A 57,079-nucleotide genomic window follows, 5' to 3' on the forward strand; every position below is an offset into this window, starting at 1 on the left:
CCAAACAAAAACCACACCCCCCCCCCCCGCGGGGCGCCCCCCCGGGGGGGGGGGCCCCCCCCCCCCCCCCCCCCCCCCCCTCCGCCGTAGGCGCCCTGGAAGCCCTAGAACTTGTTCTTCGGCGTGATCCCCAGGGACAGGCCCGAAAGGCCGCGCTGGCGGCCGCCCAGCTTGCCCGCGATGCCCCGCAGGGCCGCGCCCGCCGGGGAGTCGGGGTCGGTCAGGACCACCGGCTTGCCCTCGTCGCCGCCCTCGCGGAGGCGGACGTCGATCGGGATGGCGCCGAGGACCGGGACGGTCGCGCCGGTCGTGCGGGTGAGACCGTCCGCGACCGTCTGGCCGCCGCCCGTGCCGAAGACGTCGACCATCTCGCCGCAGTGCGGGCAGGGCAGGCCGGACATGTTCTCGACCACGCCGACGATCTTCTGGTGGGTCTGGACGGCGATGGAGCCGGCGCGCTCGGCGACCTCGGCGGCCGCCTGCTGCGGGGTCGTCACGACCAGGATCTCGGCGTTCGGGACCAGCTGGGCGACCGAGATCGCGATGTCGCCGGTGCCCGGCGGGAGGTCGAGCAGCAGGACGTCCAGGTCGCCCCAGTACACGTCCGCCAGGAACTGCTGCAGCGCGCGGTGGAGCATCGGGCCGCGCCACACCACCGGCGCGTTGCCCGGCGTGAACATGCCGATGGAGATGACCTTCACGCCATTGGCCGACGGCGGCATGATCATGTTCTCGACCTGGGTGGGACGCCCGTCCGCACCCAGCATGCGCGGCACCGAGTGGCCGTAGATGTCGGCGTCGACGACGCCCACCTTCAGGCCGTCGGCGGCCATCGCCGCCGCCAGGTTCACCGTCACCGAGGACTTGCCGACGCCGCCCTTGCCGGACGCGACCGCGTACACACGGGTCAGCGAGCCCGGCTTGGCGAAGGGGACCTCGCGCTCGGCCGTGCCGCCGCGCAGGGCGGCCGCCAGCTCCTTGCGCTGCTCGTCGCTCATGACGTCGAGGGTGACGTCGACGCGGGTGACGCCGTCGACCCGGGAGACCGCCTCGGTCACGCGCTGCGTGATCGTCTCGCGCATCGGGCAGCCGGAGACCGTCAGGTACACGGTGACCGCGACCGCCCCGTCCGAACCGATCTCCACCGACTTCACCATCCCGAGCTCGGTGATGGGCCGGTTGATCTCGGGGTCGTTCACCGTCGCCAGTGCCTCGCGCACCGCGTCTTCGCTAGCCATAGGAACGATGGTACGGCTCGGTAGCCTGGCCCCGGAAAGCCCGTCAGCGGTCGTCTACGTCACGTCCGCGCGACCGTTCTGCCGGGAATACGGCGTGATCGTGGTGGCCGTCCTGCCGTCCTTCCAGCTCCTTGACCAGGTCCTGCAGCTCGGAGCGTATCCAGTCGCGGGTCGCCACCTCGCCGAGCCCGATGCGCAGGGCGGCGATCTCCCGGGTCAGGTACTCGGTGTCGGCGATCGAGCGCTCGTTCTGCTTGCGGTCCTGTTCGAGGTTGACCCGGTCCCGGTCGTCCTGCCGGTTCTGCGCGAGCAGGATCAGCGGGGCCGCGTAGGAGGCCTGGAGCGACAGCATCAGGGTCAGGAAGATGAACGGGTAGTTGTCGAAGCGCAGGTCGCGCGGCGCGAAGACGTTCCACAGCACCCACGCGATGATGACGACCGTCATCCAGACGATGAACCGCCCGGTGCCCAGGAAGCGCGCGATGCGCTCCGAGAGCCGTCCGAAGGCCTCCGGGTCCCACTCGGGCAGGATCCGGCGGCGCGGCGGCCGCGGCTGGTCGAGGCGGGGACGCGTGTGCGTGGTCGCCGTCGCACCCGCCGGGGTGCGCTCACGGCCGCTCTCGCGCTCAGGAGGCATGGGGGGCCGTCCCCTCGTCGTCCTCGAGGTGGAACTCGGTCTCCCGCCAGTCCTCGGGCAGCATGTGGTCGAGTACGTCGTCCACGGTCACCGCGCCGAGCAGCGACCCGGCCTCGTCGACGACGGGTGCCGCGACCATGTCGTACGTCGCGAAGAACCCGGCGACCAGGGGCAGCGCGGCGTCCGGGGCCAGTGCCTGCAGGTCGTCGTCGACGACTGCGCTGACCAGCGTGTACGGCGGCTCGCGCAGCAGGCGCTGGAAATGGACCGTACCCAGGTACTTGCCGGTCGGCGTCTCGTCGGGCGGGCGGCAGACGTAGACCTGGGCGGCCAGGGCGGGCGACAGGTCGCGGTTGCGTACGCGCGCGAGGGCGTCGGCGACGGAGGCGTCGGGACGGAGCACGATCGGCTCGGTGGTCATGAGCCCGCCGGCGGTCTTCTCCTCGTACGCCATCAGGCGGCGCACGTCCGCGGCCTCGTCCGGCTGCATCAGCGTCAGCAGCCGCTCCTTGTCCTCCTCCGGGAGCTCGGCGAGCAGGTCGGCCGCGTCGTCCGGGTCCATGGCCTCCAGGACGTCGGCGGCGCGCTCCTCCTTCAGCTTGCCGAGGATCTCGATCTGGTCGTCCTCGGGGAGCTCTTCCAGTACGTCGGCGAGGCGGTCGTCGTCGAGGGCTGCGGCCACCTCGGCGCGGCGCTTGGCGGAGAGGTGGTGCAGGACGTTCGCCAGGTCGGCCGGGCGCAGCTGCTCGAAGGTGGCGAGCAGGCTCTCGGCACCCTGCCCGTGCTCCTCCAGGGAGAAGCCGGTGACGGCGGACCACTCGACGGTCAGGGTCTCGCCCTTGGCCCGCCGGAAGGCGCCGCCCTTCTTTCCCTTGCGGACGAAGACACGGTCGACCTCCCAGTCCCGGCGGGCCGGGAGCTGCTGCACCGACACATCGAGGACGGTGACCTCCTCGCCGGTCTCCGCGAGCGTGACGCGCCGGTCGAGGAGCTCGCCGAAGACGAGGCGCTCGGTGGGGCGCTGCTCGAAGCGGCGGACGTTGAGCACACCGGTGGTGATGACCTGGCCCGACTCGATGCTGGTGATCCGGGTCATGGGCAGGAAGATGCGGCGCCGGCTGGGCAGTTCGACGACCAGCCCGAGCACTCGCGGAGGCCGCCGCCCTACGCGCAGCATCACGACGAGATCGCGCACCCGGCCCACCTGGTCGCCGTTGGGATCGAAGGCGGCGACGCCGGCGAGGTGCGAGACGAAGATCCGGGGCGCGCCCGCTGCCATGGCTGCGCCTCCTTTGCGTACGGGTGTCCAGTGCTGCGTGTCGCTGCTGTGCATCTTTTCCGAATTGCCCGCTCGGATGGGCTTCAGGCTAGCCCGTACCCATCGGCACCGCCCCGGCGGGAGGTCCGGACGCACCGGCTCCGCTCGGCCGCTGGGGCACCCGTTACTCTGCCGTACGCTGCTGGGGCCCTGCCCCACGTCCCCCGACTGAAAGGCAGCCCCACCTGTGACTGCGATTGCCCTCGGCCGAACCCGTCGGACCTCGCTGGTGAGCGCGGTGTGCGCGCTGGTGGTGACGGGGACGGGGCTGCTTGCGGGATGCAGCGAGGACCCCGACGCGGGCACCAACGGCGTCGGCAAGCTGCCGGCCGACAAGATCCAGTCGAAGACCAGGGCGGCCGCCGAATCCGCCGAAGCGGTGCGGCTCGCGGGAACCGTGGTGACCAACGGGCGGACGTACACCCTCGACATGCGCCTGAAGTCCGGCGGCGGCAGCGGCTCGGTCACCTCCAAGGGGGTGGCCTTCGGGCTGCTGCGGATCGGCGAGCAGCTGTATCTGAAGGCCGGCGCGGAGTTCTGGAACCACGCGGACGGCAACACGTCGGCCGGGGGCGCGCTCGACGGCAAGTATGTGAAGGTGCCGCAGGGCGACCCCTCGTACAAGAAGTTCAGCGGGTTCACGGACAAGGACGTCCTGCTCGACGGTCTGCTGACCCTGCACGGCGCGCTCGCCACGGACGGTCACCACGAGCAGGCGGGCACCCGCACCATCCGCATCACCGGCGACAAGGGCTCCGGCGGAACCCTGGACGTCTCCCTGGAGGGCACTCCGTACCCCCTCCGCCTGGAACGCGCAGGCGGCGCCGGCACCCTCACCTTCTCCTCCTGGGGCAAGGACTTCCCCCTCACCGAGCCGAAGAAGAACGAGACGGTCGACTACGGCAGGAAACTCCCGACGTCCTGAGCGCGCCCCGTAAGGGGCGCGGGGAACGGCGCGATCAGCCACGACGGCCCTGCAGACAACAGACGGCCCATCGCGGCACCCCCGAGCGGGATGCTCACCGGCGCCGGCGCTTCCGGAAAAGCAGCCGCGGCAACCCCGCAGGGATCGGCTGACGGGTCGTGGCCGGCGACGGCAGCGGCGCCTCGGCCAGGCTGCCGTCGGGCAGCGGGCCCGAGACCCCCGTCGGCTCCAGGCGGAGCACGCGGCACTCACGGGCCCAGCGGCCCGTCATCGCCTCACCGTCGGGGGCGTTCAGCCGCTTGCCCTTCAGCTCGGCGACGGCCGCCTCCCATTCCGCGGAGCCGGACGGCAGCTCGGACACGGTCGCCGCGAACGTCACCAGCCGCCCGCCCTTGTCCTTGCTGCGCACGGTCACCTCGGCAAAGCCGCCGTCGGCGAGCCCCGGCAGCGGCTGCTCCCCGGGCCCGTCGCCGACCAGGCACACCGCACCCTCGTGCCACACATGCCACAGCGCACGGGCCGCGGTACCCGCACCCCTGACCCAGATGAGGCCGGACTTCTTGGTGGCCTCCTCGACGAGGGCCTGGTCGAGCAGCTCGCTTGTCATGGGCTCAGCCTATCCAGCGTGCGCTCACAGCCAGCCGTTGCGCTTGAGCACCCGGTGGATGCCCACACACATGGCGACCGTGACGCTCAGCACCAGGGGGTAGCCGTACTTCCAGTGCAGCTCCGGCATGTAGTCGAAGTTCATGCCGTACACACCGGTCACCATCGTCGGTACGGCGATGATCGCGGCCCAGGCGGTGATCTTCCGCATGTCCTCGTTCTGCGCCACGGACGCCTGCGCGAGGTTGGCCTGGAGGATCGAGTTGAGCAGTTCGTCGAAGCCGATGACCTGCTCCTGGACCCGGGCGAGGTGGTCGGCGACGTCCCGGAAGTACTTCTGGATGTCGGGGTCGACCAGCCGCATCGGCCGCTCGCTCAGCAGCTGCATGGGGCGCAGCAGCGGCGCCACCGCCCGCTTGAACTCCAGCACCTCACGCTTGAGCTGGTAGATCCGCGCCGAGTCCACACCGCGCGAGACACCGCCCCGGCGGCCCGGCGAGAACACCTCGGTCTCCACCTCGTCGATGTCGTCCTGGACGGCGTCGGCGACCGCGACATAGCCGTCGACGACATGGTCGGCGATCGCGTGCAGCACCGCCGAGGGGCCCTTGGCGAGCAGCTCGGGGTCGTCCTGCAGCCGGTGCCGCAGCGCCCGCAGCGAGCCCTGGCCGCCGTGCCGGACGGTGATGAAGAAGTCCCGCCCGGTGAAGCACATGACCTCGCCGGTCTCCACGACCTCGCTGTTGGCGGTGAGCTGGTCGTGCTCGACGTAGTGGATGGTCTTGAAGACGGTGAACAGGGAGTCGTCGTACCGCTCCAGCTTGGGCCGCTGGTGGGCCTGGACGGCGTCCTCGACGGCCAGCGGGTGCAGCCCGAACTCACGGGCGATACCGGCGAATTCGGCCTCGGTCGGCTCGTGCATCCCGATCCACACGAAGCCCCCGTCGCGGCGCACCAGACGCATCGCCTCGTGCGGCGTCATCGGGTTGCCGGTGTCGACGCGGGTCCCGTCGCGGTAGACGGCGCAGTCGACGACGGCGGACGGCGTCGAGGGGTCGCGCGTCGTGTCGTACACGCCGGTGTCCTTGCGCAGGGAGATGCGGGACGGCCGGACCGCGGCGCGGAGGTCACGGATCATCGACATGGCTGGCTCCTTCGTGACAGGCAACGCAAGAGCGCCGACGACGGATGGAACTGCCCGGAATGGGGACGTCCTGAGTTCGCGTGTTTGGCACGTCCACAAAGCGGGGAGCACCGCACCATCGCGGTGGCGAGCTTCGTTACTGATTCAGATCAGACAGATCAGGCAAAACGAAGTGCTCTTCCGCAAGAAGACGTGAGCGTGAAAGGCGGCGGTCAGCCGGAGCCGGATCAGCTGTATCAGCGGCGGGAAGAGCGAGTGGTACTGCACGGGTGACTTCGATCCATGACAGCCCCACCTCCTCCGGCCGGTCCCTCGTAAGGGAGTCTCAATCGGCGTCGGGACTCGATCGCGACGCCTCAGCGTGCTGCCCGAACGACCGGGCCAGAGTATCAGCCGCCCAAACTGTCAAGGCGCCGCTTTGCCCGGTGCTGACGAGTTCTATGCTCGCCGCATGGTTGATGTTCTCCCTCTGGTCGAGGCCCGGTTGCGCAGCGCGCTGGGCGAACCGGACGCGCGCGCGGCGGTCACGTTCCTGGGCACGGACCGCATCGAGGTACTGCGTTTCCGGGACGACTCGGGGGAGAGGGGCATCGTCCGCTACGCCACCCTCGGCATGTCCGCACAGCCGATGAGCGACCCCACCGCGGTACTCGCCGACCCGGTCAAGGGGCCGCGCGCGGAGCTGATCCTCTCGGTGCGCGCAGGCCTCGCCGACACCGACAAGGCGCTGCGCCCGCTCGCCGTACTCGCTGCGTCCCCGCAGGTCGAGGGCTTGATCGTGGCCCCCGGCGCCTCGCTCGACGTCGGCGAACCCCTGTGGCCGGGCGCTCCGTTCAGCTCCGTCCTGGTCGCCGAGTCGGGCGGCCTGGTCGAGGACCTCGATCTCGACGAGCCCCTTGATCCGGTGCGCTTCCTGCCCCTGCTGCCCATGACGGCGAACGAGGCCGCCTGGAAGCGCGTGCACGGCGCCCAGGCCCTCCAGGAGCGGTGGCTGACGAACGGCACGGATCTGAGGGACCCGTCCCGCAGGTCCGTCCCACTGGACTGAACGCCGAGTGAGCAAGCTCACCAACACATGGCCGGAAGCGGTCAGTTGGCAAAGGCCGCGACACCGCACATCCCGAACCGGTGGCGAGGGTTCCGGTGAAGGGTTCCGTCCGGACGGGTGATCGTCCTTGACGTGGCGGAGCGGGGGTAGGACCGTGGGGCCCTATGAGGGGCGAACCCAGTTGCCCGAAGTGTGGTGGCCGGGTCAGGGCTCCCGGACTCTTCTCCGACACCTGGCAGTGCGATGTGCACGGCACCGTGCATCCGCTGCAGCCCGTGATCCCGCCCAGCGTCGAGGCCCTCAGTGTCGTGGTGCATCGCACGCAGGTGCCGGTGTGGATGCCGTGGCCGCTGCCGATCGGCTGGCTGTTCACGGGCGTGGCCTGCGCGGGTGACGACCGCCATGGCGGGCGCGCCACCGCCGTGGCCTGCTCGGGGCCGGGACCGCTCGGTGGCATAGGGGAGCTGATCCTGGTGGCCGAGGAGCTCGGGGTCGGGCTCGGCGCGCGGTATGCGGGGATCGACGGCCCGGACCCGGGGTCGTACATGAACGTCGAGAAGCCTCCTCAGGCGAAGGTGCTGGCCGGCGGGCGGCCCACCCCGCTGTGGCATGTCGCCGGCAGCCCCGACGACCGGGCGGTGTTCGCGGGCGAGGCGCGGGGGCTGTGGCTGTGGGCGGTGGTGTGGCCCGAGCAGTCGGGGCTCTTGATGTACGACGAGCTGGTGCTGACGGATCTGCGGGACGCGGGGGCGGAGGTCGAGCTGGTGCCCTGCGGGGCGTTGTCGCCGCGCTTGCTTGAGCCGTAGCGCCCACCGGGGTGGGGTGCAGGGTTGCTCGGCGTCTGCGGCTTGTCGGTGGTTGATCGCGCCCGCGCGGCGGAGCCGCAAATCGACACAGCCCCGCGCCCCTTACCGGCGGTGCAGGTAGGGGGCGCTTGGCGGTTACGGGTATGACAGGGGACCCGTGAAAATCCGGTTATCCTTGAGCGTCCGCTTCTGTTCCGTCACCGCCTGGAGTCCGCGTAGTGCGTATCGATCTGCACGCCCACTCCACTGCTTCCGACGGTACGGACACCCCGGCTGAGCTGGTGCGGAATGCTGCCGCGGCCGGGCTGGACGTGGTGGCGCTGACCGATCACGACACCACTCGCGGGTATGCCGAGGCGATCGCCGCGGTGCCGGTGGGGCTCACGCTGGTCACCGGTGCCGAGTTGTCCTGTCGTGTCGACGGTGTCTCCATGCACCTGCTCGCCTACCTCTTCGACCCCGAGGAGCCGGCGCTGCTCGCCGAGCGGGAGCTGGTGCGGGACGACCGGGTGCCGCGGGCCAAGGGCATGGTCGCCAAGCTGAACGGGCTGGGCGTGCCGGTCACCTGGGAGCAGGTCGAGCGGATCGCCGGGGGCGGTTCCGTCGGGCGGCCGCATGTCGCGACCGCGCTCGTCGAACTGGGCGTCGTCCCGACCGTGAGCGACGCGTTCACCGAGGAGTGGCTGGCCGACGGCGGGCGGGCCTACGTCGAGAAGCACGAGACGGATCCCTTCGAGGCGATCCGGCTGGTCAAGGCCGCGGGCGGGGTCACCGTCTTCGCCCACCCGGGCGCCGGCAAGCGCGGCCGTACGGTGCCGGAGTCCGCGATCGCCGAGATGGCCGCCGCGGGGCTCGACGGCATCGAGGTCGACCACATGGACCACGACGAGGAGACCAGGGCGCGGCTGCGCGGGCTGGCCAAGGAACTGGGGCTGCTGACCACCGGGTCCAGCGACTACCACGGCAGCCGGAAGACCTGCGTGCTCGGCGAGTACGTCACGGATCCCGAGGTCTACGGGGAGATCACACGACGGGCGACCGGGGCGTTCCCGGTGCCGGGGACCGGCGGAGCCTGAGGACCCCTCCGCACCCCCCGTTCCCGTCCCTCACCATTTCCTGCAAGGCGTGTAGCTCACCCATGTTCGACGTCGCTGTCTTCGGCTCCCTGTTCCTGACCCTTTTTGTCATCATGGATCCCCCCGGGATCACCCCGATCTTCCTCGCGCTGACCGCCGGGCGCCCCGGCAAGGTGCAGAAGCGGATGGCCTTCCAGGCCGTGTGCGTGGCCGGCGGTGTGATCACCGTCTTCGGGCTGCTGGGGCACCAGATCCTCAACTACCTGCATGTCTCCGTGCCCGCGCTGATGATCGCGGGCGGGCTGCTGCTCCTGCTCATCGCCCTGGACCTCCTGACCGGCAAGACCGACGAGCCGAAGCAGACCAAGGACGTCAATGTGGCGCTCGTACCGCTGGGCATGCCGCTGCTGGCCGGCCCCGGCGCGATCGTGTCCGTGATCCTCGCCGTGCAGAAGGCCGACAGTGTCGCCACACAGATGTCGGTGTGGATGGCGATCCTCGCCATCCATGTCGTGCTGTGGCTGGTGATGCGGTACTCGCTGCTGATCATCCGGGTCATCAAGGACGGGGGTGTGGTCCTGGTGACACGGCTCGCGGGCATGATGCTCTCCGCGATCGCCGTGCAGCAGATCATCAACGGCATCACGCAGGTGATCAAGGGTGCCTGAGCCTCGCAGAGCGCCGGGCATGCGCAGAGCCCCCGTACGGCGTCGATGCCGTACGGGGGCTCTGAAGCTGCTGCGGTGATCCGCGTCTTCGTCGTTGTGTCTTCGCGTCGGTGTTACGCGGCCGAGTCCTCGGCCGGCCGGATCCAGAGACGCTGCCCGATGGCCGCGGCCTGCTGAACGATCCGGTTGACGGAGGCGGCGTCCACGACGGTGCTGTCCACGGTCGTGCCGTCGACCTCGTCGAGTCGCATGATTTCGAAGCGCATGGCCTCTCCCTTCGTCGCGCTGTGTACGTCGTAGTCAACGGGCTGCGTGTTACAAACATTCCCTACGCTAAAGAAATTTTTCGAACGTCTAACTACTCGGCGGTAAGGAACCGCCAAGGAGGCAGAGGAGACCGACCGGGACCAGTTGTGTTCGCAGCGTGACCGCCGGGACAATGGAGGCGATGAACGACGACCTCGCGGCCCTCAGCGCCCGCATCGACCGCACGAACGAGCTGCTGCAGCGCATGCTCGCCGAGGTGGCGAAGACGCCCTCGACCCATGCGATCTTCGTCGACGCGGGGTACTTGTATGCAGCCGCGGGCCGGCTGGTGGCGGGGACGGAGGACCGTCGCGCCTTCGACCTGGACGCCGAAGGCCTGATCGAGGCGCTCATCGACCGGGCCCGCACGATCTTCGCGGACAGCCGGCTGCTGCGCGTCTACTGGTACGACGGCGCGCGGCGCCGCATCCACACCGCCGAGCAGCAGTCGATCGCCGAGCTCCCGGACGTGAAGGTCCGGCTGGGCAACCTGAACGCCAACAACCAGCAGAAGGGCGTCGACTCGCTGATCAGGACGGACCTGGAGTCACTCGCCAGACACCGGGCGATCAGCGACGCGGCACTGCTGGGCGGCGACGAGGACCTGGTGTCGGCGGTCGAGGCGGCGCAGGGGTACGGGGCGCGCGTCCACCTGTGGGGCATCGAGGCCCCCGAGGGGCGCAACCAGGCGGAGCCGCTGCTCTGGGAGGTCGACAGCCAGCGCACCCTCGACCTCGACTTCTTCAAGCCGTACGTCTCCCGGCGCACCGCGGCCGCCTACGAGGCCACCACCGCCCGGCCCGGCCGTGACGACGTCCGCTTCGTCGGCGCGCAGATCGCGGCGAAGTGGCTTGGCGCGCGGGGCCGCGACTCCCTGGCGGAGCTGCTGCCCGGCCACCCCTATCTGCCGGGCTCGGTGGACCAGGACCTGCTGGTGGAGGCGGAGGGACTGTTGCAGTACTCCCTGCGCGGCCAGGCGGACCTGCGGCGCGCGCTGCGGGACGGCTTCTGGGAGCACCTGCAGGGGCAGTACTAGCGGCGCCTACCGGAGGGCCTGCGCGCGGTCCCAGAAGTCCGCGAAGGCGCGCGCCGTGTCGAGGGGCCGGTCGGTGTTGGGGGAGTGTTCGGCGCCCTGGACGACGGTGCGGTGCGCGCGCAGGCGCAGTGCCATGTCGTCGAGCAGGGGCACCGGCCAGGTGTCGTCGCTGGAACCCGACAGGACGTGGAACGGCAGCGGTACGGCGGCCAGCTCGGCCACGCGGTCCGGTTCCACGCACAACTGGCGGCCCGTCGCGAGGAGTTGGGCCGGCTTGTTGCCGAGCCAGCGGCGGCGCAGGTCGTCCTGGTCGTCGAGGCCGCCGTCCAGTTCCCCGGACTCGCCGGTGTCGGTCTCCTCCGGCGGCTCCATGGCCTGGATCGCCTCCCACACCTCGGCCATGCTCATCACCGCAAGGGCGTCGCGGAGCAGCTTCACGCGCTCCTGCTGGGAGCCGGAGATCTGAGCGGGGCCGGAGGCCATGAGGGTGAGCGACAGGAACGGGGCGTGGTCCAGCAGGACCGCGGCTCGTGCGATCTGCCCGCCGAGGGAGTGGCCGACGAGGTGCACGGGGGTGCCGAGCGCGGCGGCCTGGGCGAGTACGTCCCGCGCCAACTCGTCCTGGGCGTAGGCCGATTCATCGGTCTCGGGGCCGTCGGACTCGTACTGCCCCCGTCCGTCCACCGCGAGGGTCCGGTAACCGCGGGCCGCGAGCGGCTCGTGCAGCGGGTTGTAGTCCTCCTTGCTGCCGGTGAACCCGGGCAGCAGCAGCGCGGTTCCCTTGGCGGCGACGCCGTCCGCCACGGGCGCGTCGACGACGGCGAACTCTCCGCGCGCGGTGCGCAGCGAGTACGCGCGGGCGCCGGGGGGCGGGGTGAAGGTCGGGGGCCTGCTCATGGGGTGAGGTTATCCGCCTCGGGTGTCGGGGAGGGGGACGGGCTGCGGCATCCAGCCTTGGGCACACAGGCCGACGGCCCGGCCCCTCCCGTGAGGTGGGGCCGGGCCGTCGGTGGTTGAGCGAATCAGCTCTCCGTGGTCTCCGCGGCGGCCGTGGCCTTCCGCGTGCGACGCACCCTGGGCTTCGCCTCGTCGGCAGCCACCTCGGCGGGTGCCGCGGCCTTGCGGGCGCGGGTGCGCGGCTTGGCCTCGGGCTCCTCGGCGGCCTGCGCCGGGATCTCGGCCACGGCGGCGGTCTTGCGGGTGCGGCGGGGCTTGGCCTCCGTGCCCTCCGCCGTGTCGACCGCGGCCTCGGCGGCAGCCGCCGCCTTGCGCGTACGACGCGGGTTCGCCACCTCCGGCGCCGGGGCGGCGTCGGCGGACTCGGCGACCTTGCGGGTACGGCGACGGGGCGCGGCCTCGGCGGTTTCCGCGGCGGCGGCCGTCTTGCGGGCCCGGGTACGCGGCTTGGCGTCCGCGCCCTCGACGGTGTCGACCACGGCCTCCGCCGCCTTCCGCGTCCGCGGCTTGGCCTCGGGCTCCTCGGCGGCCTGCGCCGGGATCTCGGCCACGGCGGCGGTCTTGCGGGTACGGCGGGGCTTGGCCTCGGCCGCATCGGCGGTGACCTCTGCGGCGGCGGCCGTGGCCTTGCGGGCCCGGGTGCGCGGCTTGGCCTCGGCGGCTTCGGCCGTGTCGACCGCGACGGCGGCCGCGGTCTTGCGGGTGCGGCGCGGCTTGGCGGCGGCGGCTTCGGCCGTGTCGGCGACCGGCTCCGCGGCGGCCGTGGCCTTGCGGGTCCGGGTGCGCGGCTTGGCCTCGGTCGCTTCGGCGGTGTCGACCGCGGTCTCCGCGGCGGCAGCCGTCTTGCGGGTGCGGCGGCGAGGTGCGGTCTCCGTCGGCTCGGGTGCCGACTGGGTGCTGCCCTCGGCGGTGGCGACCGCGGTCTCGGCGGCGGCCGTGGCCTTGCGGGTCCGGGTGCGGGGCTTGGCCTCGGTGGCCTCGGCGGTGTCGACCGCGGCCTCAGGGGCGGCAGCCGTCTTGCGAGTACGGCGCGGCTTGGCTTCCGTGGCCTCGGCCGTGTCGACCGCGGTCTCCGCGGCGGCAGCCGTCTTGCGGGTGCGGCGGCGAGGTGCAGTCTCCGTCGGCTCGGGGGCCGACTCGGGGGTGCCCTCGGCGGTCGCGACCGCGGTCTCGGCGGCGGCCGTGGCCTTGCGGGTCCGGGTGCGCGGCTTGGCCTCGGTGGCCTCGGCGGTGTCGACCGCGGCCTCAGCGGCAGCCGTCGTCTTGCGCGTGCGGCGACGCGGTGCGGCGGCGGGCTCCGCGGGAGCCGGGGCTTCCTCTGCCACCGGAGCCTCAGCGGCGAGCGGCGCCGCGGCCGGCGTGCTCTCCGCGGACCTGCGGGTGCGGCGGCGGCGCGGCTTCGACGGGGCCTCGGGGGCGTCCAGTGCGGGCCCCTCAGCCGTCGTGACAGCGGCTTCCGCGGCCTCGGGTGCCGCGGCCGTGGCCGTCACCGGCTCCGAGGCCGAACCGAGGCGGGTGCGGCGACGACGACGCGGAGTGCGGGGGCCGGCGGTCTCCTCGGACGGCGAGAGAGCCGTCGAGGCCTCCGGAGCGGCTGTCGCGTCCAGGGCCGTCCCACCGCGCGTGCGGCGGCGACGACGCGGCGTACGCTCGGTGCGCTCGCGCTCGGCAGAGCGGGACTCGCCCCGGCCACCCCGCTCGGGGCGGCCACCGCGACCGCCGCGTGCACCGCGGCCGCCGGTCTCGCCGAGGTCCTCGAGCTCCTCCGCGTCCAGCCCGGCACGCGTGCGCTCGGCGCGCGGCAGCACACCCTTGGTGCCCGCGGGGATGTTCAGTTCCTCGAAGAGGTGCGGGGACGTGGAGTACGTCTCCGGCGGGTCGTTGAAGCTCAGCTCCAGCGCCTTGTTGATCAGCTGCCAGCGCGGGATGTCGTCCCAGTCGACGAGCGTGATCGCGATGCCCTTGGCGCCCGCGCGGCCCGTACGGCCGATGCGGTGCAGGTACGTCTTCTCCTCTTCGGGAGACTGGTAGTTGATGACGTGTGTGACGCCCTCGACGTCGATGCCGCGGGCGGCGACGTCGGTGCATACGAGGACGTCCACCTTGCCGTTGCGGAAGGCGCGCAGCGCCTGCTCGCGGGCGCCCTGGCCGAGGTCGCCGTGGACCGCGCCGGCCGCGAAACCGCGCTGCTTGAGCTGGTCGGCCAGGTCGGCCGCGGTGCGCTTCGTGCGGCAGAAGACCATGGCCAGTCCCCGGCCGTCGGCCTGCAGTATGCGCGCGACCATCTCGGGCTTGTCCATGTTGTGCGCGCGGTACACGTGCTGCGAGGTGTTCGCGACCGTCGCGCCCTCGTCGTCCGGCGCGGTGGCGCGGATGTGCGTGGGCTGCGACATGTAGCGCCGCGCGAGACCGATGACCGCGCCCGGCATGGTCGCCGAGAACAGCATCGTCTGACGGCGGGCCGGCAGCAGGTTGATGATCTTCTCGACGTCGGGCAGGAAGCCCAGGTCGAGCATCTCGTCGGCCTCGTCGAGGACGAGGGCCTTGACGTGCTTGAGGTTGAGCTTCTTCTGGCCCGCGAGGTCGAGCAGTCGGCCCGGGGTGCCGACGACCACGTCGACGCCCTGCTTGAGGGCCTCGACCTGGGGCTCGTAAGCCCGGCCGCCGTAGATGGCGAGAACGCGTACGTTGCGTACCTTGCCCGCGGTCAGCAGGTCGTTGGTGACCTGCGTGCACAGCTCGCGCGTGGGGACGACGACGAGGGCCTGCGGGGTGTCGGTGAGGTCCTCGGGCTTGGCGCGGCCCGCCTCCACGTCCGCGGGGACGGTGACGCGCTCGAGGAGCGGAAGGCCGAAGCCCAGCGTCTTGCCGGTGCCGGTCTTGGCCTGGCCGATGACGTCCGTGCCGGAGAGGGCGACGGGGAGGGTCATCTCCTGGATGGGGAAGGGGGTGGTGATGCCGACGGCCTCGAGGGCCTCGGCGGTCTCGGGAAGGATTCCGAGATCTCTGAACGTGGTAGTCAGGGTGCTGCCTCTTCTGTGTGCGCGGTGCGAGGCGAGCGCGGGGGGTCTTTGACGGACCGTGCCGGGGACGTCGGCTGCCTTACGGGCTTGCCGTAGGGCACGGGACCACTGCCGACGCTCTAGCGCTCGTACCGCTGAGGGTGTCCCTCCGGACGCCGTACGTAATGTGCCGTACGGACTCGGAGGGCTGTCGGGTCGGAGCCGATCGGGCCACCGACCGGGCATCCTCATACGTGCGGCCCGTCGAGTACTCGGCAGGCGCATTACCACCATACCCCGGAATCACGCACATGCGATGGCCGATTTGGTCACGTAGTCGTCATCACACTGATTGACCAGGGACTTCCAGGGCTCGGCAAGCGGACTATTGTGCGCTTCATGACGACGCCTGACAACACCTCTGACGCACCCGCCGAGCAGACCGGAGTGGCCGCCCAGGACTGGGGCCGGGCCTCCGCGGACCCCCAGTACCGGGCAGCGGTCGTCGACCTCCTCGGTGCCCTCGCGTACGGCGAACTCGCGGCGTTCGAGCGGCTCGCGGAGGACGCCAAACTGGCGCCGACGCTGGCGGACAAGGCGGAGCTGGCCAAGATGGCGTCGGCGGAGTTCCACCACTTCGAGCGGCTGCGCAACCGGCTCACGGAGATCGGCGAGGAGCCCACGCGCGCGATGGAGCCGTTCGTCGCAGCCCTGGACGGCTTCCACAGGCAGACCGCGCCCTCGGACTGGCTGGAAGGGCTCGTGAAGGCCTACGTCGGCGACTCGATCGCCAGCGACTTCTACCGCGAGGTCGCCGCACGGCTCGACTCGGACACGCGGGAGCTGGTGCTGGCCGTCCTTGACGACACCGGGCACGCCGGTTTCGCCGTGGAGAAGGTGCGCGCCGCGATCGACGCGGACCCGCGCGTGGGCGGCCGTCTCGCGCTGTGGGCACGGCGTCTCATGGGCGAGGCCCTGTCGCAGTCCCAGCGGGTGGTCGCGGACCGTGACGCGCTGTCGACGATGCTCGTCGGCGGCGTCGCGGACGGCTTCGACCTCGCCGAGGTCGGACGGATGTTCTCGCGGATCACCGAGGCGCACACCAAGCGGATGGCCGCTCTGGGGCTCGCCGCCTAGCTCTCGCTTCCCTGGTCGTCCCGGGGGTCCCGGTCGGGGTCACGCCGGCGCTGATCGCCGGCGGAGTCTCCCGGCCGGGCGCACCAGCAGGGAGAGCGAGGCCGCGGAGACGATCGCCGCGCCGAGCAGGATCAGCAGGAAGTTGCCGGGGTCCAGCGCGCTGTGGGTGACGAAGGCGCCGAAGAGGGCGCCGGCGACACCGGTCGCGAGCACCAGCGAACGGCTGGGCAGACGGTCGGACAGACGGTGGATCGCCGCCCCTGCCAGCACGAGACCGAGAAGTGCGGAGCCGAGCGCTTCGAACAACATCCTGGAGTCCCTCCCACACGGCCACACTGCCCATCACGGTCGTAGCCCGTCATACCCGTGACCTGCGGAATGCAATCCTCCCCTGTGCGCGAGTTGTGCTCCACCTGTGGAGAAAAAAATCTTGGGGGGAAGCGAGAGGGGCCCGGCGACCATCGGTCGCCGGGCCCCTCCGCGGTGATGTGCTGTTGTGCGCCTACAGCGCTCCGAAACCCACCTTGCGCGGGGCCGGCTCGCCGAGCTCGACGTAGGCGAGGCGCTCGGCCGGGACGAGGACCTTGCGGCCGTGCTCGTCCACGAGGGTCAGCAGCTGCGACTTCCCGGCCAGTGCCTCGGCCACGACCCGCTCGACCTCCTCGGCACTCTGACCGCTCTCCAGAACGATCTCGCGGGGCGCGTGCTGCACGCCGATCTTGACCTCCACGGCTATGTCCCTCCGACGGTCAGTGAAGTGCGCGACCTTTACGCGCCGTACCCAGCACACATTAGCCCGGTGAGGGGACCTGCACCCTCCGCGCCTGCACGCCAGGAGCGAACAGCGGACGGGAACAAACGGCCTGTACGCGCGCGTGCGGGTCAGTGGGGCTGTTCGGTGCCGTGCAGCGGGAAGCCCGCGATACCCCGCCAGGCGAGCGACGTCAGCAGCTGCACCGCCTGGTCGCGCGGCACGCTGCGGTCGCTGTGCAGCCAGGACCGGGCCACCACCTGGGCGAGGCCGCCGAGACCGGAGGCCAGCAGCATCGCCTCCGCGGGCGAGAGGCCGGTGTCCTCGGCGATCACGTCTCGGATCGCCTCCGCGCACTCGTTCGTGACCTTGTCGACGCGCTCGCGCACCGCGGGCTCGTTCGTCAGGTCCGACTCGAAGACCAGGCGGAAGGCGCCGCCGTCGTCCTCGACGTACGCGAAGTAGGCGTCCATCGTCGCCCGCACGCGCTGCTTGTTGTCGTTCGTCGAGGCGAGTGCCCCGCGCACCGCTCCGATCAGCGACTCGCAGTGCTGGTCCAGCAGTGCGAGATAAAGGTCGAGCTTGCCCGGGAAGTGCTGGTAGAGCACCGGCTTGCTGACACCGGCGCGCTCCGCGATGTCGTCCATCGCGGCCGCGTGGTACCCCTGCGCCACAAAGACTTCCTGTGCGGCGCCCAGCAACTGGTTCCGTCGGGCACGGCGCGGCAGGCGCGTGCCCCGCGGGCGTGCCGCCTCTGTCTGCTCGATGGCTGTCACGCCGCCTCCCAAATTCGTCCACATGCGGTGTGCGCCGCGCGGCCATCGTACTTTTCGGTAACCCTGTCGTGCGCGGTGCGAGCGCAGAATTTCACGGACCGGACGGTGGCGAAAGCCGTACAAGGGGTTTCAAAGCACGCTGAAGCGGGCAACAGGTCGCCCCGTTCCAGCTCAGCGGCACCCTCCGCCGCCCCGCAAGCGCTTGTCAGCGGTAGTCGTCCTCGTCGATGGAGACGACGCGGCGCTGTTCGACGAGATCGGCCTCGTTCGCGCGGGCCGGGTCGACATCCTCGAGAGGGTCGTCACGGTCGGGCGCCAGCTGGGCGTACTGTTCCGCGGCGTCGCCCTCGGGGGCCTCGACGTCGATCTCCTGGGCTTCCTGCGTGTCCTCGTCCTCGAACGTCTCGGGATCGGTGGGGTCTACGGCCATGATGGGCTCCCTTCCTACGACTGTCCCTGGAAGAAGCAGGGACCACAGCGGGTGCCCTTTGTACGAGCCTAGGAGACACCCGATCCGGACGCTATGTGTTGTGCGTGCGATCTGTGACGGCGAACACATGAGCCACTGCGTGATCGTCTCGTAACATTGCCGCATGTCTTCGACCGAGCTGCCCTCCGTGCCGGCGACCACTGCGCTCCCGAAGGTGGCGCCCGTCAGGGTCGCGGACGGTGAGCGGCTCAGGTCGGTCGGGCTGCCCGGGATCACGCTGTCGGTGCGGTCGAGACCGCCGGCCCGTGAGGGACTGCCGCCCGCGCTGTACGTCCACGGCCTCGGCGGCTCCTCGCAGAACTGGTCGGCGCTGATGCAGCAACTGGAGGGCGTCGTCGACGGTGAGGCGATCGACCTGCCGGGCTTCGGCGACTCGCCGCCGCCGGACGACGGCGACTACTCGGTGACCGGGCACGCGCGCGCGGTCATCCGTTTTCTCGACGCGGCCGGACGCGGGCCCGTGCACCTCTTCGGCAACTCGCTCGGCGGCGCCGTGAGTACCCGTGTCGCGGCGCTGCGGCCCGACCTCGTGCGCACGCTCACGCTGGTGTCGCCGGCGCTCCCGGAGATCCGCGTCCAGCGGACCGCGGTCCCCACGGCGCTGCTGGCGCTCCCCGGTGTCACCACACTCTTCACCCGGTTCACCAAGGAGTGGTCGGCGGAGGAGCGGGTCCGCGGGGTCACGGCGCTCTGCTACGGCGACCCCGGGCGGGTGACGCCGGAAGGTTTCCGCAATGCGGTCGAGGAGATGGAGCGGCGCCTCCAACTTCCGTACTTCTGGGACGCTTTGACGCGCTCCGCGCGCGGGGTGGTGAACGCCTACACGCTGGGCGGCCAGCACGGCCTGTGGCGCCAGGCCGAGCGTGTCCTCGCCCCGACCCTGCTCGTCTACGGCGGCCGGGACCAGCTCGTCGGCTTCCGCATGGCCCAGCGGGCGGCCCGGGCTTTCCGTGACTCCCGTCTGCTCACCCTGCCGAACGCGGGGCACGTGGCGATGATGGAGTACCCCGACACGGTGGCCCGTGCCTTCTGCGAACTCCTCGGTGAGGCGGGAGAGCCGGCCGCCGGAGTCCCGTCGGGCGCACCGGCTTCCGTCGCTGCCGCGGCGTCCCCCGACGGAGGTGGTCCGGTCGTCGACGACGGCGAGGCCGCCGCCGAGAGCGCGGGGAGCTGAGGGCCGACGTGGGACGCCACAGCCGCCGCGGGGGCGCCGCCGCCGCGAAGGGTGACGCCAGTGTGGGGCAGGGCGGCCGGCCGGCCGCCGGGCCCGGGTCCGTTCCGGGGGCGCAGCAGGGCGGTGCGGAGGGCCGCCGGGTGCCCGGGCCGCCGGCCGGGCAGCAGCGGGCTCCGATGTACGGGACGCCGAGGACGGGGGACGGTACGCCCGCGCGCGGGGTGCCGCGGTTCCCGGACGCCACGCCTGCCCATGGGATGCCCAGGTTCCCGGACGGCACGCCCGCGCACGGCACCCCCCAGGTCCGCGGTGGTCACCCCGAGCAGCGTGAAGCCGGTGGCGGATGGGGTGAGTTGAGGGGGCCGGGCAGCGGTGGCGGTCCCGGTGCCGCCATACCGCGGCAGCGGCAACAGCCGCCCGCCCGGCCGCGGCAGGACTACCTCGACGCCTTCGACGAGGACGACGACGTCTTCGCGCCCCGCACCGATCTCTCGGCGCACGCCTCGGACCCGTACGCGTCCGTCACCGACTGGGACCCCGGCACCGGTGTCGGCGTGCCCTCGGAGACCGACGACGACGCACCGCCGACCGGCGTGCCCGCGCAGACCAGGGGCAGCAAGGGGCGGACGTTCACGGGTATCGCGGCCGCCGCCGTCACCACCGTGCTGGCCGTCGTCGTCGCCGGCCAGGTCACGCACGGCCGCGAGGACACCGGCGCAGGGACGCAGTCGGCCACCGACCAGGCGCGGGACGCCCGGGACTCGGGGCCGTCGCCGTCCTCGTCGCCCAGCGTGGCGACGCTGACGTACGCGCAGGCGATGGGGGAGAAGTACCCGCTCAGCGCCACGCTCAAGGGGTCGGGGAAGTTCGATGCGGTTCCGGGGTTCGACAAGGCGCCGGGCACGGGACAGAAGTACACCTACCGCGTGGACGTGGAGCAGGGGCTCGGGCTCGACGGCGCACTCTTCGCCCAGGCCGTGCAGAAGACGCTCAACGACGACCGGAGCTGGGCCCACAACGGTGCCCGCACCTTCGAGCGCGTCTACACCGGCAAGCCCGACTTCGTGATCACACTCGCCAGCCCCGGGACGACCGCGCAATGGTGCGCGAAGTCCGGGCTCGACACCACCGAGGACAACGTCTCGTGCGACTCGGCCGCCACCGAGCGCGTGATGATCAATGCATACAGATGGGCACAGGGTTCGAAGACCTACGGTGATCAAATTCACGCCTACCGGCAGATGCTGATCAACCACGAGGTGGGTCACCGGCTCGGCTACAGCCACGTCACCTGCAGCAAGAACGGCCAGCTCGCGCCGGTCATGCAGCAGCAGACCAAGTTCCTCGACCACAACGGGATCCACTGTCTGCCCAACCCCTGGCCGTATCCCGGAAGTTGACAGGCGCCACAGGCGTCACATTGACATGCCCAGAAAGTTCATTCATATTTCTGGGCATGTCGACCCCCCACGCCTTCGACCGCGCCGCCATCGAGCTGGCGCTCATCGGCGTGACCGCGCTCTGCGTGGCCGACATCCACTGTCGCTGACGCTCGCCCCCAGGCGTTCGCGTCGCGATCTTTTCCCTTCCGTGACCCGGTCACGGTTTTCGACGACCTGACGCCCGGGCAGAGGTCTGTTCACTTTCGTCTCACTCCTCGTCCATCCGTCTCACCATTCGGGCTTCTCCCGGATCCGCCGGGCCCGAACCACTCCGAGAGGTCGTCATTCCGATGCGTCAACCGTCCGTAAACAGAGCCCGCGTGGCGGCGACATCCGTAGGCCTGGTTCTGGCCCTGGGCGCCGCCGCCTGCGGGCCGAAGGACAACGATGCCAAGGGCTCCGGTGGCGACTCCACGCCGCACAAGGGCGGCACCCTGACGGTGCTGGACGCCACTACGGGGTCGACGGAGAACTTCGACCCGGCCCGCCTGTACACCTCCGGCGGCGGCAACGTCCCGTCCCTGGTCTTCCGTACGCTCACCACCCGCAACCGCGAGAGCGGCGCGGCCGGCGCCAAGGTCGTCCCGGACCTCGCCACCGACACCGGGCGCCCCAACAAGGACGCGACCGTGTGGACGTACACCCTGAAGAAGGGCCTCAAGTACGAGGACGGCACCGCGATCACGTCCGCCGACATCAAGTACGGCATCGAGCGCTCCTTCGCGCCCGAACTGTCCGGCGGCGCCCCCTACTTGAGGGACTGGCTGGTCGGCGCGGCCGACTACCAGGGGCCGTACAAGGACAAGAAGGGCCTGTCGGCGATCGAGACGCCGGACGCGCAGACCATCGTCTTCCACCTGAACAAGCCCGAGGGCGAGTTCCCGTACCTGGCCACGCAGACGCAGTTCACGCCCGTCCCGAAGAGCAAGGACACGGGTACGAAGTACGCGGAGCACCCGGTCTCGTCCGGCCCGTACAAGGTCGTGACGAACGAGAACAACGGCGAGCACATCGTCCTCGACCGCAACAAGTACTGGTCGACCGCGACGGACGCCGAGCGCAAGGCCTACCCGGACAAGGTCGACGTGAAGTCGGGGCTGGACTCGTCCGTGATCAACCAGCGGCTGTCGGCGTCCCAGGGTGCGGACGCGACCTCCGTCACGGTGGACACCAACCTCGGTCCGGCCGAGCTCGCCAAGGTGACCGGCGACAAGGAACTTGCCTCTCGCGTCGGTACGGGCCACTTCGGCTACACGAACTACATAGCGTTCAACCCGACCGTCAAGCCGTTCGACAACGTCAAGGTGCGGCAGGCGATCTCGTACGCCATCGACCGGTCGTCCGTGATCAATGCGGCGGGTGGATCCGCACTCGCCGAGGCCGCCACCACCTACCTGCCGAACCAGAAGTCCTTCGGCTACGAGCCCTACGACCTGTTCCCGGCGGGCAAGACCGGCAACCCGGCCAAGGCCAAGGAACTGCTGGCGCAGGCGGGTTACAAGAACGGGCTCACCATCACGCTGACCCACTCCAACGCCAAGAACTTCGAGACCAGCCCGGAGATCGCGACCGCGATCCAGGACGCGCTCAAGAAGGCCGGCATCACGGTCAAGCTGCAGGGTCTGGAGGACAACGACTACTCCGACAAGATCCACAACGTGAAGACCGAGCCCGGTTTCTTCCTCGCCCACTGGGGTGCCGACTGGCCCTCCGGAGGTCCCTTCCTCGCCCCGATCTTCGACGGCCGGCAGATCGTCAAGGACGGCGCGAACTTCAACACGGGCCTGCTCAATGACAAGTCGGTCAATGCCGAGATTGACGCGATCAACAAGTTGACCGACCTTGACGCTGCCGCCAAGAGGTGGGGTGCACTGGACAAGAAGATCGGTGAGCAGGCGCTGACCGTGCCGCTGTTCCACCCGGTCTACAAGCGCCTGGTCGGCAAGGACATCAGGAACGTCGTGATCAGCGACTGGACCGGTGTGCTGGACATCTCGCAGGTCGCGGTGAAGTAGCGCCGTGAGCGAGGCACTTGTCGCCACCCAGGTCCCCGAGGTGTCCTCCTCGGGGGCCTCGGGGGCCGTTCAGTTCTGGCGGCGGCTGCGTACACAGCGCGCCGCCCTCGTCGCGGCGGCCGTCGTCGCGCTGCTGGTCCTGGTCGCGCTCGCCGCGCCGCTGCTCACCGCCATCGAGGGGCAGGACCCGACCACCTATCACCCGTCGCTCATCGACTCCGCGCGCGGGGGCGTGCCGATCGGGTCCTTCGGAGGGATCAGCGGGGACCACTGGCTGGGTGTCGAGCCGCAGACCGGACGGGATCTGTTCGCCCGGCTGGTGTACGGGGCGCGGGTCTCGCTGGGGGTCGCGCTCGGGGCGACCGCTGTACAGGTTCTTCTCGGTGTCGTCGTGGGCGTCACGGCCGCGCTCGGCAGCCGATGGGTTGATCAACTGTTGAGCCGGGCCACCGACATCATCGTCGCCATGCCACTGATGATCATGGCGTTGGCGTTGCTGGCCATCGTGCCCAGCAGCTTCCCGAGGCCGGTCCTGGTCGCGCTCATCATCGGCTTCGTCGCCTGGGGCACGATCGCCAAGATCGCCCGCGCCCAGACGCTCACCCTCAAGGAACTCGACTACGTCGCGGCCGCCCGGCTCAGCGGCTGGAGCACCTGGCGGATCGCCCGCCGGGAGCTGCTGCCCGGCCTGGCCGCGCCCGTCATCACCTATGCCGCGCTGATAGTGCCGGCCAACATCGCGATCGAGGCCGCCCTGTCCTTCCTCGGCGTCGGCGTGAAGCCGCCCACCCCGTCCTGGGGGCAGATGCTCACCTCGGCCAACGTCTGGTACCAGGCGGCCCCGCAGTACCTGCTGCTGCCCGCGGGCGCCCTGTTCGTGACCGTCCTCGCGCTCACCGTCCTCGGCGACGGTGTACGCACCGCCCTCGATCCGCGCGCGGCCTCCCGCCTGCGTGTCGGAACGGGCAGCAAACGGGAGGCGAAGGCAGCGGCCGAGAGGGAAGTGCAGTCGAAGGAAGTGCAGTCATGAGCGGCTTCGCCGGTTTCGCGGTGCGCCGCGCCATGGGCGCCGTGATCACCCTGCTCGTCATCTCGGTGATCATCTACGTCGTCTTCTACGCCACTCCCGGCAACGTCGCCCAGATCACCTGCGGCCCGCGCTGCTCGCCGGAACAGGTGCACCAGGTCGCCCAGCAGCTCAAGCTCGACGACCCGCTGTACTTGCGTTACTGGCACTTCCTGGAGGGCATCCTCGTCGGCCAGGACTACTCGACGGGCACCTCCGTCGAGCACTGCTCGGCGCCCTGCCTCGGCCAGTCGTACCAGAGCGACCAGCAGGTCACCCAGATCATCCTGACCAAGCTGCCGGTCAGCCTGTCCCTGGTGGTGGGCGCGATGGTGCTCTGGCTCGTGATGGGTGTCGGCACCGGGGTGCTCTCCGCCTGGCGGCGCGGCCGGTTCAGCGAACGCGCGCTGACCGGCCTCACCCTCGCGGGCATCTCCACGCCGGTCTTCGTCATCGGCCTGCTGCTGATGATCGTGATCTGCGGGCAACTGGAGCTGCTGCCCTTTCCGGAGTACGTCCCCTTCACCGACGACCCTGAGCAGTGGGCCTGGGGCCTCCTGCTGCCGTGGTTCACCCTCGCCCTCAGCGAGGCCGCCTACTTCGCCCGGCTGACGCGGGCATCGATGCTGGAGACGCTGGCCGAGGACCACATCCGGACCTTCCGGGCCTACGGCGTCGGCGAGCGGTCGCTCGTCGGTCGGCACGCGTTGCGGGGCGCACTGGCGCCGATCATCGCCCTGAACGCGAACGACTTCGGCAGTGCGGTGGGCGGCGCCGTTCTCATAGAGTCGCTCTTCGGCCTCCCCGGCATCGGCCAGGAACTCGTCCACGCCGTCAATGTGGTCGACCTTCCGGTCGTCGTCGGCATGGTCCTGGTGATCGGCTTCTTCGTGGTCCTCGCCAACGCCGTCGCGGACGTGCTGTTCGCGGTGGCCGACCGACGGGTGGTACTGACGTGAGTCTCGTCCAAGTCACGGATCTCTCCGTCGAGTTCGGCGACCTGCGGGCCGTCGACGGCCTCTCCTTCCGCCTGGAGCAGGGCGGTGCCCTGGCCCTGGTCGGCGAGTCGGGCTCCGGGAAGTCCACCGTCGCCTCCGCGCTGCTGGGGCTGCACCGCGGCACGGGCGCGCGGGTCGGCGGCTCGGTCGAGGTCGCCGGCACCGACGTACAGCAGGCGTCGGACGACGAGCTGCGGCGGCTGCGCGGCGCAAAGGCCGCGATGGTCTTCCAGGACCCCCTGTCGTCCCTCGACCCGTACTACGCGATCGGAGACCAGATCGCCGAGGTGTACCGCGTGCACACGCGCGGGTCACGACGGGCGGCACGCGCGCGTGCCGTGGAAGTGCTCGACCGGGTTGGAATTCCGGACGCACAACGCCGGTCCCGTTCCCGGCCGCACGAGTTCAGCGGTGGCATGCGCCAGCGCGCTCTCATCGCCATGGCACTGGCCTGCGAGCCCGAGCTGCTGATCGCCGACGAGCCGACGACCGCGCTCGACGTCACCGTCCAGGCCCAGATCCTCGACCTGCTGCACGCCCTGCGCGAGGAGACGGGCATGGGGCTGCTGCTCGTCACGCACGACGTGGGCGTCGCCGCCGAGAGCGTCGACGAGGTCCTCGTCATGCGGCACGGGCGCGTGGTCGAACACGGGCCGGTCACGGACGTACTGGACGCGCCGACGGAGCCCTACACACGGGACCTCCTGGCAGCGGTCCCGCGCGTGGACGCGCGGCGGACGACACCCGGGGTCGTCCCGGGATCCTCGGCGGGCAGCGGTGAGGCCGCCGTGCCTGAGACTTCGGCGGAGGGCGCCCAGGCTGTCCCACCGGGGGGCGGCGAAGCCGGCTCCTCGAGCGCTTCCGGGGACGTCGTCCTGGAGGCGGCCGGGCTGCGCCGCGAATTCGGGCGCGGCAAGCGGGCGTTCGCCGCCGTGGACGACGTGTCGCTGACCCTCCGCCGCGGCGAGACCCTCGGCGTCGTCGGCGAGAGCGGCAGCGGAAAGACGACGCTCGGGCGGATGCTGGTCGGGCTGCTGAAGCCGACCGCGGGTGAGGTCCGTCATGAGGGGCACGCGCGCGTGGGTGTGAATCGGGCCGTCCAGATGGTGTTCCAGGACCCCGTCTCCTCCCTCAACCCGCGTCGCAGCGTGGGCGAGTCGATCGCCGATCCGCTACGCGCGCGGGGAGAACGGGACGAGAAGGGCATCAGGCGGCGCGTGACGGAACTCCTGGAGCGCGTGGGGCTCGAAGGGGCGCACTACGACCGCTACCCGCACGAGTTCAGCGGCGGTCAGCGCCAGCGTGTGGGCATCGCCCGGGCACTCGCGGCCGACCCGCGCGTCATCGTCTGCGACGAGCCCGTCTCCGCGCTGGACGTGACCACACAGGCCCAGGTGGTGGCCCTGCTCGGCGAGCTGCAGCGCGAACTCGGGCTCGCGCTCGTCTTCGTCGCCCACGACCTCGCCGTCGTACGACAGGTCAGCGACCGGGTCGCGGTGATGCGCCGCGGCCGGATCGTCGAGTCCGGGCCCGCCGACGAGGTGTACGACCATCCCCAGGACCCGTACACCAAGCAGCTGCTCGGCGCCGTACCGGCACTCGACCCCCAGGTCGCGGCCCGGCGCAGGGCCGCCAGGCGGGAGCCGGCCGTGGCCTGACACAACGTGACTGCTTGATCTCGTAGCGCGATCGAACGCGGTCCGCACGGGAAAGTTACGACCGTTCACCCCTTTTGGTGGCGCGATGGACAACCGTCCGTCGCGCCACCGCCTTGTCCGCATACCTTCTTCCCGCTGCGAGCCGCCGGGTCAAGGGCGGCTCCCCATACGGGAGATCGGGGGTGCGCTCGTGCGCATCGGACTGCTTACGGAGGGTGGCTATCCGTATGTGAGCGGCGACGCCAGGCTCTGGTGCGACCGGCTCGTGCGCGGGCTCGGGCAGCACGAGTTCGACGTCTACGCGCTCAGCCGCAGCGAGCGCCAGGAGAGCGAGGGCTGGGTCGCGCTCCCGCCGCAGGTCGGCCGGGTGCGGACGGCGCCGCTGTGGACGGCCGAGGACGACGGGACGCGCTACGGGCGCCGGGCGCGGCGGCGGTTCGCCGAGTGCTACGGGGAGTTGGCGGCCGTGCTGTGCGCCGGGACCGCCGGGGATCCCTCCGGCGCCTCGGGGGAGGCCCCGGCCGCTGAGGCGGACCGTTTCGGCAGCGCGCTGTACGGGCTCGCCGAACTCGCCCGGGACGAGCGCGGCCTGGTGGGAGCGCTCCGCTCCGAGGCCGCCGTGCGAACCCTGGAGCGCGCCTGTCGGTCGCGGGGGGCCCTGGGAGCGGCGCGTGAGGCGCGGGTACCGGATCTGCTCGCGGTCGCCGCCCACCTGGAACGCGCCCTGCGCCCTCTCTCGCTCGACTGGCACGAGGACGACGGCCTCGGCTCGGCCGACCTGTGCCACGCGACCTCCGGCGGGCCCGCGGCCCTGCCCGGACTGCTCGCCCGCCACTTCCACGGCGTGCCCCTGCTGCTGACCGAGTACGGCGTGCGGCTGCGCACCCACTACCTGGCCGCCACGGACGCGCCGCCCGCCGTACGGTCCCTGCTCGCCGCCTTCCACGGCAGGCTCGCCGCGGAGATCTACGACCGGGCCGCGATCGTCACGCCCGGCAACGCGCACGCCCGCCGCTGGCAGGAACGGTGCGGCGCCGACCGCGCGAAGCTCCGCACGGTCTACCCGGGCATGGACGCCTCCCGCTTCGCCGAGGTCGGAGAGGCGCCGGAGTCCGCCGACCCCGACACGCTGGTCTGGGTCGGCCGCGTCGAACCCGCCAAGGACCTGGTGTCGCTGCTGCACGCCTTCGCGGAGATCCGCAAGGAGGCGCCGAAGACCCTGCTGCGGATCGTCGGTGCCCCGGACGGCCCCGACGGCGAGGCCTATCTCGGCCACTGCCGGGCGCTGGCCGCGCAGCTCTTCCCCGACGAGGCGGCAGGGCTGCACGCCGTCGGCGACAACCCCGTGTCCTTCGAGGAGATCGGCGGCCCGGAGTTGCCGAGCCTCGCCGACGCGTACGCCGCCGGCGCCGTGACCGTGCTGTCCAGCGTCGTCGAGGGCTTTCCGATCAGCCTCGTCGAGGCGATGTTCTGCGGCCGCGCGACCGTCTCCACGGACGTCGGCGCGGTGGTGGAGGTCATCGGGGGCACGGGGCTCGTCGTACCGCCGCGCAACCCGCGGGCGCTCGCCGAGGCGTGCCTGGCGCTGCTGCGTGACCCCGAGCGCCGGGAGCGCCTGGGCGCCGCAGCACGCGCGCGTGCGCTCGAACTGTTCACCGTCGAGCAGAACACCACGGCATTTCACGGCATTTACCTGGAGATCGTCTCGCGCACCCCGGTGCGCCGCGTCGTCCTCGACGACACCGGAGAGCCCCTGCCGTTCGCCGTCCCCGCCGAGGCCCATCTTCCCGGCCGCTGGACCCACCCGGATGCGCGCGTGGTGGCCCGCGGCGGCCCCGGCTGGGCGACGAGCACCCCGGTGCGCGCGACGCCGCCGCGGCCCACACCCCCGATGCCGGCCACCGAGGGGGCACGATGAGCGACTTGGGAGCACTGGACCGCCCTGGCACCCCGGACAGCCCCGGAGCCTGGGACGAACGGTCGCATGAATGGCTCGCGGGGGAACCCACCGGCGCGGACGGCCCCGGGCGAGAGACGGCACCCGGTGCGCACGGCGGCGATGACACCCTGACACGCGCGCGGGCCGATGCCGGAGCCTTGGCACGCACGCGTGGCGACACCGAAGCCCTGGCCCGTGGGGGCGTTGACGCCGGAGCCTTGGCAAGCGCGCGAGCAGAGGCCGGAGCCCTGGCGCCCACGGGTGCTGAGGCCGAAGCCCTGGTACTCAGGCGTGCGGACGCCGAAGCCCCGGCACCGGCGCAAGCAGAACCCGACCCGCCGGCCGCCCCCCGCCAACCCGCTGCTCCCCGTCGCGCCGCCGCCGACCCCGTGAAGGCGCTGATGCACCGTCACCGGGAGTTGTGCGAGCGGGCGGTGGACCCCTTGGAGATCGCTGCGGGTCTGGAGGCGCACGGCGTCACCGACCGGACCGCCGCACGCTTCCGGCACCGGGACGTCTTCTCCCTGGCGGAGGAGATGTACGCGCGCGCACCCCGCGACGACGGCGCCCCCGCCCGCCCAGCAGCCCTCGACGTGCCCAGGGCACGCGTCGGCTGGGCCCTGCTCACCCTCCTGCCCGGAGCACTGTGCGTGGCGGCCGTGGCCGCCCTGCACCTCACCCACGGACAGGCCCGTGTGCTCGCGGCAGCCGTCGGACTCCTCGTTGTCGCTCTCGCCGTGCGCGCGGCGCTCACCCGCGGCCCCCTGGGCGCGACGGACCGCAGACCGGCGGGATCCCTCCCGCTCGCGCCCGGCAGCCGTGTGTGCACGTACTGGCTCCTCGCGTACGCCCTCCTCGGCGACGGCGACGGCGTCCTGCGTGCAGCCCTCGCCGGAGGCCCCGACGGCCCGCCCACCGGTACCGCCGTCGGCCCCTGGCCCCTCGCCACCGCCCCCTTCCTGGCCCTCATGCTGGCCTGTGCCCCCGCGGCCTGGAGCGCCCATCTCTTCGCCGTACGCGCCCGCCGCAGGCTGGCCGCCAGCCGTGCCCTGGAGGAGTACGCCGCCTCCGTACGACCGCTCCTCATCGGCACGTTCGCCCTGTTCCTGTGCGCGCTGACAGCCCTGCTCGCCGTGTGCGGCGCGGCTCTGGGTGAGCCCGCGGCCTACGCCCAGACCGTCACCCTGGGTGCCCTGCTGCTCCTCGCCCGTCTCCTCACCACGCACGGCTTCACCCACGCCCCCGCGCTCGTCCTCACCGCCACGGCCGCGGCCGAGGCCACCGCCACGGCCACCGCCTTCGCGGGCCGCCTCCCCGGGTGCGGCTTCCTCGCCACCCCCGTGGAGACCCTCGTCGACGACTGGGGCCCCGGCAGCGTCCAGGCCCTCGTCTGCGGTGCGGCCGCGCTGACCCTGCTGTTCCACGCGACCCGCACCCTCACCCGGGCCTCGGCCCATGCACCCACGGACCGGCCGTGCTGACGCGGCAGCCGTCCCCGGCGTACCCCCACGAGCCGCACGCACGCCGACGCACGTCGGCCCACGCCCTGTCGCAGGCGCCCGGTCCCGCCGCCCGAGGCAAGCGCACCACCCCCTCCGAAGGAGAACCCGAGATGATCACCTCCCGACCCGACACCTCGGCCCCGGGAGCCGCCCGATGAGAGTCCTGCTGATCGGAGCCAACGGCTACCTCGGCCGCTTCGTCGCCGACCGTCTGCTCGCCGACCCGGCCGTCCAGCTCACCGCGCTCGGCCGCGGCGACGACGCCGACGTCCGCTTCGACCTCGCGTCCGGCAGCCCCGGAGCCCTCACCCGTTTCCTCGACGCGGTCCACCCCGGCGTCGTCATCAACTGCGCCGGTGCCACGCGGGGCGGCGCGCGCGACCTCACCCGCCACAACACCGTCGCCGTCGCCACCGTCTGCGAGGCCCTGCGCCGCAGCGGCTGCGGCGCCCGCCTGGTGCAGATCGGCTGCGGCGCCGAGTACGGCCCGAGCCAGCCGGGTTCGTCGACGGCGGAGGACGCCGTCCCACGCCCCGGCGGCCCGTACGGCGTGAGCAAGCTCGCCGCCACCGAACTGGTCCTGGGCTCCGGCCTGGACGCCGTCGTCCTCCGGGTCTTCTCACCTGCCGGCCCCGGCACTCCCGCCGGCTCGCCGCTCGGCCGGCTCGCCGAGGCCATGCGCCGCGCCATGCAGTCCGGCGACGGCGAACTCAAGCTCGGCGGCCTCGGCGTCCAGCGCGACTTCATCGACGTACGCGACGTGGCGCGCGCCGTGCACGCCGCCTCGCTCTCCGCCGCACAGGGCGTCATCAACATCGGCTCGGGCCGCGCCGTCCGGCTGCGCGACGCCGCCGCCATGCTCGCCCGCGTGGCCGGATACGGCGGCGCGCTCCACGAACTCGACGGCCCGCCCGGCCCGCTGCGGGCCACCATCGGCCACCCCCGCAGCGAATCCGACCACGCCGCTCCGGCCGCGTACCCGTACCCGGACGGCTGCGGCAGCTGGCAGCAGGCCGACGTGCGCACCGCACGCGACCGGCTCGGGTGGCGGCCCCGCATCAACCTCGAAGAGTCCCTCGCCGACATCTGGATGGAGGCGGCATGCCGTATCTGACCAGTACCAAAGCGGGCACCGCGAGCACCGACGTCCGTACCGGCTTCGGCATCCCCGGCTACGCACACCCCCTCCTCGCACCCACCGAGTGGGGCGAACTCACCCGCCCGGGAACGCCCTTGCACTGGGTCGTCCTCAATGTGGCCGACGGCCCCGGCTCCCGCCCCGACCCGCACTGCCTGGAGGCCGCCGGCCGCCTGCGCAACGCGGGCGTGCGGGTCCTCGGCCACCTCGACACCGCCTACGGGGCCCGCACCTTCGGCGGGGTGATCTCCGACGCGCACCGCTACATCGACTGGTACCAGGTCGACGGCTTCCTGCTGGACCGCTGCCCGAGCGAACGCGTCTCGCTTTCCGAGGTCAGCCGCACCGTCACCACGCTCCGCGGGATCCGTGGCGATGCCCACATCGTCCTCGGCCACGGCACCCACCCGCACCCCGGCTACCTGGAGAGCGCCGACCAGCTGGTCACCTTCTCCGGATCCTGGAGCGACTACCGCTGGTCGCAGGTGGCCGAGTGGACGGCGGACCATCCGCCCGAGCGCTTCTGCCACCTCGTCCACGGGGTGCCGCGCCCCCACCTGGAGGAAGCACTGCGCATCGCCCGCTGGCAGGGTGCCTCGACCATCTACTTCACCGACCGCACCGACCGAGGTGGCCGCACCGATCCCTGGGGGGCCATGCCCGGCTACTGGGACGAAATCGTCTCGCGGATCGGAACGGGTGTCTCGGAATGAAGAAGGCCGTGGCAGTGTTACGGGGAGAACAACTGTAGTGATTGACCGACCAACGGAGTCCCCGTGTCGCTGCCACCCCTGGTCGAGCCAGCCTCTGAGCTCACCGTAGACGAGGTCCGCAGGTACTCCCGCCACCTGATCATCCCCGACGTCGGGATGGACGGGCAGAAGCGGCTGAAGAACGCCAAGGTGCTCTGTGTGGGCGCCGGCGGCCTGGGCTCGCCGGCGCTGATGTACCTGGCCGCGGCGGGCGTCGGCACGCTCGGCATCGTGGAGTTCGACGAGGTCGACGAGTCGAACCTGCAGCGTCAGATCATCCACAGCCAGGCCGACATCGGCCGCTCCAAGGCCGAGTCCGCGCGCGACTCCGTCCTCGGCATCAACCCGTACGTGAACGTGATCCTTCACGAGGAGCGGCTCGAGGCCGACAACGTGATGGACATCTTCAGCCAGTACGACCTGATCGTCGACGGCACGGACAACTTCGCGACCCGCTACCTGGTCAACGACGCGTGCGTGCTGCTGGGCAAGCCGTACGTGTGGGGTTCGATCTACCGCTTCGACGGCCAGGCCTCCGTCTTCTGGTCCGAGCACGGCCCCTGCTACCGCTGCCTGTACCCGGAGCCCCCGCCGCCGGGCATGGTCCCCTCCTGCGCCGAGGGCGGCGTCCTGGGCGTGCTGTGCGCGTCCATCGGCTCCATCCAGGTCACGGAGGCCATCAAGGTCCTCACCGGCACCGGTGAGCCCCTCGTCGGCCGCCTGATGATCTACGACGCCCTGGAGATGCAGTACCGCCAGGTCAAGGTGCGCAAGGACCCGAACTGCGCGGTCTGCGGCGAGAACCCCACCGTCACCGAGCTCATCGACTACGAGGCCTTCTGCGGCGTCGTCTCCGAGGAGGCCCAGGAAGCGGCCGCCGGCTCGACGATCACTCCGAAGCAGCTCAAGGAGTGGATCGACGACGGCGAGAACATCGAGATCATCGACGTGCGTGAGATCAACGAGTACGAGATCGTCTCGATCCCCGGCGCGAAGCTGATCCCGAAGAACGAGTTCCTCATGGGCACCGCCCTGGAGACCCTTCCGCAGGACAAGAAGATCGTCCTGCACTGCAAGACGGGTGTCCGCAGTGCGGAAGTCCTCGCGGTCCTGAAGTCCGCGGGCTTCGCCGACGCCGTACACGTCGGCGGCGGCGTGATCGGCTGGGTCAACCAGATCGAGCCGCACAAGCCGGTCTACTAGGCGCACGCCTTCCCAGGAGGGGCTCGGCACCGCAGGTGCCGGGCCCCCTTTCCGCTGCCCGGGCCGCGAGTGCCGCCGCTCGGGCTACGAGGCGCAGACCTTTCCGTCCTTCGGCACCGTCCCGCTCAGGAGATAGGCGTTGACCGTCGAGTCGACGCAGTCGCTCCCGTTCCCGTACGCGCCGTGCCCCTCGCCCTTCCAGGTGAGCTCCACGCCGACGCCCTTGCCCAGTTCGTCGGCCATCTTCCGGGCACCCTCGTAGGGCGTCGCCGGGTCGCCGGTGTTGCCCACCACGAGGATCGGGGGCGCCCCGGGCGCACTGGCCGGCGGGGTGTCCCACTGGCCGGCCACCGGCCAGTCGTGGCACCAGCCGGCGGTGTCCCAGCCCATGAAGTCGCCGAAAACGGGCGAGATCTTCTCGAACTGCGCCAGCCGCTTCTTCGTTTCGGCGGGTGTCGGGCGCAGCTTGCTGTCCAGGCACGATATGACCCGTTGTGAGTGGGTCGTCGTCTCGTAGTGCCCCGAAGCGTCGCGGCCGTTGTAGCCGTCGGCCAGCGACAGCAGTTCCGAGCCGTCGCCGTTCTCGGCGGCGTTCAGCGCGCTGGTGAGACTGGGCCAGCTCTGCCTGGAGTAGAGGGGGTAGGTCAGTCCGGTCAGCGCGAGCGTCTGGGTGAGCTTGCGGCCGCTCGACGTCGGCAGCGGGCGGCTGTCGATCCGCTTCAGCAGGGCCGCGATCTTCTGTGATCCCTGCGCCGGGTCCTGTCCCGTCGACTTGAGGTAGTCGTCCAGTGCCCGCTGGAAGCCCCTGGCCTGGTTCTCGGCGTGTCCCACCATGTCGGCGCCCGGGTCGACCACGGCGTCCAGGACGAGCCGCGCCACCCTCCTCGGGAACAAGTGGGCGTAGACACCGCCGAGTTCGGTGCCGTACGAGATGCCGAAGTAGTGCATCTTCGAGTCGCCCAGCACCTGGCGCATCAGGTCCATGTCGCGGGCGGTGTCGGTCGTCGACGCGTGCGACATCAGCTTCCCGGCGGCCTTCGCGCAGCCCTTGCCGAAGTCGACGGCGTCCTTGAGGTACGCCTTCTCCTCGGCCGGGGTGTCGGGTGTGGTGTCCACCGACTCCGCGGCCTGGATCTCCCTGTCGCTGCGGCAGCGGATTTCCCCGCTCGATCCGACGCCGCGCGGGTCCCAGCTCACCAGGTCGTACTGTTCACGCAGTTTGGCGAAGGTGGGGCCGAAGGACGGCAGGTAGGAGACGCCCGGGGCGCCGGGGCCACCGAAGTTGAACAGCAGCGAGCCGATGCGCTTGCCCCCGCGGGCCTCGGCGCGGATCAGCCCGAGCCCCATCGTCTCGCCCCGCGGCTTCGACCAGTCCAGCGGCACCTGGAGCGTCGCGCACTGCCAGTCGTTGCCCGGCGCCGGGGAGTCGTCGGTGGCCTTGCACCTGCCCCAGGCGAGCTTCTGCGCGGTCAGTGAGGAGGGCAGCGCGGCCGTCGTACCGGAGGCGCCGGACGACGGCGAGGCGGTCGCGCTCGTCCTCCCGCCGCCCTTGCCGTCGTCGGACGGCGAACCACTGCTGCAGCCCCCCACCAGGAGCGCTGCGGCGGCCCCCAGAGCCGTCCACCGTACGAATCGCGCCATGTGCGTCCCCCCTCGCGGGCCGTCCGCATCGAGCAGCAGACGGCTGTCAGGCCATCGTAGGCGGATCAAGGCAGACCTGCCGGAGCCTGTGGATAACCTTCTGACCTGCTGCTTTGCCCCGAACCGCGTCAGTTCTCAGGAACACACGGTTCCGGCCGCCGGTACCTTTCCGTCCAGCAGATAGCCGTTCACGGCGGCCTGCACGCACTTGTTCTTGCTGTCGTAGGAGCCGTGCCCCTGCCCCTTGTACGTCAGCTCCACGCCGACGCCCTTGCCCAGCGCGTCCACCATCTTCTTCGCACCCTCGTACGGCGTGGCGGGGTCACCGGTGTTGCCCACGACGAGGATCGGCGCGGCCCCCGGCGCGCTCACGTCCGGATGGTCGGCGGCACCCGCGACGGGCCAGTCGGTGCAGCTGAGCATGGACCAGGCCAGGAAGTCGCCGAACAGCGGCGAGGCGGCCCGGAACTCGGGCAGCTTCTGCTCCACGTAGGCCGTGCTGTAACGGGGCTTTTCGTCGGCGCAGTTGACGGCGATGTTGGCGGCGGTGATGTTGCTGTACTCGCCGTTCTCGTTGCGCCCGTTCAGCGAGTCGGACAGCGCCATGAGGACCTTGCCGTCGCCGGCGTACGCCTGCTGCAGGCCCTCGATGAGGTACTGCCAGTAGTCCTTGGAGTACAGGGCCTGCGCGATGCCGTTGGTCGCGGCGGTCTCGGTCAGCCGGCGGGGGAGGATGCCGGGGATCGGCTTCGCGTCGAGGTCCTTCAGCAGCTTGGCGATACGGTCCTTCACGTCCTGCGGGGTGTCGCCGATGGGGCAGGCACCGGCCTTCGACGTACAGTCCGCGGCGAAGTTGTCGAGCGCGAGCTGGAAGCCCTCGGCCTGTCCGAGGGAGCTCTGCTCGGCGTTCTGCGTCGGGTCGACGACCGCGTCGAGGACGGCGCGGCCCACCTTCTTCGGGAACAAGTGGGCGTAGACACCGCCGAGTTCGGTGCCGTACGAGATGCCGAAGTAGTACAGCTTGTCGTCGCCCACGACCTGCCGCATGAGGTCCATGTCTCGGGCCGCGTCGGTGGTGCGCACATGCGGCAGCACCTTCTTGGAGTTCTTCTCGCAGGCCGCGTTGAACTTCTTGGTGTTGTTCAGGTACGCGGTGCGCTCGCCGGCGTCGTCGGGGGTCCCGTCCTGCTGGAAGTACGCGTCGAGCTGCTGGTTGTCCTCGCATTTCACGGGGGCGCTGCTGCCGACGCCGCGCGGGTCGAAGCTGACCAGGTCGTAGCGGGTGCGCAGTTTCGCGTAGTCCTGGCCGAGGGCGGGCAGGGTGGTGACGCCCGAGCCGCCGGGCCCGCCGAAGTTGAAGACGAGCGAGCCGATGCGCTTGCTGCTGTCGCCGCTGGCCTTCGCCCGGATCAGGGCGATGCCGATCGTGTCGCCCTTGGGCTTCGCCCAGTCGAGGGGCGCCTTCATGGTGGCGCACTGCCACCGGCCGCCGTTCGGCAGAGGCGACGGGGCGTTGCCGCCGCCTTCCGCCGCGGACGGGGCCGGACAGTCCTTCCAGTCCAGTTTCTGGGCCGACAGGTCCCCGTCCTCGGCGGCCTTGGAGCTGTCGCTGCAGCCTCCCAGCACGCAGGACAGCAGCAGGAGGGTGGCGGTCAGGGCGGCCGCGCGCGGGCGGAAAGGGTTCGGCATGCTCCCATCCTGTCGTCACGCGCGCGTGGGCGCTCGGAACACGGGCCGTATGAGGTAGACCGGCTACGGTCTTCGTACTAAAGCGCACCCTTGCGCGACAGCTGGTTGAAGGCCAGCCAGCCCGGCAGCACCGGCAGCCACAGCGTCAGCAGCCGGAACAGCAGCACGGCGGGGGCCGCCACCTCCTTGGGGAGGCCCACGGCGATCAGTCCGACCGTCAGGGTCGCTTCCACGGCGCCCACGCCGCCCGGGGTCGGGGCCGCGGAGCCGAGTGCGTTGCCGGCGAGGAAGACCACGGCGACGCTGGCGATGCTGAGCGAGGTCCCCGCCTGGCCGAAGGCGCGGATCGAGGCGTCCAGGCACATCACGAAGCAGGCGGTCAGCAGCAGCATGCCGCCGATGCCGGTGACGAGCTTCTGCGGCCGCTGCAGGACGTCCAGCATGCGCGGCACGACACCGGCGAAAAGCGACCGCACGCGCGTGGCGACGAATTTCCGCAGGAACGGCACCGAGGTGACGACGAGGACGAGCACGGCCACCGTCAGCAGACCCGCGATGACGGTCCGGGACGGCGACAGGGACGGCGTCTTCTCGGTGCCGGTCAGATAGCCGAACGACAGCAGCATCAGGATGTGGCAGCCGAGCCCGAACAGCTGCGAGGCACCGACGCTCGCCACCGCGAGCCCCGGGCGCACCCCCGCGCGCTGCAGGAAGCGCGTGTTGAGGGCGACACCGCCCACCGCGGCCGGCGCGACGATCTTGACGAAGGACCCGGCGACCTGCGCCGCCACGGCCCGCAGGAACGGCACCCGCTCCGGCACGAACCCCAGGAGGGCCATGGCCGCCGCGACGTAGCTCAGTGCCGAGAACAGCACGGCCGCGAGGACCCAGCCCCACTGGGCGTTGGCGACCAGAGGGCCGAACTCGATGTGGGTGAGCTGCGTCAGCAGGAAGTAAGCGCCGATGGCACCGGCGATGAAACTGATCAGCGTCCGCGGCCGTACCCGCTCGAGCCGGGCCGGCTCGACCGGCGCCTGCGGCCTGATCAACAACACCTGGTGCCGGATCTGCGTGAGCAGGTCCTCCTCGCGCGCCTCGTCGATGGCTTCGTCGATGGCCCGCTTCTCGGCCCGCTGCTCAGCACGTACGGCCTTCTTGTCGGGCTTTTCGAGTACGGGCCCGGTGTCCTCCGGGGTCTCTTCCAAGCGGGCCTGTTTGGCCTGCCGGGATGCCTCCAGGACCGCCTCGCGCTCGCGCTGGGCCCGTTCCCGGGCCAGTTTGCGCAGGGTCGCGCGGGAGGTGCGGCTGAGCGCGATGGGCTGCAGCATCGGCAGGCAGTCGGCCACGTCGTCCGGGCCGAGCACGGCCACCGCCGACGCCACCGCGCGCTCGGCGCCCACCCGCAGTCCGAGCGTCACCAGGAGCTGCGAGATGTCCATGCGCAGCAGCAGATCGCCGGCCGCGATCTCGCCGACGCGCAGGTCGGTGAGGATGACCGTGCCGGAACGATCCACCAGAATCGCGTCGCCCACCAGCCTGCGGTGCGCGATGCGCCGGGACTGCAGCGCGCGTACCTGGTGCCAGGTGTCGTGCAGCAGTTCGTCGGTGATCTCCTCGTCCGCGAGGGTGTCGAGGGTGCGCCCGCCCGTGTGCTCGTAGACGAGCATCACGGCGTCGGGACCGAGCTCGGAGGTCGCGATCAGCTTGGGCGCGTTCGCGCCGGCCGCGATCGCCGCGTAGGCGAGCAGGGCCTCCTGCTCCAGTGCCTGGCGCAGCGACTGGAGGCTGCTGCGGGTGGCGAAGCCGCGCAGCGTCAGGTTGCGCCACACGCGGTAGAAGAAGCCCTGTGCCTGCTGCTCCCGGTCGACGACCGTCACGTCCAGGGGCGGGCCGTCCTCGAGTGTGACGAAGTAGCGTCGTCCGCGGTCGCCGGTCTCCGGTGTCTCCGGCAGTTCCTCGCGGGAGGCGGTCACCGGGCGGAATCCGACGTGCCGCAGGCCCGCCATCAGCGTCCGTCCGGTGGGGCGGACGTTGGGCGAGCCGACCGCGTACAGCGTCCCGTAGGCCACGGTCCAGCCGATCAGCACCGTCAGGATGATCGAGAACGGTGTCGTGTAGCCGGAGACGAGCATGGAGAACGCGTCGAGGAGCAGCACCGTCCACAGCACCGCGCGCCAGCGCGGCCGCCGCGACATGCCGACGGCCGTCATGTACGCGATGACCGGCGCGAGATAGCCGTGCACCGGGTCGGTCAGGGCGTGGATGTCGCCGGGGGAGGGCTGGGTGAGCGCCTCCTGGATGGAGCCGGGGGCGGCCTTGGCGACCCACAGGTCTGTGGCGAGCGTCACTCCGTGCGCGAGGACCGCCGCAAGGACGCCGTCGGCGATGCGCAGCCCGTCGCGCTTGATCAGCCGTTCGATCGCGAACGCGACCGGCACCAGCAGGATCGCGATGCTGGAGGCCAGGCCGGCGATCTTGATGAGCAGATCGGGCGCCTGTCCGGTGCCCTTGTTGATGTCCTGTTCGAGGCCCGAGGTGGTGCCGTGGGCGAACGCGGCGATCGCCAGCAGCAGCACGATCCCCAGCACGCCCACCAGGAGGCGCATCAGATCCGACGGACGGTGCACGCGCGCGGGGAGCAGCGGTTCGTCGCCCTCGACCTCGTCGATGTGCGACTCGTCCGGGAAGTCGTCCTTGCCCGTGTCGGTGTCCTGCGAAGCGGTGTCCTTCGAAGTGGTGTCCTTGCGGCCGGTGCCCGAGCCGGTGCCGGAGCCGGGGCGCGACGAAGCGTCAGAGGTGCTCTCGGCGTCCTCTGGGTGCGCACCCTGCTGCTTCATCGTCTCTTCTTGGTCTCGTATCACCGGTCACCGCCCGCATGATGGTGGCATGCTCCACCGACACACGGGGGCATCAGGGTGCAAGAGCGGGGGCGCACAGTCTGCCGGAAGCGCAGCCCGGGGGCGAGGGATACGCATCCTTGCGAGCGCGTCCCGCTGTCGGTGGCATGCGGCAGGATGGGCCGGATGAGCGAGGAGAGCCTGCCCGACGCCGGCCCGGAGCACGCGGACGCGCTGCCGGAGTACGCCGAGCGCGTACTCGAGGTCGCCGAACTGATCCCGCCCGGGCGTGTCATGACGTACGGGGACGTCGCGGAATGGCTGGAGGAGGGCGGGCCCCGTCAGGTCGGCCGGGTGATGGCCCTCTACGGGGGAGCCGTCCCGTGGTGGCGTGTCGTGCGCGCGGACGGCGCCCTGCTCCCGGGGCACGAACTGCGTGCTCTCGATCACTACCGTGCCGAGGGCACCCCCTTGAAGGAGGCGAGCAGGGCCGCCGAGAGCCACCTGCCGCGCCTCGACATGAGGCGGGCGCGATGGGACGGCGGCGAACGCGCAGACGGTCACACCTGAAAGCTTCCGCCATGGGACGGGCCGGTGTGTGACCCGTGATCCGTACGGGGGACGCGGGGCACGTTTGTGGCATGGCGTACGTTCGTGAGTCGAGGGGCCTACGGGGTGCGAGTGCCACGAGGGAAGAAGAGGAAGCCCTGCTTCCGCAACCTGCGTCGGCGTAGCGTCGGCTGCGCGTGCCCCCCTCACCTCCCGATCACCGCCGTGCACACGCGGTGGTCCGACGACCAGTACAACCACCAGGACCGGCGAACCACGTGAGCTCCTCTTCCTCCACCAGGCGCCTGTCGCACCCCCAGGTGCGACAGGGGGGCCGTGGCGCCTACCGACTGCTGCGTACCCCGCCGATCCGACACGATCCCCCTCGTCTGGACGCGCCACAGCGCTCCGTGGTTGACCACAAGAGCGGCCCGCTGCTCGTCCTCGCAGGTCCGGGCACCGGCAAGACCACCACGCTCGTCGAGTCCGTGGCGGCGCGGATCGCCCGTGGCGGGGACCCCGAGCGCATCCTGGTGCTGACGTTCAGCCGCAAGGCGGCCGTCGAACTGCGCGACCGCATGGCACTGCGCATGGGCGCGGCACGCGCGCCCCAGGCGACCACCTTCCACTCGTTCTGCTACGCCCTGGTCCGCGCCCACCAGGACAACGAGCTGTTCGTGGAGCCGCTGCGGCTGCTGTCCGGCCCCGAGCAGGACGTGACCGTCCGTGAACTGCTCGCGGGCCAGGCCGACCTGGAGCGGCTCGGCCTCGCGCATGTGCGCTGGCCCGACGAACTGCGGGCCTGCCTGACCACCCGGGGCTTCGCCGACGAGGTCCGCGCGGTCCTCGCCCGAAGCCGCGAGCTGGGCCTGGGACCCGGCGCCCTGGACGCCTTCGCCCGCCGCATCGGCCGCCCCGACTGGCGTGCCGCGGCCACCTTCCTCGCCGAGTACCTGGACGTGCTCGACCTGCAGGGCGTGCTCGACTACGCGGAACTGGTCCACCGCGCGGTCCTCCTCGCCGGCCGCCCCGAGGCCACAGAGCGGCTCGCCGCGCGCTACGACGCCGTCTTCGTGGACGAGTACCAGGACACGGACGCCGCCCAGGTACGGCTGCTGCACGCCCTCGCGGGCGGCGGCCGCACCCTCGTCGCCTTCGGCGACCCCGACCAGTCGATCTACGCGTTCCGCGGTGCGGACGTGGGCGGCATCCTCGAGTTCCCGGGCGCCTTCCCGCGCGCGGACGGCCGCCCCGCGCCCGTCGAGGTCCTGCGCACGTCGCGCCGCTCCGGTGCCGCCCTGCTCGCCGCGACGCGGCTGCTCACCCAGCGCATGCCGCTCACCCGGCTGCCGGCGGACAAGGTACGCGCGCACCGCGACCTGGCCCCGGTGCGGGACGGCGGCCGCGTCGAGGTGTACACGTATCCGACGCCCGGCACGGAACTCGACAACATCGCCGACATCCTGCGCCGGGCACACCTGGAGGACGGCGTCCCCTGGCGTGAGATGGCCGTACTGGTGCGGGCCGGATCGCGCACCATTCCCACGGTCCGCCGCGCGCTCACCGCGGCGGGCGTGCCCCTGGACATCGACGGCGACGACCTGCCGCTGCGGCACGAACCGGCCGTGGCGCCGCTGCTGACGGCACTGCGGGCGGTGGCCGAGGCGGAGGCGGCGCGGACCGAAGTGCCGGATGAGGTGCCGGACGGGGCAGGTGCCGAACTCGCCTCCGAAGGCGCCCTGCCCGAGGAGGACGGTCCCGAAGGGGCCGTCTCTCCAGGGCTCGCCTCCGAAGAGCCCGAGACCGCCACGTGCTGGCTCGACACGGAAACCGCCCTGACCCTGCTGGCCTCCCCCCTTGCCGGCATGGACGCCGCCGACCTGCGCCGCCTCGGGCGTGCCCTGCGCGACGAGGAGCGGGCCGCGGGCAACCCGCTGCCGCCCCCCTCGGACGAGCTGCTCGCGCGGGCGCTGGCCGAACCGGAGCGCCTCGTCGCGCACGACCCCGCGTACGCGCGTGGCGCCCAGCGGCTCGGCGCACTGCTGCGCACCGCCCGTGAGCGCCTGGCGAGCGGCGGCACGGCCGAAGAGGCCCTGTGGGACCTGTGGGACGGCACACCCTGGCCGGCCCGGCTGGAGCGGTCCGCGCGGCGCGGCGGCGCCGCCGGGCGCAACGCCGACCGCGATCTGGACGCCGTGTGCGCACTGTTCGCGACCGCCGCGCGCGCGGAGGAGCGCACCGGCGGCCGGGGCGCCCTCAACTTCCTGGAGGAGATCGACGCCGAGGACATCGCCGCCGACACCCTCACGCGGCGTGCCGTCCGCCCCGACGCCGTACGCCTGATGACCGCGCACCGCTCCAAGGGCCTGGAGTGGCGCCTGGTCGTCGTCGCGGGCGTGCAGGAGGGACTGTGGCCGGACCTGCGCCGCCGGGGCTCCCTCCTGGAGGCCGACCGCATCGGCCGCGACGGACTCGCCGAACCGCTCACCCCCGGCGCGCTGCTCGCGGAGGAGCGCCGCCTGTTCTACGTGGCCGCCACGCGCGCGCGTGAACGTCTCGTCGTCACCGCCGTGAAGGCCCCCGCGGACGACGGTGACCAGCCCTCCCGCTTCCTCACCGAACTCGGCGTCGAACCCAGGGACGTCACGGGCCGCCCGCGCCGCCCGCTGTCCGTCGCCGCCCTCGTCGCCGAACTGCGCGCCACCACCGTCGACCCGCGCGTCTCGGACACCCTCAGGGAGGCCGCCGCCCACCGCCTGGCCCGGCTCGCCGCGCTCGCCGACGAGGACGGCCGCCCGCTCGTCCCCTCCGCCCATCCCTACCGCTGGTGGGGCATGTACGAGCCGACCGAGAGCAAGGTGCCGCTGCGCAACCGCGACCAGCCCGTCGTGCTCTCGGGCAGCGCACTCGACCAGCTCGCCAACACCTGCGCCCTGCAGTGGTTCCTGGGCCGCGAGGTGAAGGCCGACGCACCCGCGACGGCCGCCCAGGGCTTCGGCAACGTGGTGCACGTCCTCGCCGACGAGGTCGCCTCCGGACACACCCCCGCCGACCTCGCCGTCCTCATGGAACGCCTGGACTCCGTGTGGAACGCGCTCGCCTTCGACGCGCCGTGGAAGTCGGCGCAGGAGAAGGAGAACGCGCGCGTGGCGCTCGAACGCTTCCTGAAGTGGCATGTCGACACCAGTGGCGCCCGCGCCGGCCGCACCCCTGTGGCCAGCGAGCACGGCTTCGACGTCACCCTCGAAGCGGGCGACTACGAGGTCCGCATCCGCGGCTCCATGGACCGCGTCGAGGCCGACGGCGAGGGCCGCGCCTACGTCGTCGACTTCAAGACCGGCAAACAGGCGCCCACCGCCCGCGAGGTGGCACGCCACCCCCAGCTCGCCGTCTACCAGCTCGCCGTCCGCGAAGGCGCCGTCGACGAGGCCTTCGACGGCGTGCGTCCCGAACCCGGCGGCGCCGAACTGGTCCAGCTGCGCCAGGGTGCCGCCCGGCGCGACGGCGGCGAGACCCTGCCCAAGGTGCAGGCTCAGGACCCCATCGAAGACGCGGCGGGGCAGTGGGTGGGCGAGCTGCTGGCCAACGCCGCCGGAAAGGTCCTCGACGAACGGTTCACACCCAGCGCCGGCCAGCACTGTTCGCACTGCGCCTTCCAGGCGTCCTGCAGTGCGAGGCCCGAAGGGCGACACGTGGTCGAGTGACGCGGGTGATCTTCCGGGCCCTCTGTGATCGACCCCACCACATGTGCTGACCTGCGCTTCCATCCGCCCGGAGGCCGATTGGGCCTCCACTGTCAGTGGCCGCCGCTAGCCTCTCTGACGTGCCGCCCCGTATCACCGATCCCGATCAGCTCAAGGAGCTCCTCGGGATTCCGTTCACCCCGGAGCAGACGGCCTGCATCATCGCGCCGCCCGCCCCGCAGGTGATCGTGGCCGGAGCCGGCTCGGGCAAGACGACGGTCATGGCGGCACGCGTGGTGTGGCTGGTCGGCACCGGCCAGGTCGCCCCCGAGCAGGTCCTCGGCCTCACCTTCACCAACAAGGCGGCCGGTGAACTAGCCGAGCGCGTCCGCAAGGCGCTCGTCAGGGCGGGCGTCACCGACCCGGACGTCATCGACCCGGACCATCCGCCGGGCGAGCCCGTGATCTCGACCTACCACGCCTTCGCGGGCCGCCTCCTGACCGACCACGGCCTGCGCATCGGCCTCGAACCGACCGCCCGTCTGCTCGCCGACGCCACCCGCTACCAGCTCGCCGCGCGCGTGCTGCGCGAGGCCCCGGGCCCCTACCCGGCACTCACCCGCTCCTTCGCGGACCTCGTCAGCGACCTGCTCGCCCTCGACGCCGAACTCGCCGAGCACCTCGTACGGCCCGAGGAGCTGCGCGCGTACGACACCGGGCTGCTGCGCACCCTGGAGGGCGCCAAACTCACCAACGCCGACCTGCGCAAGGTCCCCGAAGCGGCCGCCGCCCGCCGTGAACTCGCCGACCTGGTGGTGCGTTACCGCGCCGCCAAACGCGAGCGCGACCTCCTCGACTTCGGCGACCAGATCGCCCTGTCCGCACAACTCGCCCGCATCCCCGAGGTGGGCCGCACCCTGCGCGACGAGTTCCGCGTGGTCCTCCTCGACGAGTACCAGGACACATCGGTGGCCCAACGCATCATGCTGGCGGGCCTGTTCGGCGACGGCACCGGTCATCCGGTGACCGCCGTCGGCGACCCCTGTCAGGCGATCTACGGCTGGCGCGGCGCCTCCGTCGCCAACCTGGACGACTTCCCGGAGCACTTCGCGCACCCCGGCGGCCGCCCGGCCACCCGCCAGGCACTCAGCGAGAACCGCCGCAGTGGGGGCCGTCTCCTCGACCTCGCCAACGGCCTCGCGGAGCCCCTGCGCGCCATGCACGCGGGCGTGGAGGCCCTCCGCCCGGCCCCCGGCGCCGAACGCGACGGCATCGTGCGCTGCGCGCTGCTGCCCACCCACGCCGAGGAGATCAACTGGATCGCCGACTCCATCGCCCACCTCGTCAACACCGGGAAGGCACCCGGTGAGATCGCCGTCCTGTGCCGTACGGCAACCGACTTCGCCGAGATCCAGGGCGCACTCGTCGCCCGGGACGTCCCCGTCGAGGTGGTCGGCCTGTCCGGGCTGCTGCACCTGCCGGAGATCGCCGACCTGGTCGCCGTCTGCGAGGTCCTCCAGGACCCCGGCGCCAACGCCTCCCTGGTCCGCCTGCTGACCGGCCCCCGCTGGCGCATCGGCCCCCGCGACCTCGCCCTTCTGGGACGCCGCGCCCGGCTCCTCGTCGCCCACGCACGCGTGGGCGACGAGGACGACCGCGACCGCCGGCTCGCCGAGGCCGTGGAAGGAGTCGACCCCTCCGAGGTGACCTCGCTCGCGGACGCCCTGGACACGTTCCTGGAGCTGCCGCTCGACGCCGAACAGGAGGACGACGGCCTGCCCTTCTCCTCGGACGCGCGCGTGCGGTTCGCCCGCCTGGCCGCCGAACTGCGCGACCTGCGCCGCTCGCTGGCCGATCCGCTCATGGACGTCCTCCACCGCGTCCTCGCCGTGACCGGCCTGGAAGTGGAGCTGTCGGCGTCTCCGCACGCCCTGGCCGCCCGCCGCCGCGAGACCCTCTCCAACTTCCTTGACGTCGCCGCCTCCTTCGCCGCCGGCGACGGCGAGGCCACCCTGCTTGCCTTCCTGGGCTTCCTGCGCACCGCCGCCCAGTACGAGAAGGGCCTCGACAACGCCCTCCCGGGCGGCGAGAACACCGTGAAGGTCCTCACCGCCCACAAGTCCAAAGGCCTGGAGTGGGACGTCGTCGCCGTCCCCGGCCTGGTCACCGGCACCTTCCCCAGCACTCAGGGCCGCGAGAAGTGGACCGCCCAGGGCAAGGTCCTGCCGCACGAACTGCGCGGAGACGCCGACACCCTGCCCGACGTCGACGCCTGGGACTCCCGGGGCCTGAAGGCCTTCCAGGAGGCCATGAAGGAGCACCAGCACACAGAGGAACTCCGCCTCGGCTACGTCACCTTCACCCGCCCCCGCTCCCTCCTCCTCGGCTCCGGCCACTGGTGGGGCCCCACCCAGAAGAAGCCCCGCGGACCGTCCGACTTCCTGCAGGCCCTCCACGACCACTGCGCGGCCGGATACGGCGAGATCGAGGCGTGGGCGGACGAACCCGCCGAGGGCGAGGAGAACCCGGCCCTGCACACCGCGACCGCCGACCAGGTCTGGCCCCTGCCCCTGGACGAGGCATCCCTGGCCCGGCGCCGGACGGCCGCCGAAACGGTCCTCGCCCACCTGGAGGACCTCGCCTCCCACGAGGACGGCCACCCCGCCGCCACCCACGACCCGGACAGCCACGACGACCCGGAGTGGCCCCCGCCGCCGGACGACGAGGACCTGCCGTACGAAGACGACCTGCCGTACGAAGAGGAGGACCCGTTCGCAGAGGAGGATCTCTTCGCTGAGGAGACCCCTGACGACTGGGACGCCTGGTCCACGGACCGCCCGACCGTCCCGCACCAGGCAGCTGCTCCGGAGGAAACCGGGAACCAGGGCGCACGCCCGCACCCCGCCGCACCGACATTCCCTGCCGAGCACGCCCGCACCACCCCTGGGCGCCGCGCCGCCGCCCCCACCCGCCTCACCCCGGAGGAGGCCCGCACCCTCGCCTCCTGGGACCGCGACCTCGACGCCCTCACCGGCGAACTCCTGCGCGCCCGGGAAGCCGTCACGGACGTCCCCCTCCCGGCGTCCCTCACCGCTTCCCAGGTGCTGCGCCTGGCCACCGACCCGGACGGTTTCGCCCAGGAACTCGCACGCCCCATGCCGCGCCCCCCGCAACCCGCCGCACGCCGGGGCACCCGCTTCCACGCCTGGGTCGAGGCCCGCTTCGAAGAACTGACCCTTCCGATGCTGGAACCGGAGGAACTGCCCGGCAGCGAGACCGAGATCGCCGACGAACGCGACCTGGAAGCCCTCAAGGACGCCTTCGAACGCACCGAGTACGCCCACCGCACCCCCCACCGCGTCGAAGCGCCCTTCCAGCTCGCCATCGCCGGCCGTGTCGTCCGGGGCCGCATCGACGCCGTCTACAAGGACGACGACGGCGACGCGACGACGTACGAGATCGTCGACTGGAAGACCAGCCGCTCGCGCACCGCCGACCCCCTCCAGCTCGCCCTGTACCGGCTCGCCTGGGCCGAGCAGCAGGGCGTACCCCTGGAGTCCGTCAACGCCGCATTCCTGTACGTACGCACTGGTGAGGTTGTACGACCGGACGGCCTGCCGGACCGGTCCGCACTGGAGCGGCTGCTCCTGGACGAGCCGGCCGCGGAAGCAAAGTGTGAGGAACCGCCCACCGAGGATGTCGGTGCGGGCCGATAGGCTCGTGACCATGAGCCAGCCCGTTGACAGTGCCGTCAGCGCCGTCCGTACGTACATCGAGCAGCACCGCGCCGTCTTCCTCGACGACCTCGCCGAGTGGCTGCGCATCCCGTCCGTGTCGGCCCAGCCCGACCACGCACCCGATGTACGACGCAGCGCAGACTGGCTCGCCGCCAAACTCAAGGACACCGGCTTCACGACCGCGGAGGTCTGGGAGACACCGGGCGCCCCGGCCGTCTTCGCCGAGTGGCCCGCCACCGACCCCGCGGCACCCACCGTCCTCGTCTACGGCCATCACGACGTGCAGCCCGCCGCCCGCGAGGACGGCTGGGACAGCGACCCCTTCGAACCCGTCGTCCGCGGAAACCGTCTCCACGCGCGCGGCGCGGCCGACGACAAGGGCCAGGTGTTCTTCCACACACTCGGCGTCCGCGCCCACCTCGCCGCCACCGGCCGCACCGCCCCCGCGGTCAGCCTGAAGCTGCTGATCGAAGGCGAGGAGGAGTCCGGCTCACCGAACTTCCGCACCCTCGTCGAACAGCACGCCGACCGGCTCGCCGCCGACGCCGTGATCGTCTCCGACACCGGCATGTGGTCCGAGGACACCCCCACCGTGTGCACCGGCATGCGCGGTCTCGCCGAGTGCGAGATCCACTTCTCCGGCCCCGACCAGGACATCCACTCCGGCTCCTTCGGCGGCGCCGTCCCCAACCCGGCCACCGCCGCCGCCCGCCTGGTCGCCGCCCTGCACGACGAGCACGCACGCGTGGCGATCCCCGGCTTCTACGACGGCATCGTCGAACTCACCGACCGCGAGCGCGAACTCTTCGCCGAACTGCCCTTCGCCGAGCGGCAGTGGCTGCGCACCGCCAAGTCGTACGCCACCCACGGCGAGGCCGGACACACCACCCTGGAGCGCATCTGGGCCCGCCCGACCGCCGAGGTCAACGGCATCGGCGGCGGCTACCAGGGCCCCGGCAGCAAGACGATCATCCCGTCCACGGCCATGGTGAAGCTCTCCTTCCGCCTGGTCGCGGGTCAGGATCCCGACCACATCGAGAAGGCCGTCCGCACCTGGGCCGCCGAGCAGGTGCCCGCCGGGATCCGGTACGAGATCACGTTCGCCGCGGCCACCCGCCCGTGCCTGACACCGCTGGACCACCCTGCCCTGCAGTCCGTCGTCCGCGCGATGGGCCGTGCCTTCGACCAGCCCGTCCGCTTCACCCGCGAGGGCGGCTCCGGACCCGCCGCCGACCTCCAGGAAGTCCTCGGGGCACCCGTGCTCTTCCTGGGCATCTCCGTCCCCTCCGACGGCTGGCACGCCCCGAACGAGAAAGTCGAGCTCGACCTGCTCCTCAAGGGCGTCGAGACCAGCGCACACCTGTGGGCCGACCTCGCCGACACCTGGCGCCATGCACCCTGAGCGCCCCGCGCCGTCCGTAGCGGCACCGCGCGCGGGGCACACTGAAAGGGCCGCCCCGCCGGATCCGTTCGCGTCCCGCCGTACCGCCCGCCCAAACAATCCGTTCCACTGGGGGAGTTGGAAGCACCCGTGACCACCTGGACCGACCACACCGCCGACCGCCCCATCTCCCTCACCGCCCCCAGCGGCATCGACCGAGCCGCCCACCACCGCCTCGACGAGGCCTGGCTCGCAGCGGCATGGAGCCACCCCACGACCCGCTGCTTCGTGGTCTCCGGCGGCCAGGTCCTCATCGACGAGACGGCCGACGGCCGCACCGAACTCGTCATGACCCCCTCCTTCGAAGCGCCCCTGACCGAGGCCCACCGCTACTTCCTGGGCACCGACGAGGAAGGCGTCAGCTACTTCGCCCTCCAGAAGGACGCTCTGCCCGGCCGCATCGACCAGTCCGCACGCCCCGCGGGCCTGCGCGAGGCCGGCCTCCTGCTGTCCCCTCGCGACACCGGCCTGATGGTGCACGCGGTCGGCCTGGAGAACTGGCAGCGCACCCACCGCTTCTGCTCCCGCTGCGGCGAACGCACCGTCATCGCCGCCGCCGGCCACATCCGCCGCTGCTCCGCCTGCGGCGCCGAGCACTACCCGCGCACCGACCCCGCCGTGATCATGGCCGTCACCGACGAGGAGGACCGCATCCTGCTCGGCCGCCAGGTCCACTGGCCCGAAGGCCGCTTCTCCACACTCGCCGGCTTCGTCGAGCCCGGCGAGTCCATCGAGCAGTCCGTACGCCGCGAGGTCTTCGAGGAGGCCGGCATCACCGTCGGCACGGTCGAGTACGTCGCCAGCCAGCCCTGGCCCTTCCCGTCCAGTCTCATGCTCGGCTTCATGGCCCGCGCCACCTCCACCGAGATCAATGTCGACGGCGACGAGATCCACGAAGCCCGCTGGTTCTCCCGGGACGAACTGGGCGCCGCCTTCGAAGCCGGCGAGGTACTGCCCCCCTACGGCATCTCCATCGCCGCCCGCCTGATCGAGATGTGGTACGGCAAGCCCTTGCCGACGAGGAGCTTCGTCTGAGCCGGACGCCGCGATGACAGACCCGTACTGGAACCACAACGTCCACTACCACCCCGTCGTCCTCGCAGCCGTCCCCGACGGCTGCCGGACAGCCCTGGACGTCGGATGCGGCGACGGGCTGCTCGCACGCAAGCTGGCACAGAAAGCCGAATCGGTGACAGGCGTGGACCGCTCACCGGAAATGATCCGGCTGGCCCGCGAGCATTCACCGGCGAACGTCACCTTCCAGGAGGGCGACTACCTCGACGAGGAGACCCTCCCCGAGGGCAAGTACGACTTCGTCAGCGCCGTCGCCGTGGTCCACCACGCACGGTTCGAGGACGCGGTGCGAGGCCTGGTACGGCTGCTCGCCCCCGGCGGCCGGCTGGTGATCGTCGGGATGGCGTACAACCACACCGCCCTGGACTGGGTGATCAGCGGCTGCGGCCTGCCCGCGAGCCTGCTGAACGCACGGATGCGCGGCGGCAAGAGAGGCCCCGCCGGCATGCCCGTCAAGGACTCCGCCATGCACTGGACCGAGGTCCGCAAAGCCGCACACCGCCTGCTGCCCGGCTGCCGCTTCCGCCGTCGGCTGCTGTGGCGCTACACCGCAGTGTGGGACACACCACAAGAGGGCGGTTCCTGAGCCGACCCAGGAACCGCCCTCCGGACAAAACCGTGCAGCGCCTACGCGCCGATCTTCTGCTTCACCTGCGCCAACGACGGGTTCGTCAGCGTCGAACCATCCGGGAACAGCACCGTCGGCACCGTCTGGTTTCCGCCATTCGCCTTCTCCACGAAAGCCGCGGAATCCGGGTCCTGCTCGATGTTGATCTCGTTGTACGCGATGCCCTCACGGTCCATCTGGCTCTTCAGCCGACGGCAATAGCCACACCACGTGGTGCTGTACATCGTCACAGTGCCCGGCATGTCTCTCGCGCTCCTCAGCTGCTCGGGGATGCTTGGTCGCAGTGATGGAACGTACTTGAAACAGCCACCATTCCCGCACGCGGTACCGCACCCGACGTGACGCCTGCCGCATTAGTACGACTGCAGGTACCTGCCTGTGGACAACCACCGCACCCGTCTCCGCCGACCTGGCAGCATGGCCATGTGACAGCAGCAACGCACTCCACGCTCTTCCCGCAGGTACCGGACACACCCGACGCCGTGCTCGAAGGGCTCGACCCCGAACAGCGCGAGGTGGCCACCGCCCTGCGCGGACCGGTGTGCGTCCTGGCCGGCGCCGGAACCGGCAAGACCCGGGCGATCACCCACCGCATCGCCTACGGAGTCCGCGCCGGAATCCTCCAGCCCTCCAGCGTGCTCGCCGTCACCTTCACCAACCGCGCCGCCGGCGAGATGCGCGGCCGGCTGCGCCACCTCGGCGCCGCCGGAGTCCAGGCCCGCACCTTCCACTCGGCCGCCCTGCGCCAGCTCCAGTACTTCTGGCCGAAAGCAGTCGGCGGCTCCATGCCCCGGCTCGTCGACCGCAAGATCCAACTCGTCGCCGACGCGGCCGCCGCCTGCCGCATCCGCCTCGACCGCGGCGAACTGCGGGACGTCACCGCCGAAATCGAATGGTCCAAGGTCACCCAGACCGTCCCCGCCGACTACGCCCCCGCCGCCGCCAAGGCCGGCCGCGACACCCCCCGCGACCCGGCCGAGATCGCCCAGCTCTACTCCGTCTACGAAGACCTCAAACGGGACCGCTCCGTCATCGACTTCGAGGACGTCCTGCTGCTCACCGTCGCCATCCTCCAGGACCGGCACGACATCGCCGACCAGGTTCGCGCCCAGTACCAGCACTTCGTCGTCGACGAGTACCAGGACGTCAGCCCCCTCCAGCAGCGACTCCTCGAACTGTGGCTCGGTGAACGGGACAACCTGTGCGTCGTCGGCGACGCCAGCCAGACGATCTACTCGTTCACCGGAGCCACCCCCGACCACCTCCTCGACTTCCGCACCCGCCACCCGGGAGCCACCGTCGTCAAACTCGTCCGCGACTACCGCTCCACCCCCCAGGTCGTCCATCTCGCCAACGGCCTCCTCGCCCAGGCCCGAGGCCGCGCAGCCGACCACCGCCTCGAACTGATCTCACAACGCGACCCCGGCCCCGAACCCGGCTACACCGAATACACCGACGAACCCGCCGAAGCCGAGGGCGCCGCCCGCCGCATCCGCGAACTCATGGACGCCGGCGTCCCCGCCAGCGAAATCGCCATCCTGTTCCGGACGAACTCCCAGTCCGAGACCTACGAACAGGCCCTCGCCGACGCCGGAATCCCCTACCAGCTGCGCGGCGCCGAGCGGTTCTTCGACCGCCCCGAGGTCCGCAAGGCAGGCATCGCCCTGCGCGGCGCGGCACGCTTCGGCGGCAACGACTCCCTCCTCGACGACGCCGTGGACCTGCCCTCCCAGGTCCGCGCCGTGCTCTCCGGGGAAGGCTGGACCCCCCAGCCCCCGGCAGGCTCCGGCGCGGTACGAGAACGCTGGGACTCCCTCACCGCCCTCGTCAACCTCGCGCGCGACTTCGCCGCCGCCAAACCCGCCGCCACCCTCGGCGACCTCGTCGCCGAACTCGACGAGCGGGCGGGCGCCCAGCACGCCCCCACCGTCCAGGGCGTCACCCTGGCCTCCCTGCACTCCGCCAAGGGCCTCGAATGGGACGTCGTCTTCCTGGTCGGCGTCGCCGAGGGCATGATGCCGATCACCTACGCCAAGACCGACGAGCAGATCGAGGAGGAACGCCGCCTCCTCTACGTCGGTGTCACCCGGGCACGGGAGCGCCTCCACGTCTCCTGGTCACTGTCCCGCTCACCCGGCGGACGCCCCAATCGCCGCCCCAGCCGCTTCCTGGACGGCCTGCGACCGGGCTCCACCGCCACCGCCGGCCGCACCGCGGCGAGCGGCGCGGGGGGAGTCGAGCGCGGCTTCACGAGCAGACCGGACGCCGTGCCCCGGCGCACACAGCGCACCCCGGCCCGCTGCCGGGTCTGCGGACGCACGCTCACCGACGCAGGCGAGATGAAACTGATGCGCTGCGAGGACTGCCCCTCCGACATGGACGAGGGCCTCTACGAGCGACTGCGCGAGTGGCGCGCGGACCAGGCGCAGCGCAGCGGACAGCCCGCCTTCTGCGTCTTCACCGACAAGACACTGATGGCCATCGCCGAGGCCGCCCCCGACGAGGAGGGCGAACTGGCGCGGATCCCCGGAGTCGGCGTACGCAAGCTCAACCGCTACGGAGCCGATGTCCTGGCCCTCTGCGCAGGTCGCGAGCCCGGAGAACAGGACGAAGGGGACTGATTCAAACTCGTCGAAAAAATAGTTTGCGCATGCCCCAGCAATCCCCATAGGTTCTTATCCACGGGGACGGAGGCCTTCTCGGAGGCCCCGATTCCGTGTTCTACTTGCATATCCGTCGGACTGGCTCACCCCCAGTCCCCCGAGACGCCGAGAGGAGGCGATTGAAGTGATCAGCATCAGCACCAGCTCCATCAGCACCGCCAAACTGACCGATCGCTCGGTCGTCTCCACGTGCATGCTCGGCGCCTCGAACCAGGGCACCGGTCTGTCCGGCATTCCTGCCGGTCGTCTGGCGTCCGCCCCCGTTTCTCTCGCGGGTCTTCCCATCCGTGAGCGCAATGAGCGACCGACCAAGGCACTGGAAGCAGTAGCGGCACAGGCGCAGGCCTATGCCTTTACCGCGGTCGGTGCCGGAAACCGGAAGCAGACGACGCAGCACCACCTGATGTGGGCCTTCCGTGGGCCAGAACCCTGGAGTGATCCAGCCTGATCGCCGATCAGGCCGGCGCCTTCAGGGCCGCGGAACCCCATCCGGGATCCGCGGCCCTTCTGTTTTCCCCGAACGGGGACGACGGAGCGAAGGGGCCTCGGGACAAGAGCTGAACCCGGTACCAGCCGCCACCCGGCCCAACAGGCCGGAACGACCAGACGAGGAAGACGAACCGTGCAACTCGAAGCGCACGCCCCGTCCGTACCGCCTTCCGAAACGATCCCCCCGCCCGGCCTCACGGAGGACTCCACCTTGATCCCGCTCACTGCGCTCACCGCGCTCGACGACGCCATCGAGAACCTCGGCGTACCCGTCCCCTGCCGCTCCTACGACCCGGAGGTCTTCTTCGCCGAGTCGCCGGCCGACGTCGAGTACGCCAAGTCCCTCTGCCGCACCTGCCCGCTGATCGAGGCCTGCCTCGCCGGCGCCAAGGAGCGGCGTGAGCCCTGGGGCGTCTGGGGTGGCGAGCTGTTCGTCCAGGGTGTCGTCGTCGCCCGGAAGCGGCCGCGTGGCCGCCCGCGCAAGAACCCGGTCACAGCATGAACATCACCGGAACCATCGACCGCCCCCTCACGAACGACCCCAAGAAGCAGGCCCCGATGAAGCCGTCCACCAACGAGCCCGCCGGCTCCGCGATCGAAGATTTCACCACCACAGGCGCGACGGGCTCGCGTCAGAACAGGACCCGAGAGATGCAACTCCTCCAAGAAGCCCTGGCTCGTGCGCATATGCACGACCGACTGCATGAGGCCGAGCAGGAACGCCAGGCAGTGCGCCTGGCGAGCGCCCGCCGGATGCAGCGCCGTGCCGAGCGCGCCTCGCGCCGCGCCCGCCGCGCGCTCGCCATGGCCGTCATGCAGTAACCGATCACACCTGAAGCGGTGGCCTCCCGACCCCGGGAGGCAGTAGCTCCCCGCGGGGGCCGGTCCGTCCGAACGGACCGGCCCCCGCGGTGCGTTGTGCCCGCGATCCACCCACCGCGGCGTTATCGTCACCGGGTGACGAGTCTTCCCGGAGGCAGTGACGACTCAGGCTCCCCCGCGGAGCCCCAACCCCTGGTGTGCGGCCGCTGCGGCGCCCGGGCCGGGGGCCCACAGCCCACCTGGACCTGCTCCGTGGAAAACGGCGCTCGCCAGTATTTCTGCGACCGCTGCTCGCGGGAGAACCTCAGGGCGATCGAGGGGCGGCTGGACTCCGCCTGGTGGTGAGACCGTCCCTCTGGGGCCTCCCCCCCCGCCCCCACCCACCCCACCCCGCCCCTCCGAAACACAGCCCGCAGCCCACACCGAGGCAGCCCGCAGCAAGGCAACCCACAGTGAGGCACCCCCAGCCCGCAGCCCCGATCAAGCCTCCGCAGCCGGTTCCTCCTCAGTGGCTTCCTCGAAGGCGAACCCCGGGAGCCACTCCTCCAACTCCTCGCGCAACCGCACCGTGGAACCCAGCTGGCACAGCACGCCGATTGTGCTCAATGTCACCCGGTGTATCAGGAGATAGGCCGGGGGCAGGTTCAGCTGCTTGCCCAGCTGGTAGGCGGGGGAGCGGGGATCGGCGATGCGGGCCGCCTGGCTGCGCATCCAGCCGCGGGTGAAGGTGAACTCGTCGACCCGGGCCGGTTCGATGATCGGCAGGAGGTAGTCGAGGACGGCGCTCGGGTCCAGCTCGATCGATTCCCTGACGAAGCCCTCCACGCAGAGCAGTTCGTAGACGGCCTCCGCCTCGCCGTCGAGGGTCATGCGCAGCGAGTCGCCGATGGGGGTCGGCAGGCCACCCGGGAGGCGGTCGACCGTGCCGAAGTCCAGTACGCCCAGCCGCCAGTTGTCCTCGCCGCCGGGGCCGCCGGGCAGCAGCCGGAAGTTGCCCGGGTGCGGGTCGGCGTGCAGCAGGCCGGTGCGGGCCGGGCCTGAGAAGAGGAAGCGGGCCAGGAGCTGACCGGCCCGGTCGCGCTGTTCCCGGGTGCCGCCCGAGATGATCTCCGAGAGAGGGATTCCGTCGATCCACTCGGTGATCAGGACCTGGTCGCACTGGTGGACCACACCCGGCACCACCACGTCCGGATCGTCCGTGAACTCCTCGGCGTGCGCCTGCTGGGCCTGGGCCTCCAGGCCGTAGTCCAGCTCCTCCGAGACACGGTCCCTGAGTTCCGCGATCAGAGGCTTGATGTCCATGCCGGGGATGAGCGGACCCAGCAGGCGGGCGAAACGGCTCAACTGGTTCAGGTCCGACAGGAGGGCCTCGCCGGCACCCGGGTACTGCACCTTGACCGCCACCTCGCGGCCGTCGTGCCACACCCCGCGGTGGACCTGCCCGATCGAGGCCGCAGCGGCGGGCTTGTCCTCGAACTCGAGGAACAGGTCGGGCCAGTCCTCGCCGAGCCGCTCACCGAGCACGCGGTGCACGGTGCTGGTCGGCATCGGCGGCGCCGCCTCCTGCAGCTTCGTCAGCGCCGCACGGTAGGGGCCGGCGACCTCCTCGGGCAGTGCCGACTCGAAGACCGACAGGGCCTGGCCGAACTTCATGGCCCCGCCCTTGAGCTCGCCGAGCACCTTGAACAGCTGCTCCGCCGTGCGCTGTTGCAGCTCGCGGCCGACGATCTCCGCGGACTCCCCGACGATCCGCTTGCCCAGTCCCCAGGTCGCCCGTCCGGCGAAGCCGAGCGGGAGCGCGGCGAGCTTGGCGGTCCGGGTGACCGCCTTGCGGGGAAGATCAGACATGCGCCCTCCAAGTCCCTGCCGGCCTCGCCGCTCGTGCCGTACGGCACAGCTCCTTCGGCGACCGTTGCCCCGTCATTGTCTCGTGTGACTCCTTGTCCTCGGAGGTGTGTTCTCCCTTACCTTTGTCCGCGGCCCCGCAGGGGCATGCCGGATGCGCCCAGACCGGTCGTGCATGCCAGGTCAGAGCAGGCAGGGATACCTCCCAGCGTGCTCCGGCACTCGTCGGGACCCGGCCGTCCAGGAACGCGAGTGCGTGTGCGGCAGCCAGCCCGGCCACCGTCGTGGCCAGCGTCAGGTCACAGGGCCGCGCCTGACGGGGTGTGCCGGAGCGCCACTGCGCGACCAGCCGGGGCCAGGCCGGATCCCGGTCGGTGCGGCCCTCGTGCAGACAACCTGCGCAACCCGTCTCACCGGGCAGGACCAGGGGGCCTACGACGCCGGTCGCCTCCACGACACCGGCGTACAGATGCGGCGTACCCGAGGCGATGAGGGGTTCGGCGATGGACGGGGCGGGGGCATGGACGGCGACGTCGTCGCGTGGGGCGAGGATCACCAGGGAGAAGCCGGGCTCGCCGTCCGCGGGCGGGGCCGCGTCGGCGCGGCGTGGTGGGCGGTCCGGGGCGGACCGGCGTACGGCCTGCCGGGCGGCTTCGTCCCTGCGGTCGCCGATGGACTCGGCGGGCAGTCCGCCCGGCGCCACGTCGCCGGCCTCGACCTTGCCGACGTCCCGCACATCGACCTCCCCGATGCCGGCGCCCGCCAGCAGTGAGGCCAGCACCGAGCCCACCCGGCCCGCACCCCGTACCTGCACCCGCAGTGAGCGGCGCGCGGCCAGGCGGCTGATCGCGTCGCCCGGTTCGGTGGTGGTCAGAGAGAGTGAGGCGAGGTCCGGGCGCAGGCGGGCGAGGACGTCCTTCTTGGCGCGCAGTGCGTCGGCGGCCGGCCCGCCCCCCTTCGCGTCGTCGAGGAGGCCCGCCCGCGTCAGCCGCTCCACCAATCTGTCGACATGACCGTCGGGCAGATCCATACGGCGTCCCTCCTCGCGCAGAAGGGGCAGTCCGCGGGTGCCGTTGAGCAGGTCGAGAAAGCTGCCGGTTGCCGTGTCCACCGGCCCCAGTGTCAGCGCGTGCGCCGGTGCCATCCCGAACTGCACGGTGTTGAGATCGCGCC

General features: G+C 71.5%; 48 protein-coding genes (1 of these 48 running past the window's edge). 30 read left to right on the forward strand and 18 right to left on the reverse strand.

The window, feature by feature from the left end:
* Positions 1-104 precede the first annotated feature (104 nt).
* From ACFY1U_RS08875 to ACFY1U_RS08885, 3 genes are read right to left on the reverse strand one after another with little or no spacing between them, the layout of a single operon-like run.
* Positions 105-1,238, reverse strand: coding sequence for an Mrp/NBP35 family ATP-binding protein (locus ACFY1U_RS08875; RefSeq protein WP_390693402.1), 1,134 nt, complete (start codon positions 1,236-1,238; stop codon positions 105-107).
* Between the two features lie 43 nt (positions 1,239-1,281).
* A complete protein-coding gene (locus tag ACFY1U_RS08880) occupies positions 1,282-1,875 on the reverse strand; it encodes a DUF1003 domain-containing protein (protein WP_390693403.1) in 594 nt (197 codons plus the stop codon).
* Positions 1,865-3,154, reverse strand: a complete 1,290-nt coding sequence (locus ACFY1U_RS08885) for a magnesium transporter MgtE N-terminal domain-containing protein (protein WP_390693404.1) — start codon at positions 3,152-3,154, stop codon at positions 1,865-1,867. Before ACFY1U_RS08885 ends, ACFY1U_RS08880 begins: the two co-directional genes overlap by 11 nt.
* 226 nt (positions 3,155-3,380) lie before the next feature.
* Here ACFY1U_RS08885 and ACFY1U_RS08890 point away from each other — a divergent pair, with 226 nt between their 5' ends.
* A complete protein-coding gene (locus ACFY1U_RS08890; protein ID WP_390693405.1) occupies positions 3,381-4,118 on the forward strand; it encodes a hypothetical protein in 738 nt (245 codons plus the stop codon).
* 94 nt (positions 4,119-4,212) lie between these two features.
* Here the strand turns inward: ACFY1U_RS08890 and ACFY1U_RS08895 are convergent, their stop codons facing one another.
* Together ACFY1U_RS08895 and ACFY1U_RS08900 are read right to left on the reverse strand one after the other, a co-directional pair.
* Positions 4,213-4,725 carry a hypothetical protein gene (locus tag ACFY1U_RS08895; protein ID WP_390693406.1) on the reverse strand — a complete coding sequence of 171 codons (513 nt, stop codon included), beginning with the start codon at positions 4,723-4,725 and terminating at the stop codon, positions 4,213-4,215.
* A gap of 24 nt (positions 4,726-4,749) precedes the next feature.
* Positions 4,750-5,868, reverse strand: coding sequence for a magnesium and cobalt transport protein CorA (locus ACFY1U_RS08900; RefSeq protein WP_390693407.1), 1,119 nt, complete (start codon positions 5,866-5,868; stop codon positions 4,750-4,752).
* Between the two features lie 451 nt (positions 5,869-6,319).
* Between ACFY1U_RS08900 and ACFY1U_RS08905 the strand changes: the two genes are divergently transcribed.
* The 4 genes from ACFY1U_RS08905 (at position 6,320) to ACFY1U_RS08920 (ending at position 9,466) form a co-directional block, all read left to right on the forward strand.
* A complete protein-coding gene (locus tag ACFY1U_RS08905) occupies positions 6,320-6,916 on the forward strand; it encodes a suppressor of fused domain protein (RefSeq protein ID WP_390693408.1) in 597 nt (198 codons plus the stop codon).
* 164 nt (positions 6,917-7,080) lie between these two features.
* A complete protein-coding gene (locus ACFY1U_RS08910; protein ID WP_390693410.1) occupies positions 7,081-7,722 on the forward strand; it encodes a DUF6758 family protein in 642 nt (213 codons plus the stop codon).
* Positions 7,723-7,940: 218 nt separating this feature from the next.
* On the forward strand, positions 7,941-8,798 hold the full coding sequence (locus ACFY1U_RS08915; RefSeq protein WP_390693411.1) for a PHP domain-containing protein: 858 nt from the start codon (positions 7,941-7,943) through the stop codon (positions 8,796-8,798).
* Between the two features lie 62 nt (positions 8,799-8,860).
* A complete protein-coding gene (locus tag ACFY1U_RS08920) occupies positions 8,861-9,466 on the forward strand; it encodes a MarC family protein (RefSeq protein ID WP_030929230.1) in 606 nt (201 codons plus the stop codon).
* A 113-nt stretch (positions 9,467-9,579) separates the two neighbouring features.
* On the opposite strand, the gene ACFY1U_RS08925 is transcribed toward ACFY1U_RS08920, so the two are convergent.
* Positions 9,580-9,732, reverse strand: coding sequence for a hypothetical protein (locus ACFY1U_RS08925; RefSeq protein ID WP_344405444.1), 153 nt, complete (start codon positions 9,730-9,732; stop codon positions 9,580-9,582).
* 182 nt (positions 9,733-9,914) lie between these two features.
* Here ACFY1U_RS08925 and ACFY1U_RS08930 point away from each other — a divergent pair, with 182 nt between their 5' ends.
* A complete protein-coding gene (locus tag ACFY1U_RS08930) occupies positions 9,915-10,808 on the forward strand; it encodes an NYN domain-containing protein (protein ID WP_390693412.1) in 894 nt (297 codons plus the stop codon).
* A gap of 6 nt (positions 10,809-10,814) precedes the next feature.
* On the opposite strand, the gene ACFY1U_RS08935 is transcribed toward ACFY1U_RS08930, so the two are convergent.
* Positions 10,815-11,705: an alpha/beta fold hydrolase gene (locus ACFY1U_RS08935; RefSeq protein WP_390693413.1), complete on the reverse strand. Its 891-nt coding sequence runs from the start codon at positions 11,703-11,705 to the stop codon at positions 10,815-10,817.
* A gap of 125 nt (positions 11,706-11,830) precedes the next feature.
* Positions 11,831-14,695 (reverse strand): DEAD/DEAH box helicase, encoded by a 2,865-nt coding sequence (locus ACFY1U_RS08940; protein WP_390693414.1) that lies wholly within the window; start codon positions 14,693-14,695, stop codon positions 11,831-11,833.
* A gap of 471 nt (positions 14,696-15,166) precedes the next feature.
* On the opposite strand from ACFY1U_RS08940, the gene ACFY1U_RS08945 reads away from it, so the two are divergent.
* A complete protein-coding gene (locus ACFY1U_RS08945; RefSeq protein WP_390693415.1) occupies positions 15,167-15,904 on the forward strand; it encodes a ferritin-like fold-containing protein in 738 nt (245 codons plus the stop codon).
* A gap of 39 nt (positions 15,905-15,943) precedes the next feature.
* Here ACFY1U_RS08945 and ACFY1U_RS08950 read toward each other — a convergent pair whose 3' ends face one another.
* The 4 genes from ACFY1U_RS08950 to ACFY1U_RS08965 all read right to left on the reverse strand — a co-directional run bounded on the left by ACFY1U_RS08950 (position 15,944) and on the right by ACFY1U_RS08965 (position 17,861).
* Positions 15,944-16,213: a hypothetical protein gene (locus ACFY1U_RS08950; RefSeq protein WP_390693416.1), complete on the reverse strand. Its 270-nt coding sequence runs from the start codon at positions 16,211-16,213 to the stop codon at positions 15,944-15,946.
* A gap of 193 nt (positions 16,214-16,406) precedes the next feature.
* Positions 16,407-16,634 (reverse strand): DUF3107 domain-containing protein, encoded by a 228-nt coding sequence (locus tag ACFY1U_RS08955; protein ID WP_030929216.1) that lies wholly within the window; start codon positions 16,632-16,634, stop codon positions 16,407-16,409.
* A gap of 152 nt (positions 16,635-16,786) precedes the next feature.
* Positions 16,787-17,431 carry a TetR/AcrR family transcriptional regulator gene (locus tag ACFY1U_RS08960; protein WP_390693417.1) on the reverse strand — a complete coding sequence of 215 codons (645 nt, stop codon included), beginning with the start codon at positions 17,429-17,431 and terminating at the stop codon, positions 16,787-16,789.
* 205 nt (positions 17,432-17,636) lie between these two features.
* The gene (locus ACFY1U_RS08965; RefSeq protein ID WP_390693418.1) at positions 17,637-17,861 is read right to left on the reverse strand and encodes a hypothetical protein; all 225 of its coding nucleotides are present in this window, start codon (positions 17,859-17,861) and stop codon (positions 17,637-17,639) included.
* 163 nt (positions 17,862-18,024) lie between these two features.
* On the opposite strand from ACFY1U_RS08965, the gene ACFY1U_RS08970 reads away from it, so the two are divergent.
* The 12 genes from ACFY1U_RS08970 to moeZ all read left to right on the forward strand — a co-directional run bounded on the left by ACFY1U_RS08970 (position 18,025) and on the right by moeZ (position 32,808).
* Positions 18,025-19,095 (forward strand): alpha/beta fold hydrolase, encoded by a 1,071-nt coding sequence (locus ACFY1U_RS08970; RefSeq protein ID WP_390693419.1) that lies wholly within the window; start codon positions 18,025-18,027, stop codon positions 19,093-19,095.
* An 8-nt stretch (positions 19,096-19,103) separates the two neighbouring features.
* A complete protein-coding gene (locus ACFY1U_RS08975; protein ID WP_390693420.1) occupies positions 19,104-20,495 on the forward strand; it encodes a DUF3152 domain-containing protein in 1,392 nt (463 codons plus the stop codon).
* Between the two features lie 56 nt (positions 20,496-20,551).
* Entirely contained in the window at positions 20,552-20,644 is a 93-nt protein-coding gene (locus tag ACFY1U_RS08980) for an Ms4533A family Cys-rich leader peptide (protein ID WP_365840979.1), read from the forward strand.
* Between the two features lie 183 nt (positions 20,645-20,827).
* The gene (locus ACFY1U_RS08985) at positions 20,828-22,552 is read left to right on the forward strand and encodes an ABC transporter substrate-binding protein (protein ID WP_390693421.1); all 1,725 of its coding nucleotides are present in this window, start codon (positions 20,828-20,830) and stop codon (positions 22,550-22,552) included.
* 4 nt (positions 22,553-22,556) lie between these two features.
* Complete coding sequence (locus tag ACFY1U_RS08990) at positions 22,557-23,582, forward strand: ABC transporter permease (protein ID WP_390693422.1); 1,026 nt, start codon at positions 22,557-22,559, stop codon at positions 23,580-23,582.
* Positions 23,579-24,577 (forward strand): ABC transporter permease, encoded by a 999-nt coding sequence (locus tag ACFY1U_RS08995; RefSeq protein ID WP_390693423.1) that lies wholly within the window; start codon positions 23,579-23,581, stop codon positions 24,575-24,577. The genes ACFY1U_RS08990 and ACFY1U_RS08995 overlap by 4 nt, the downstream gene beginning before the upstream one ends.
* Complete coding sequence (locus tag ACFY1U_RS09000; protein ID WP_390693424.1) at positions 24,574-26,274, forward strand: dipeptide ABC transporter ATP-binding protein; 1,701 nt, start codon at positions 24,574-24,576, stop codon at positions 26,272-26,274. The genes ACFY1U_RS08995 and ACFY1U_RS09000 overlap by 4 nt, the downstream gene beginning before the upstream one ends.
* A 190-nt stretch (positions 26,275-26,464) precedes the next feature.
* Positions 26,465-28,192 carry a DUF3492 domain-containing protein gene (locus ACFY1U_RS09005; protein WP_390693425.1) on the forward strand — a complete coding sequence of 576 codons (1,728 nt, stop codon included), beginning with the start codon at positions 26,465-26,467 and terminating at the stop codon, positions 28,190-28,192.
* On the forward strand, positions 28,189-29,694 hold the full coding sequence (locus ACFY1U_RS09010; RefSeq protein WP_390693426.1) for a hypothetical protein: 1,506 nt from the start codon (positions 28,189-28,191) through the stop codon (positions 29,692-29,694). Before ACFY1U_RS09005 ends, ACFY1U_RS09010 begins: the two co-directional genes overlap by 4 nt.
* 175 nt (positions 29,695-29,869) lie before the next feature.
* Entirely contained in the window at positions 29,870-30,829 is a 960-nt protein-coding gene (locus tag ACFY1U_RS09015; RefSeq protein WP_390693427.1) for an NAD-dependent epimerase/dehydratase family protein, read from the forward strand.
* Entirely contained in the window at positions 30,817-31,566 is a 750-nt protein-coding gene (locus ACFY1U_RS09020; RefSeq protein ID WP_390693428.1) for a spherulation-specific family 4 protein, read from the forward strand. Before ACFY1U_RS09015 ends, ACFY1U_RS09020 begins: the two co-directional genes overlap by 13 nt.
* Before the next feature lie 63 nt (positions 31,567-31,629).
* Complete coding sequence (gene moeZ, locus ACFY1U_RS09025; RefSeq protein WP_390693429.1) at positions 31,630-32,808, forward strand: adenylyltransferase/sulfurtransferase MoeZ; 1,179 nt, start codon at positions 31,630-31,632, stop codon at positions 32,806-32,808.
* A gap of 84 nt (positions 32,809-32,892) precedes the next feature.
* Here the strand turns inward: moeZ and ACFY1U_RS09030 are convergent, their stop codons facing one another.
* The 3 genes from ACFY1U_RS09030 to ACFY1U_RS09040 all read right to left on the reverse strand — a co-directional run bounded on the left by ACFY1U_RS09030 (position 32,893) and on the right by ACFY1U_RS09040 (position 38,975).
* Positions 32,893-34,449: an alpha/beta hydrolase gene (locus ACFY1U_RS09030; RefSeq protein ID WP_390693430.1), complete on the reverse strand. Its 1,557-nt coding sequence runs from the start codon at positions 34,447-34,449 to the stop codon at positions 32,893-32,895.
* A gap of 135 nt (positions 34,450-34,584) precedes the next feature.
* Positions 34,585-36,138: an alpha/beta hydrolase gene (locus ACFY1U_RS09035; protein ID WP_390693431.1), complete on the reverse strand. Its 1,554-nt coding sequence runs from the start codon at positions 36,136-36,138 to the stop codon at positions 34,585-34,587.
* A gap of 77 nt (positions 36,139-36,215) precedes the next feature.
* The gene (locus ACFY1U_RS09040) at positions 36,216-38,975 is read right to left on the reverse strand and encodes a lysylphosphatidylglycerol synthase domain-containing protein (RefSeq protein WP_390693432.1); all 2,760 of its coding nucleotides are present in this window, start codon (positions 38,973-38,975) and stop codon (positions 36,216-36,218) included.
* A gap of 186 nt (positions 38,976-39,161) precedes the next feature.
* On the opposite strand from ACFY1U_RS09040, the gene ACFY1U_RS09045 reads away from it, so the two are divergent.
* The 6 genes from ACFY1U_RS09045 to ACFY1U_RS09070 all read left to right on the forward strand — a co-directional run bounded on the left by ACFY1U_RS09045 (position 39,162) and on the right by ACFY1U_RS09070 (position 50,045).
* Positions 39,162-39,545: an MGMT family protein gene (locus ACFY1U_RS09045; protein ID WP_390693433.1), complete on the forward strand. Its 384-nt coding sequence runs from the start codon at positions 39,162-39,164 to the stop codon at positions 39,543-39,545.
* 257 nt (positions 39,546-39,802) lie between these two features.
* On the forward strand, positions 39,803-43,228 hold the full coding sequence (locus ACFY1U_RS09050; protein WP_390693434.1) for an ATP-dependent helicase: 3,426 nt from the start codon (positions 39,803-39,805) through the stop codon (positions 43,226-43,228).
* Positions 43,229-43,347: 119 nt separating this feature from the next.
* Positions 43,348-46,923, forward strand: a complete 3,576-nt coding sequence (locus tag ACFY1U_RS09055) for an ATP-dependent helicase (RefSeq protein WP_390693435.1) — start codon at positions 43,348-43,350, stop codon at positions 46,921-46,923.
* 10 nt (positions 46,924-46,933) lie between these two features.
* Positions 46,934-48,346 (forward strand): dipeptidase, encoded by a 1,413-nt coding sequence (locus ACFY1U_RS09060; protein WP_390693436.1) that lies wholly within the window; start codon positions 46,934-46,936, stop codon positions 48,344-48,346.
* Between the two features lie 129 nt (positions 48,347-48,475).
* Complete coding sequence (gene nudC / locus ACFY1U_RS09065; protein WP_390693437.1) at positions 48,476-49,420, forward strand: NAD(+) diphosphatase; 945 nt, start codon at positions 48,476-48,478, stop codon at positions 49,418-49,420.
* Between the two features lie 13 nt (positions 49,421-49,433).
* On the forward strand, positions 49,434-50,045 hold the full coding sequence (locus tag ACFY1U_RS09070; protein ID WP_390693438.1) for a class I SAM-dependent methyltransferase: 612 nt from the start codon (positions 49,434-49,436) through the stop codon (positions 50,043-50,045).
* 41 nt (positions 50,046-50,086) lie between these two features.
* On the opposite strand, the gene ACFY1U_RS09075 is transcribed toward ACFY1U_RS09070, so the two are convergent.
* Positions 50,087-50,329 (reverse strand): mycoredoxin, encoded by a 243-nt coding sequence (locus tag ACFY1U_RS09075; RefSeq protein ID WP_115906059.1) that lies wholly within the window; start codon positions 50,327-50,329, stop codon positions 50,087-50,089.
* A gap of 183 nt (positions 50,330-50,512) precedes the next feature.
* On the opposite strand from ACFY1U_RS09075, the gene ACFY1U_RS09080 reads away from it, so the two are divergent.
* The 5 genes from ACFY1U_RS09080 (at position 50,513) to ACFY1U_RS09100 (ending at position 54,406) form a co-directional block, all read left to right on the forward strand.
* Entirely contained in the window at positions 50,513-52,708 is a 2,196-nt protein-coding gene (locus tag ACFY1U_RS09080; RefSeq protein ID WP_390693439.1) for an ATP-dependent DNA helicase UvrD2, read from the forward strand.
* A gap of 166 nt (positions 52,709-52,874) precedes the next feature.
* Positions 52,875-53,198 carry a hypothetical protein gene (locus tag ACFY1U_RS09085; RefSeq protein ID WP_390693440.1) on the forward strand — a complete coding sequence of 108 codons (324 nt, stop codon included), beginning with the start codon at positions 52,875-52,877 and terminating at the stop codon, positions 53,196-53,198.
* 174 nt (positions 53,199-53,372) lie between these two features.
* Complete coding sequence (locus tag ACFY1U_RS09090) at positions 53,373-53,741, forward strand: WhiB family transcriptional regulator (RefSeq protein WP_010984500.1); 369 nt, start codon at positions 53,373-53,375, stop codon at positions 53,739-53,741.
* Positions 53,738-54,061 (forward strand): hypothetical protein, encoded by a 324-nt coding sequence (locus tag ACFY1U_RS09095; protein ID WP_390693441.1) that lies wholly within the window; start codon positions 53,738-53,740, stop codon positions 54,059-54,061. Before ACFY1U_RS09090 ends, ACFY1U_RS09095 begins: the two co-directional genes overlap by 4 nt.
* Before the next feature lie 135 nt (positions 54,062-54,196).
* Complete coding sequence (locus ACFY1U_RS09100) at positions 54,197-54,406, forward strand: hypothetical protein (protein WP_390693442.1); 210 nt, start codon at positions 54,197-54,199, stop codon at positions 54,404-54,406.
* Positions 54,407-54,541: 135 nt separating this feature from the next.
* On the opposite strand, the gene ACFY1U_RS09105 is transcribed toward ACFY1U_RS09100, so the two are convergent.
* Both ACFY1U_RS09105 and ACFY1U_RS09110 read right to left on the reverse strand, forming a co-directional pair.
* On the reverse strand, positions 54,542-55,909 hold the full coding sequence (locus ACFY1U_RS09105) for an ABC1 kinase family protein (protein WP_390693443.1): 1,368 nt from the start codon (positions 55,907-55,909) through the stop codon (positions 54,542-54,544).
* Positions 55,902-57,079: the 3' portion of a TOMM precursor leader peptide-binding protein gene (locus ACFY1U_RS09110; protein ID WP_390693444.1), read on the reverse strand. 55 nt of this gene lie beyond the right edge of the window; the window shows 1,178 of its 1,233 coding nt (coding positions 56-1,233); its start codon lies beyond the right edge, outside the window; its stop codon occupies positions 55,902-55,904. Before ACFY1U_RS09110 ends, ACFY1U_RS09105 begins: the two co-directional genes overlap by 8 nt.

The organism is Streptomyces sp. NPDC001351, from assembly GCF_042896045.1.
In the GTDB taxonomy this organism is placed as follows: domain Bacteria; phylum Actinomycetota; class Actinomycetes; order Streptomycetales; family Streptomycetaceae; genus Streptomyces.

Excerpts from the sequence above, each read along its gene's own strand:
- ACFY1U_RS08950 (WP_390693416.1), bottom strand. The coding sequence starts at position 16,213 with ATGTTGTTCGAAGCGCTCGGCTCCGCACTTCTCGGTCTCGTGCTGGCA.
- ACFY1U_RS08995 (WP_390693423.1), top strand. The coding sequence starts at position 23,579 with ATGAGCGGCTTCGCCGGTTTCGCGGTGCGCCGCGCCATGGGCGCCGTG.
- ACFY1U_RS09060 (WP_390693436.1), top strand. The coding sequence starts at position 46,934 with ATGAGCCAGCCCGTTGACAGTGCCGTCAGCGCCGTCCGTACGTACATC.
- ACFY1U_RS08970 (WP_390693419.1), top strand. The coding sequence starts at position 18,025 with ATGTCTTCGACCGAGCTGCCCTCCGTGCCGGCGACCACTGCGCTCCCG.
- ACFY1U_RS09095 (WP_390693441.1), top strand. The coding sequence starts at position 53,738 with ATGAACATCACCGGAACCATCGACCGCCCCCTCACGAACGACCCCAAG.
- ACFY1U_RS09035 (WP_390693431.1), bottom strand. The coding sequence starts at position 36,138 with ATGCCGAACCCTTTCCGCCCGCGCGCGGCCGCCCTGACCGCCACCCTC.
- ACFY1U_RS09105 (WP_390693443.1), bottom strand. The coding sequence starts at position 55,909 with ATGTCTGATCTTCCCCGCAAGGCGGTCACCCGGACCGCCAAGCTCGCC.
- ACFY1U_RS08905 (WP_390693408.1), top strand. The coding sequence starts at position 6,320 with ATGGTTGATGTTCTCCCTCTGGTCGAGGCCCGGTTGCGCAGCGCGCTG.
- ACFY1U_RS08965 (WP_390693418.1), bottom strand. The coding sequence starts at position 17,861 with ATGGCCGTAGACCCCACCGATCCCGAGACGTTCGAGGACGAGGACACG.
- ACFY1U_RS09045 (WP_390693433.1), top strand. The coding sequence starts at position 39,162 with ATGAGCGAGGAGAGCCTGCCCGACGCCGGCCCGGAGCACGCGGACGCG.
- ACFY1U_RS09070 (WP_390693438.1), top strand. The coding sequence starts at position 49,434 with ATGACAGACCCGTACTGGAACCACAACGTCCACTACCACCCCGTCGTC.
- ACFY1U_RS08940 (WP_390693414.1), bottom strand. The coding sequence starts at position 14,695 with ATGACCCTCCCCGTCGCCCTCTCCGGCACGGACGTCATCGGCCAGGCC.
- ACFY1U_RS08985 (WP_390693421.1), top strand. The coding sequence starts at position 20,828 with ATGCGTCAACCGTCCGTAAACAGAGCCCGCGTGGCGGCGACATCCGTA.
- ACFY1U_RS09030 (WP_390693430.1), bottom strand. The coding sequence starts at position 34,449 with ATGGCGCGATTCGTACGGTGGACGGCTCTGGGGGCCGCCGCAGCGCTC.
- ACFY1U_RS08880 (WP_390693403.1), bottom strand. The coding sequence starts at position 1,875 with ATGCCTCCTGAGCGCGAGAGCGGCCGTGAGCGCACCCCGGCGGGTGCG.
- ACFY1U_RS08885 (WP_390693404.1), bottom strand. The coding sequence starts at position 3,154 with ATGGCAGCGGGCGCGCCCCGGATCTTCGTCTCGCACCTCGCCGGCGTC.
- ACFY1U_RS08875 (WP_390693402.1), bottom strand. The coding sequence starts at position 1,238 with ATGGCTAGCGAAGACGCGGTGCGCGAGGCACTGGCGACGGTGAACGAC.
- ACFY1U_RS08925 (WP_344405444.1), bottom strand. The coding sequence starts at position 9,732 with ATGCGCTTCGAAATCATGCGACTCGACGAGGTCGACGGCACGACCGTG.
- ACFY1U_RS09010 (WP_390693426.1), top strand. The coding sequence starts at position 28,189 with ATGAGCGACTTGGGAGCACTGGACCGCCCTGGCACCCCGGACAGCCCC.
- ACFY1U_RS08945 (WP_390693415.1), top strand. The coding sequence starts at position 15,167 with ATGACGACGCCTGACAACACCTCTGACGCACCCGCCGAGCAGACCGGA.
- ACFY1U_RS09075 (WP_115906059.1), bottom strand. The coding sequence starts at position 50,329 with ATGCCGGGCACTGTGACGATGTACAGCACCACGTGGTGTGGCTATTGC.
- ACFY1U_RS08920 (WP_030929230.1), top strand. The coding sequence starts at position 8,861 with ATGTTCGACGTCGCTGTCTTCGGCTCCCTGTTCCTGACCCTTTTTGTC.
- ACFY1U_RS09040 (WP_390693432.1), bottom strand. The coding sequence starts at position 38,975 with ATGAAGCAGCAGGGTGCGCACCCAGAGGACGCCGAGAGCACCTCTGAC.
- ACFY1U_RS09015 (WP_390693427.1), top strand. The coding sequence starts at position 29,870 with ATGAGAGTCCTGCTGATCGGAGCCAACGGCTACCTCGGCCGCTTCGTC.
- ACFY1U_RS08900 (WP_390693407.1), bottom strand. The coding sequence starts at position 5,868 with ATGTCGATGATCCGTGACCTCCGCGCCGCGGTCCGGCCGTCCCGCATC.
- ACFY1U_RS08980 (WP_365840979.1), top strand. The coding sequence starts at position 20,552 with ATGTCGACCCCCCACGCCTTCGACCGCGCCGCCATCGAGCTGGCGCTC.
- ACFY1U_RS09020 (WP_390693428.1), top strand. The coding sequence starts at position 30,817 with ATGCCGTATCTGACCAGTACCAAAGCGGGCACCGCGAGCACCGACGTC.
- ACFY1U_RS08910 (WP_390693410.1), top strand. The coding sequence starts at position 7,081 with ATGAGGGGCGAACCCAGTTGCCCGAAGTGTGGTGGCCGGGTCAGGGCT.
- ACFY1U_RS08935 (WP_390693413.1), bottom strand. The coding sequence starts at position 11,705 with ATGAGCAGGCCCCCGACCTTCACCCCGCCCCCCGGCGCCCGCGCGTAC.
- ACFY1U_RS08895 (WP_390693406.1), bottom strand. The coding sequence starts at position 4,725 with ATGACAAGCGAGCTGCTCGACCAGGCCCTCGTCGAGGAGGCCACCAAG.
- ACFY1U_RS08930 (WP_390693412.1), top strand. The coding sequence starts at position 9,915 with ATGAACGACGACCTCGCGGCCCTCAGCGCCCGCATCGACCGCACGAAC.